The 55910-nt window shown below is 68.3% G+C and carries 58 protein-coding genes (1 of these 58 cut by a window edge); 28 read left to right on the forward strand and 30 right to left on the reverse strand.

Translation table 11 applies throughout. The features are described 5' to 3' along the window. The 5 genes from ON41_RS25750 to ON41_RS25770 form a co-directional block, all read right to left on the reverse strand. Positions 1 to 499, reverse strand: the 5' portion of a protein-coding gene (locus ON41_RS25750) for a PIG-L deacetylase family protein (protein WP_083905640.1). 380 nt of this gene lie to the left of the window's left edge; 499 of the gene's 879 nt are visible here — the first part of the coding sequence; its start codon is at positions 497 to 499; the stop codon falls past the left edge of the window. Positions 500 to 720: 221 nt separating this feature from the next. Beyond that, positions 721 to 1602: a sigma-70 family RNA polymerase sigma factor gene (locus ON41_RS25755; RefSeq protein WP_040750366.1), complete on the reverse strand. Its 882-nt coding sequence runs from the start codon at positions 1600 to 1602 to the stop codon at positions 721 to 723. Then, positions 1595 to 1993 carry a VOC family protein gene (locus tag ON41_RS25760; RefSeq protein ID WP_040750502.1) on the reverse strand — a complete coding sequence of 133 codons (399 nt, stop codon included), beginning with the start codon at positions 1991 to 1993 and terminating at the stop codon, positions 1595 to 1597. The genes ON41_RS25755 and ON41_RS25760 overlap by 8 nt, the downstream gene beginning before the upstream one ends. An 85-nt stretch (positions 1994 to 2078) precedes the next feature. After that, positions 2079 to 2450, reverse strand: a complete 372-nt coding sequence (locus ON41_RS25765) for a PPOX class F420-dependent oxidoreductase (RefSeq protein ID WP_040750367.1) — start codon at positions 2448 to 2450, stop codon at positions 2079 to 2081. A 174-nt stretch (positions 2451 to 2624) separates the two neighbouring features. Beyond that, positions 2625 to 4049, reverse strand: coding sequence for an acyl-CoA synthetase (locus tag ON41_RS25770; RefSeq protein WP_051162470.1), 1425 nt, complete (start codon positions 4047 to 4049; stop codon positions 2625 to 2627). A 110-nt stretch (positions 4050 to 4159) separates the two neighbouring features. On the opposite strand from ON41_RS25770, the gene ON41_RS25775 reads away from it, so the two are divergent. Next, a complete protein-coding gene (locus ON41_RS25775; protein ID WP_040750369.1) occupies positions 4160 to 5017 on the forward strand; it encodes an oxygenase MpaB family protein in 858 nt (285 codons plus the stop codon). A 1-nt stretch (position 5018) separates the two neighbouring features. On the opposite strand, the gene ON41_RS25780 is transcribed toward ON41_RS25775, so the two are convergent. Beyond that, positions 5019 to 5651: a TetR/AcrR family transcriptional regulator gene (locus tag ON41_RS25780; RefSeq protein ID WP_040750370.1), complete on the reverse strand. Its 633-nt coding sequence runs from the start codon at positions 5649 to 5651 to the stop codon at positions 5019 to 5021. 178 nt (positions 5652 to 5829) lie between these two features. On the opposite strand from ON41_RS25780, the gene ON41_RS25785 reads away from it, so the two are divergent. Then, on the forward strand, positions 5830 to 6696 hold the full coding sequence (locus ON41_RS25785; protein WP_040750371.1) for an oxygenase MpaB family protein: 867 nt from the start codon (positions 5830 to 5832) through the stop codon (positions 6694 to 6696). A 178-nt stretch (positions 6697 to 6874) separates the two neighbouring features. Here ON41_RS25785 and ON41_RS25790 read toward each other — a convergent pair whose 3' ends face one another. Together ON41_RS25790 and pruA are read right to left on the reverse strand one after the other, a co-directional pair. Then, positions 6875 to 7834 (reverse strand): proline dehydrogenase family protein, encoded by a 960-nt coding sequence (locus ON41_RS25790; protein ID WP_040750373.1) that lies wholly within the window; start codon positions 7832 to 7834, stop codon positions 6875 to 6877. Positions 7835 to 7859: 25 nt separating this feature from the next. Then, positions 7860 to 9494, reverse strand: a complete 1635-nt coding sequence (pruA, locus tag ON41_RS25795; protein WP_040750374.1) for an L-glutamate gamma-semialdehyde dehydrogenase — start codon at positions 9492 to 9494, stop codon at positions 7860 to 7862. Between the two features lie 67 nt (positions 9495 to 9561). Between pruA and ON41_RS25800 the strand changes: the two genes are divergently transcribed. Next, a complete protein-coding gene (locus ON41_RS25800; protein ID WP_040750375.1) occupies positions 9562 to 10023 on the forward strand; it encodes an acetyltransferase in 462 nt (153 codons plus the stop codon). Between the two features lie 167 nt (positions 10024 to 10190). Here the strand turns inward: ON41_RS25800 and dapC are convergent, their stop codons facing one another. From dapC to ON41_RS25815, 3 genes are all read right to left on the reverse strand, one after another. Further along, on the reverse strand, positions 10191 to 11294 hold the full coding sequence (dapC, locus tag ON41_RS25805) for a succinyldiaminopimelate transaminase (RefSeq protein ID WP_040750376.1): 1104 nt from the start codon (positions 11292 to 11294) through the stop codon (positions 10191 to 10193). Between the two features lie 4 nt (positions 11295 to 11298). Further along, positions 11299 to 11622 (reverse strand): ferredoxin, encoded by a 324-nt coding sequence (gene fdxA, locus ON41_RS25810; RefSeq protein ID WP_040750377.1) that lies wholly within the window; start codon positions 11620 to 11622, stop codon positions 11299 to 11301. 160 nt (positions 11623 to 11782) lie between these two features. Beyond that, the gene (locus ON41_RS25815; RefSeq protein ID WP_051162472.1) at positions 11783 to 12256 is read right to left on the reverse strand and encodes a MarR family winged helix-turn-helix transcriptional regulator; all 474 of its coding nucleotides are present in this window, start codon (positions 12254 to 12256) and stop codon (positions 11783 to 11785) included. Positions 12257 to 12335: 79 nt separating this feature from the next. Between ON41_RS25815 and ON41_RS25820 the strand changes: the two genes are divergently transcribed. Continuing rightward, on the forward strand, positions 12336 to 13490 hold the full coding sequence (locus tag ON41_RS25820; RefSeq protein ID WP_040750504.1) for an MFS transporter: 1155 nt from the start codon (positions 12336 to 12338) through the stop codon (positions 13488 to 13490). A gap of 56 nt (positions 13491 to 13546) precedes the next feature. Here the strand turns inward: ON41_RS25820 and ON41_RS25825 are convergent, their stop codons facing one another. Further along, positions 13547 to 16147 carry a bifunctional FO biosynthesis protein CofGH gene (locus ON41_RS25825; RefSeq protein ID WP_040750378.1) on the reverse strand — a complete coding sequence of 867 codons (2601 nt, stop codon included), beginning with the start codon at positions 16145 to 16147 and terminating at the stop codon, positions 13547 to 13549. 117 nt (positions 16148 to 16264) lie between these two features. Here ON41_RS25825 and ON41_RS25830 point away from each other — a divergent pair, with 117 nt between their 5' ends. After that, a complete protein-coding gene (locus ON41_RS25830; protein ID WP_051162474.1) occupies positions 16265 to 16789 on the forward strand; it encodes a PH domain-containing protein in 525 nt (174 codons plus the stop codon). Positions 16790 to 16842: 53 nt separating this feature from the next. Further along, positions 16843 to 18468, forward strand: coding sequence for a PH domain-containing protein (locus ON41_RS25835; RefSeq protein ID WP_083905656.1), 1626 nt, complete (start codon positions 16843 to 16845; stop codon positions 18466 to 18468). Here the strand turns inward: ON41_RS25835 and ON41_RS25840 are convergent. The 5 genes from ON41_RS25840 to typA all read right to left on the reverse strand — a co-directional run bounded on the left by ON41_RS25840 (position 18413) and on the right by typA (position 23915). Next, entirely contained in the window at positions 18413 to 18832 is a 420-nt protein-coding gene (locus tag ON41_RS25840; protein ID WP_051162478.1) for a hypothetical protein, read from the reverse strand. The genes ON41_RS25835 and ON41_RS25840 overlap by 56 nt on opposite strands. Further along, entirely contained in the window at positions 18829 to 18987 is a 159-nt protein-coding gene (locus ON41_RS42380; RefSeq protein WP_169336513.1) for a hypothetical protein, read from the reverse strand. The genes ON41_RS25840 and ON41_RS42380 overlap by 4 nt, the downstream gene beginning before the upstream one ends. A gap of 44 nt (positions 18988 to 19031) precedes the next feature. Next, positions 19032 to 19949 (reverse strand): N-acetyl-1-D-myo-inositol-2-amino-2-deoxy-alpha-D-glucopyranoside deacetylase, encoded by a 918-nt coding sequence (gene mshB, locus ON41_RS25845; protein WP_040750380.1) that lies wholly within the window; start codon positions 19947 to 19949, stop codon positions 19032 to 19034. Next, positions 19946 to 21742, reverse strand: coding sequence for an ABC transporter family substrate-binding protein (locus ON41_RS25850; RefSeq protein WP_040750507.1), 1797 nt, complete (start codon positions 21740 to 21742; stop codon positions 19946 to 19948). The genes mshB and ON41_RS25850 overlap by 4 nt, the downstream gene beginning before the upstream one ends. Positions 21743 to 21998: 256 nt before the next feature. Then, positions 21999 to 23915: a translational GTPase TypA gene (gene typA, locus ON41_RS25855; RefSeq protein ID WP_040750381.1), complete on the reverse strand. Its 1917-nt coding sequence runs from the start codon at positions 23913 to 23915 to the stop codon at positions 21999 to 22001. A gap of 180 nt (positions 23916 to 24095) precedes the next feature. Here typA and ON41_RS42385 point away from each other — a divergent pair, with 180 nt between their 5' ends. Beyond that, positions 24096 to 24272, forward strand: a complete 177-nt coding sequence (locus ON41_RS42385; protein ID WP_085995807.1) for a hypothetical protein — start codon at positions 24096 to 24098, stop codon at positions 24270 to 24272. Positions 24273 to 24293: 21 nt separating this feature from the next. After that, on the forward strand, positions 24294 to 24587 hold the full coding sequence (locus tag ON41_RS25860) for a 4a-hydroxytetrahydrobiopterin dehydratase (RefSeq protein WP_040750382.1): 294 nt from the start codon (positions 24294 to 24296) through the stop codon (positions 24585 to 24587). Here ON41_RS25860 and ON41_RS25865 read toward each other — a convergent pair. Further along, positions 24529 to 25806, reverse strand: coding sequence for a mannosyltransferase (locus ON41_RS25865; protein WP_040750383.1), 1278 nt, complete (start codon positions 25804 to 25806; stop codon positions 24529 to 24531). The two genes, ON41_RS25860 and ON41_RS25865, sit on opposite strands and share 59 nt — an antisense overlap. 303 nt (positions 25807 to 26109) lie before the next feature. Between ON41_RS25865 and ON41_RS25870 the strand changes: the two genes are divergently transcribed. Beyond that, positions 26110 to 26958 (forward strand): Rv1157c family protein, encoded by an 849-nt coding sequence (locus tag ON41_RS25870; protein WP_246460883.1) that lies wholly within the window; start codon positions 26110 to 26112, stop codon positions 26956 to 26958. A gap of 84 nt (positions 26959 to 27042) precedes the next feature. Beyond that, positions 27043 to 27387, forward strand: coding sequence for a hypothetical protein (locus ON41_RS25875; protein ID WP_174411359.1), 345 nt, complete (start codon positions 27043 to 27045; stop codon positions 27385 to 27387). Between the two features lie 7 nt (positions 27388 to 27394). On the opposite strand, the gene ON41_RS25880 is transcribed toward ON41_RS25875, so the two are convergent. Together ON41_RS25880 and ON41_RS25885 are read right to left on the reverse strand one after the other, a co-directional pair. Next, entirely contained in the window at positions 27395 to 28114 is a 720-nt protein-coding gene (locus tag ON41_RS25880) for a DUF1906 domain-containing protein (RefSeq protein ID WP_040750384.1), read from the reverse strand. A gap of 184 nt (positions 28115 to 28298) precedes the next feature. Then, positions 28299 to 29423, reverse strand: coding sequence for a hypothetical protein (locus ON41_RS25885; RefSeq protein ID WP_040750385.1), 1125 nt, complete (start codon positions 29421 to 29423; stop codon positions 28299 to 28301). Between the two features lie 402 nt (positions 29424 to 29825). Between ON41_RS25885 and ON41_RS25895 the strand changes: the two genes are divergently transcribed. From ON41_RS25895 to ON41_RS25910, 4 genes are all read left to right on the forward strand, one after another. Beyond that, positions 29826 to 30476 (forward strand): ABC transporter permease, encoded by a 651-nt coding sequence (locus ON41_RS25895; RefSeq protein ID WP_040750387.1) that lies wholly within the window; start codon positions 29826 to 29828, stop codon positions 30474 to 30476. Next, positions 30469 to 31671 carry an ABC transporter ATP-binding protein gene (locus ON41_RS25900; RefSeq protein WP_051162480.1) on the forward strand — a complete coding sequence of 401 codons (1203 nt, stop codon included), beginning with the start codon at positions 30469 to 30471 and terminating at the stop codon, positions 31669 to 31671. Before ON41_RS25895 ends, ON41_RS25900 begins: the two co-directional genes overlap by 8 nt. Further along, complete coding sequence (locus ON41_RS25905; RefSeq protein ID WP_040750389.1) at positions 31668 to 32426, forward strand: ABC transporter permease; 759 nt, start codon at positions 31668 to 31670, stop codon at positions 32424 to 32426. The genes ON41_RS25900 and ON41_RS25905 overlap by 4 nt, the downstream gene beginning before the upstream one ends. 191 nt (positions 32427 to 32617) lie before the next feature. Continuing rightward, complete coding sequence (locus ON41_RS25910; RefSeq protein WP_246460884.1) at positions 32618 to 33574, forward strand: glycine betaine ABC transporter substrate-binding protein; 957 nt, start codon at positions 32618 to 32620, stop codon at positions 33572 to 33574. 1 nt (position 33575) lies between these two features. Here ON41_RS25910 and ON41_RS25915 read toward each other — a convergent pair whose 3' ends face one another. Beyond that, positions 33576 to 34088: a hypothetical protein gene (locus tag ON41_RS25915; RefSeq protein WP_040750391.1), complete on the reverse strand. Its 513-nt coding sequence runs from the start codon at positions 34086 to 34088 to the stop codon at positions 33576 to 33578. Between the two features lie 162 nt (positions 34089 to 34250). Between ON41_RS25915 and ON41_RS25920 the strand changes: the two genes are divergently transcribed. Then, positions 34251 to 34817 carry an HAD domain-containing protein gene (locus ON41_RS25920; protein WP_040750392.1) on the forward strand — a complete coding sequence of 189 codons (567 nt, stop codon included), beginning with the start codon at positions 34251 to 34253 and terminating at the stop codon, positions 34815 to 34817. A gap of 86 nt (positions 34818 to 34903) precedes the next feature. Beyond that, entirely contained in the window at positions 34904 to 35590 is a 687-nt protein-coding gene (locus ON41_RS25925) for a respiratory nitrate reductase subunit gamma (protein ID WP_157185622.1), read from the forward strand. On the opposite strand, the gene ON41_RS25930 is transcribed toward ON41_RS25925, so the two are convergent. After that, on the reverse strand, positions 35544 to 36914 hold the full coding sequence (locus ON41_RS25930; RefSeq protein ID WP_040750394.1) for an ABC1 kinase family protein: 1371 nt from the start codon (positions 36912 to 36914) through the stop codon (positions 35544 to 35546). The genes ON41_RS25925 and ON41_RS25930 overlap by 47 nt on opposite strands. Before the next feature lie 191 nt (positions 36915 to 37105). Between ON41_RS25930 and ON41_RS25935 the strand changes: the two genes are divergently transcribed. From ON41_RS25935 to ON41_RS25955, 5 genes are all read left to right on the forward strand, one after another. Continuing rightward, a complete protein-coding gene (locus tag ON41_RS25935) occupies positions 37106 to 37735 on the forward strand; it encodes a TetR/AcrR family transcriptional regulator (RefSeq protein WP_040750395.1) in 630 nt (209 codons plus the stop codon). A gap of 234 nt (positions 37736 to 37969) precedes the next feature. Then, positions 37970 to 39265, forward strand: coding sequence for a PucR family transcriptional regulator (locus tag ON41_RS25940; protein ID WP_040750396.1), 1296 nt, complete (start codon positions 37970 to 37972; stop codon positions 39263 to 39265). A gap of 80 nt (positions 39266 to 39345) precedes the next feature. Beyond that, on the forward strand, positions 39346 to 40251 hold the full coding sequence (locus tag ON41_RS25945) for an NADP-dependent oxidoreductase (RefSeq protein WP_040750397.1): 906 nt from the start codon (positions 39346 to 39348) through the stop codon (positions 40249 to 40251). Between the two features lie 86 nt (positions 40252 to 40337). After that, positions 40338 to 41009, forward strand: coding sequence for a maleylpyruvate isomerase family mycothiol-dependent enzyme (locus ON41_RS25950; RefSeq protein ID WP_306307789.1), 672 nt, complete (start codon positions 40338 to 40340; stop codon positions 41007 to 41009). Between the two features lie 272 nt (positions 41010 to 41281). After that, positions 41282 to 41977, forward strand: coding sequence for a hypothetical protein (locus tag ON41_RS25955; RefSeq protein ID WP_040750398.1), 696 nt, complete (start codon positions 41282 to 41284; stop codon positions 41975 to 41977). Here the strand turns inward: ON41_RS25955 and ON41_RS25960 are convergent. Beyond that, entirely contained in the window at positions 41974 to 42561 is a 588-nt protein-coding gene (locus ON41_RS25960) for a TetR/AcrR family transcriptional regulator (RefSeq protein ID WP_040750400.1), read from the reverse strand. The two genes, ON41_RS25955 and ON41_RS25960, sit on opposite strands and share 4 nt — an antisense overlap. A 70-nt stretch (positions 42562 to 42631) precedes the next feature. On the opposite strand from ON41_RS25960, the gene ON41_RS25965 reads away from it, so the two are divergent. After that, on the forward strand, positions 42632 to 43525 hold the full coding sequence (locus ON41_RS25965; protein WP_040750401.1) for an NADP-dependent oxidoreductase: 894 nt from the start codon (positions 42632 to 42634) through the stop codon (positions 43523 to 43525). Positions 43526 to 43722: 197 nt separating this feature from the next. Here the strand turns inward: ON41_RS25965 and ON41_RS25970 are convergent, their stop codons facing one another. Further along, positions 43723 to 45039 carry a ferredoxin reductase family protein gene (locus tag ON41_RS25970; protein ID WP_218003556.1) on the reverse strand — a complete coding sequence of 439 codons (1317 nt, stop codon included), beginning with the start codon at positions 45037 to 45039 and terminating at the stop codon, positions 43723 to 43725. A 124-nt stretch (positions 45040 to 45163) separates the two neighbouring features. Next, positions 45164 to 46486, reverse strand: coding sequence for a pentapeptide repeat-containing protein (locus ON41_RS25975; protein WP_051162484.1), 1323 nt, complete (start codon positions 46484 to 46486; stop codon positions 45164 to 45166). A 122-nt stretch (positions 46487 to 46608) separates the two neighbouring features. Here ON41_RS25975 and ON41_RS25980 point away from each other — a divergent pair, with 122 nt between their 5' ends. Further along, positions 46609 to 46953, forward strand: coding sequence for a YrdB family protein (locus tag ON41_RS25980; protein WP_051162486.1), 345 nt, complete (start codon positions 46609 to 46611; stop codon positions 46951 to 46953). Here ON41_RS25980 and ON41_RS25985 read toward each other — a convergent pair whose 3' ends face one another. Next, complete coding sequence (locus ON41_RS25985) at positions 46954 to 48318, reverse strand: DUF1254 domain-containing protein (RefSeq protein WP_085995808.1); 1365 nt, start codon at positions 48316 to 48318, stop codon at positions 46954 to 46956. A gap of 275 nt (positions 48319 to 48593) precedes the next feature. Here ON41_RS25985 and ON41_RS25990 point away from each other — a divergent pair, with 275 nt between their 5' ends. From ON41_RS25990 to ON41_RS26005, 4 genes are all read left to right on the forward strand, one after another. Then, entirely contained in the window at positions 48594 to 48944 is a 351-nt protein-coding gene (locus ON41_RS25990) for a hypothetical protein (protein ID WP_040750404.1), read from the forward strand. 25 nt (positions 48945 to 48969) lie between these two features. After that, positions 48970 to 49296, forward strand: a complete 327-nt coding sequence (locus ON41_RS25995; protein WP_040750405.1) for a DUF4258 domain-containing protein — start codon at positions 48970 to 48972, stop codon at positions 49294 to 49296. A 45-nt stretch (positions 49297 to 49341) separates the two neighbouring features. Beyond that, positions 49342 to 49584 (forward strand): DUF2283 domain-containing protein, encoded by a 243-nt coding sequence (locus tag ON41_RS26000; RefSeq protein ID WP_040750406.1) that lies wholly within the window; start codon positions 49342 to 49344, stop codon positions 49582 to 49584. A 416-nt stretch (positions 49585 to 50000) separates the two neighbouring features. Beyond that, positions 50001 to 51452 (forward strand): amidase, encoded by a 1452-nt coding sequence (locus tag ON41_RS26005; protein ID WP_040750407.1) that lies wholly within the window; start codon positions 50001 to 50003, stop codon positions 51450 to 51452. Positions 51453 to 52210: 758 nt separating this feature from the next. Here the strand turns inward: ON41_RS26005 and ychF are convergent. Then, on the reverse strand, positions 52211 to 53290 hold the full coding sequence (gene ychF / locus ON41_RS26010) for a redox-regulated ATPase YchF (RefSeq protein WP_040750408.1): 1080 nt from the start codon (positions 53288 to 53290) through the stop codon (positions 52211 to 52213). On the opposite strand from ychF, the gene ON41_RS26015 reads away from it, so the two are divergent. Further along, positions 53280 to 53567 carry a hotdog domain-containing protein gene (locus ON41_RS26015; RefSeq protein WP_157185623.1) on the forward strand — a complete coding sequence of 96 codons (288 nt, stop codon included), beginning with the start codon at positions 53280 to 53282 and terminating at the stop codon, positions 53565 to 53567. The genes ychF and ON41_RS26015 overlap by 11 nt on opposite strands. On the opposite strand, the gene ON41_RS26020 is transcribed toward ON41_RS26015, so the two are convergent. The 3 genes from ON41_RS26020 to ON41_RS26030 form a co-directional block, all read right to left on the reverse strand. Further along, on the reverse strand, positions 53557 to 53886 hold the full coding sequence (locus ON41_RS26020; RefSeq protein WP_040750409.1) for a hypothetical protein: 330 nt from the start codon (positions 53884 to 53886) through the stop codon (positions 53557 to 53559). The two genes, ON41_RS26015 and ON41_RS26020, sit on opposite strands and share 11 nt — an antisense overlap. A gap of 81 nt (positions 53887 to 53967) precedes the next feature. Further along, positions 53968 to 54405, reverse strand: a complete 438-nt coding sequence (locus tag ON41_RS26025) for a hypothetical protein (RefSeq protein ID WP_040750410.1) — start codon at positions 54403 to 54405, stop codon at positions 53968 to 53970. After that, positions 54389 to 55393, reverse strand: coding sequence for a hypothetical protein (locus ON41_RS26030; protein WP_157185624.1), 1005 nt, complete (start codon positions 55391 to 55393; stop codon positions 54389 to 54391). The genes ON41_RS26025 and ON41_RS26030 overlap by 17 nt, the downstream gene beginning before the upstream one ends. Between the last annotated feature and the right edge of the window lie 517 nt (positions 55394 to 55910).

A 55910-nucleotide genomic window follows, 5' to 3' on the forward strand; every position in this document is an offset into this window, starting at 1 on the left:
TGAAGTCCTCGTAGAACGAGAGGCGGCCGCGAACGGACGGGTCGGCGGCCGCACGCATGGCCGCCACGGCAACCTCGACGTGATCGTGATGTCCGCCGATTCCCAGCGGTGCCAGCACCCTGGTATCGGGGTCGCCCAGCACCTCGGTAACGACGCGCAGCACCGCGGGCAATTCGGTCAGATCGTCCGCGCGTGGCGGCACCCGGAAGACAGCGAGCCCGCTCCGCGGCAGCGGATCCCGAAACAACCTCTCCCGCAATCCAATCCGGTCTGCGGAGGCACCTAGTATCGCCAGCGCCCGATCGTCCTCGGCACACCGCGTCGCATAATCGCCGAAAACACGACGCCGACCCGACAGTCGCTCCACCGGCGGCCCAGAGGTGTAGACCGTCAGCACCCGCACGCGTTCACCGGCAGCCACCCGCCCAGCGATATACGCCCCCACCGACAACACCGCGTCATCGAAATGCGGCGAGATCACCACAAGCTCCGCACCCACATCTACACCTCACCTCCGCCCCGAAGTCGTCCCTCCAGTGGCACGGGCCGCACCGCACCACGGTTCACCCCGGCAACGCCCGCCCGCCCCACGTACTACCCACATTCACGCACCCTTTGCGCACTCCCGCACCCGTTTCAGAGTGCTGGAGAGGGTGCGGGAGTGTGGAGGGGGTGCGTGAATGTGGGTAGCGGGGACAACCGGCCGGAGTGCATACAGGTTCAGGCGAGGTCGGTGAGATGGAGGGGTGCGAGCCGGGCCGGGTCGACCAGGATTGCGATGGCGGTTATTCGGTGGTTGGTGACCGTGAACGAGATGATCGACAGGGGGGTGCCGTTCTCACGCCAGGAGATGTAGCCGGGACGGCCGTCGACCAGGACTGCCTGATGGTGGGCGACTGCGCCGGAGAACATTCTTGCGCCGGAGGCTACTTCGGTGGCGCCGAGGGTGACTACCGGGCCGCTCGGTGTGTCGACCGTCAGCTTCACCGCCGGGTCCAGGACACGTAGCAGGGCCTCGAAGTCGCCGTCGATCGCTGCGGCGCGGAAGGCGGCGACCGCTTCTCGTTGCTCCCGTCCGATCACCGCCGGTCGCTCCGTCGCCTGCACCTTTCTGCGGGCGCGGCTGGCGAGCATCTTCGTGGCGTCGGTGGATTTGCCGAGGATCTGGGCGATCTCGGCGAATGACACCGCGAACAGGTCGTGCAGGACGAATGCCAGCCGCTCGCTGGGGCCGAGCGCGTCGAGGACGACGAGGAGGGCGACGGCGACCGAGTCGGCAAGTGCTACAACCTCTTCCGGCTCGGCGTCGGCGAGTACCACGAGTTCCGGTAAACCGTCACCGTAGGGCGCCTCGGGATGGGACCCGCGGGACCGTAAGGTGTCCAGGCTGATTCGGCCGACCACCGTGGTGAGCCACCCGGACAGGTTCTCGATGGTGGACGGGTCCTGGCGGGCCAGCCGCATCCAGGCTTCCTGAACCACGTCCTCGGCATCGTCATACGACCCGAGCATGCGGTAGGCGACCGCGCGCAACCGATCGCGCTGGGCCTCGAACGCCTCGGCGACGCCGGACCCGCCCAGCCCCGCGGATAGGTCAGCCATCGGCCCGGCGCCGCTGGCGCAGTGAGATCCGGTTGCCGTCCGGATCCACCGCCTCGACACGAATACCGAACGGATAGTCCATCGGTTCGGCCTGCGTGAATTCCACCCCGCGCCGCCGGAACACGTCGAAATCCTTTCGCAGGTCATCCGATTCGAGGATGAGCGGGCCGGGCGTTGCGTCCGGGCGCGAATCGATCGGCTGACCGGCGGCCGGCTCGTGTCGCCACAGGATGATCTCGACCGGACTCCCGGCGACACCCACGGTCAGAAAGCGCCCGTCGAGCCCCGGATAGTCGATCCGCTTCTCCAGGCCGAGCCCCTCCGTATAGAACGTCAGCGCACGATCCTGATCGGTGACGTACACCGTCACGAACATAATGCTCGTCAGCATCCGGTCCTCCAGTCCCTTCATCGGCCCCGTTCGGGCCGTCGTTGGTATGACGGACGAGGAGGCGAGAAGGTAACAACCGGAAGCGCTACTCGATGCCGAAGGCGAGGATGCGGGTGGGGGTGATGCGGATGAGTTCGCGGGAACCGCCGTCGAGGTAGGTGTCGACGTCGCGCAATGCCTCGGCGGTGCCGCGGATTTCGAGGCAGCGGACCACGCGCGGGCTTATCGACTCGATATCGTCGACGACGAAGGAGACCCGGTCCTCCTTGGCGAGGTTGCGGAACTTCTGCGAGGCGCCCATATTGTGCCCGGCGATATCGATGGTGCCCAGGGCCTCGTTGTAGCGGAAGCCGACGGGGTTGTTCTGTGGCGAGCCGTCGGGGCGGATCGTAGCGAGCCGCCCGAGACGCTGGCTGCGCAGGTAATCCAACTGAGCGGGCGACAGCGTTGCGATCATGCGCCGACCGTACAACCTCGAGCACGCTCGAGGTCAAACGGATTCAGCCGCGAAGTCAAACGGATTCAGCCGCGAGGTCAAACGGATTCAGCCGCGAGGTCAAACGGATTCAGCCGCGAGGTCGGACGAGTTCAGCCGCGAGGTCGGACGCATTCGGCCCAGCGTCGATCGCGCTCAGCCCAAGAGCTTCTTCTGCACTTTTCCCATCGCATTGCGGGGCAGCGTGTCCACCCGACGGACCTCCCGGGGCCGCTTGTGTACCGAAAGACGCTGGGCGACATGATCGATGAGGTCCTGCTCGGACGCATCCGAACCCTCTCGCGAGACGACGTAGGCGACGATGCGCTGGCCGAGATCGTCGTCGGGCGCTCCGATCACCGCGACCTCGGCGACGCCGGGATGGCCGAGCAGGCAAGTCTCGATCTCGCCCGCACCGACACGGTAGCCGCCGGACTTGATCAGATCGACCGACTCGCGGCCGACGATGCGGTGGAACCCCTCGGCATCGATGGCGGCCACGTCGCCGGTGGCGAACCAGCCGTCTTCGGTCCAGGTGGCGGCGGTCGCGTCGGGGCGGTCGAGGTAGCCGTCGAACAGCATCGGGCCGCGGACCTGGAGGCCGCCGATGCTCTCGCCGTCGTGTGGCACCGCCGCGCCCGCCTCGTCGCGCAGGCGGGTCTCGACGCCGGCGACGGGCGTGCCCACCCATCCGGGCCGCCGCTCACCGTCGGCGCGGGTGGACAGCGTGATCATGGTCTCGCTCATGCCGTAACGCTCGACCGGGGCATGTCCGGTGAGTTCGCGCAGCCGCTCGAAGACCGGCACCGGCAGCGGCGCGCTGCCCGACACCAGCAGCCTGGCGCTCGCCAATTCCTTTGCGGCATCCGGGTCTTCGGCGATTCTCGACCATACGGTGGGGACGCCGAAATACATCGTGCCGTGGGCCGACGCGTAGGCGGCGGGAGTCGGTTTGCCGGTGTGCACCAGCGGGCTGCCCACGCGCAGCGGGCCCAGCACGCCGAGGATGAGCCCGTGCACGTGGAACAGCGGAAGTCCGTGCACCAGAACGTCGTTCGATGTCCACGCCCATGCCTCGGCCAGGGCGTCGAGACCGGCGGCGATCGCGCCCCGGCTGAGCATCACACCCTTGGGCGCGCCGGTGGTGCCGGAGGTATAGAGCACGAAAGCCGTTGCCTTCGCGCCGGGTTCGGGATAGACGTGCCAGGAGCGAGCGTGCAGCCGCACCGGAACGACAGGGAGATTCGAGCCTTCGGGCGCCTCCCCGAGCCACGCCTGCGCCCCCGAATCGGTGAGGATGTGCTCGAGTTCCGCCGCGCCCGCGTCCGGCGGCACCGGTACCGCGGTCACCCCGGCGATCAGGCAGCCCACCACCGCCAGCACGGTCGTGGCCGTCGGCCGGGCCAGGATCGCCACCCGATCCGCCTGGGCGATCCGCTCCGCGACCGAGGTGGCCGCGCCGATCAGATCGCTCCGCGACAGCGTGGCGCCGTCGATGGTGACGGCGTCCGGAATATCCGCCCCGGCGGCGACGGCGGCCGGATTCAGCGACCTCAACAGCGGCAATGACCCGTATGACACGGCTCGAGGCTACCAACGTGCGATCGGAATCCCCTCATGTGACAGTTGACACAATATTGAGTGGGTGAGAGTGTTGAGCTATAGCCTTCTCACCTAGAACGAGGTCGATGATGACCAGCACGGTTCGTGCGACGAAGCGCGAAAACGACGGTGCGGAACCCGAATTCGACGTCGCCCGTCATCTGGACGGGTCGGCGGTATTCTTCGGCGCCGCGGTCAATGTCATCATGCAGCTCAGCACGCCGCCGGTCGGGTATGGGGTGGTCGAGAGCACCGTCGACAGCGGCAAGATCTTCGTGCATCCGATCAAGCGCACCCGCACCACGCTCACCTATCTGGCCGTGGCGATGCTGGGCAGCGACGACGAGCGCGCGGCCTATCGCGAGGCGGTCAACCGCTCCCACCGCCCGGTCCGCTCGACCGAGTCGAGCCCGGTGAAATACAACGCCTTCGATCCGAAGCTCCAGCTGTGGGTCGCGGCCTGCCTGTACTGGGGCGCGCGCGACCTGCACGAACGCATGCACGGACCGACGCCGGAGGCCGACGCCGACGCCTTCTACCGGCACGCCGCCCGCCTCGGCACCACCTTGCAGATGCCGCCGGAGATGTGGCCGCCCGACCGCGCCGCCTTCGACCGGTACTGGGAGGAGACGCTGGCGCGGACGACCATCGACCCGCCGGTGCGCGGCTATTTCCAGGACCTCATCGACCTGAAGATGTTCCCGCCACCGATCCAGATGATGTTCGGCAGATTCCACCGTTTCGTCGTCACGGGCCTGCTGCCGCCGCACCTGCGCGAGCAGATGGACATGTGCTGGAACGAGCGCGACGACCGCAGGCTCGCCCGGCTGCTGCGCGCGGTCGGTGCCGTGGAGGCCCGAATGCCCGTGCGGGTCAAGGTGTTTCCGGTGAGCGTATTCCTGCTCGATATGCGCATCCGCCGCCGGTTCGGCCGACCGCTGGTGTAGGTCAGGGGATTCGGAAGCCCGGCACCACGTGCTCGCGCGCGAAGCGGCGCAGCGCGGCGTCGTCGTCGAGCGGGATGACCGTCTGCGGCGTGAGCGCCATCGACAGCGAGGTGCGCGCGAGCATCTCCGCCAGCGGCTGCGGATCGTAGTGCGGCAGTTTGCCTTCCGTCTGGAGCCGGGTGATGAACTCCGCCAGGTAGTCGCGCCCCAGCTCGATCACCGGCGCGCCCTGCACGGTCATGTACGGCAGCACGATCTCCGGCTCGGTCTTCAGCAGCCGGTCCAGCAACCGGTTGCCGCGCAGCCCGTCGAGGAACGCCACGAACAGCTCCACGATCTGGTCCTCGGCGCTGGCGTCGCGTTCGATCTGCCGCTGCACGGCCGCGTCCACCTGATCGACGAACTGGCGCGCCTGGTTCAGCGCCACCGCCTGGATGAGATCGGACTTGCCGGCGAACCGCCGATACAGCGTGGCCAGCGACAGCCCGCCGCGGCGAGCCACCTCGACCATGCTGGTCCGCTTGATGCCGAAATCCAGGAATGCCAGCAGTGCGGCGTCGAGCACCGGGGCCTGGGTCCGATCCTTCGTGTCCGCCCCACGCACCAGCGGCAGCAGTTTGGCCAGCTTGGCCATGCCCGATCCCCTTCCGCTCGATACGATGACAGCAAAATCATCGCACATAATCATTCCCACCAGTGACGCCCAGGCGGTCATTGACAGACCCACCGGTACGATGAGAAGGTGAGAATAGAAGTTTCTCACATTCCGCCCGACCTTCGGAGCGGAACGAGACCGAGGAGACGTGTCGCCGATGACCGCCGCCCTACGCGGGACCGACAACGAGCCGACCCCGCCGGAATCGACCATGACCCCGGAGATCGCCCGCGAGCACATCGATGGGGTCGCCGCGTTCCTCGGTGGCGCCGCGAACGTCATCATGCAGCTCAGCCACCCTCCGGTCGGCTACGGCGTGCTGGAGAGCACCGTCGACAGCGGCAAGGTCACGCTGCACCCGCTCAAGCGGCTCCGCACCACGCTGACCTATCTGGCGGTGGCCTGGATGGGGTCCGAGGAGGATCGCCGGGCCTACCGGGAGGCCGTGAACGGATCGCACCGGCCGGTGCACTCCAAGCCGGGCGCGCCGGTCAAGTACAACGCCTTCGACCCGAAGCTGCAGCTGTGGGTGGCGGCCTGCCTGTACTGGGGCGTCGACGATCTCTACACCCGCATGCGCGGGCCGATGGAACCGGAGCTGGCCGAGGAGTTCTACCGCTACAGCGTCCGGCTGGGCACCACGCTGCAGATGCGTCCGGAGATGTGGCCCGCCGATCGCGCGGCCTTCTACCGGTACTGGGACGAGAACCTCACCCAGCGCACCATCGACGAGCCCGCGCGGCGCTACTTCAACGATCTGATCGACCTGAAGATGATCCCGCGCCCGCTCCAGCTGGTGTTCGGCCGGTTCCACCGTTTCACCGTCACCGCCCTGCTCCCCCAGCACCTCCGCGACGAGATGGGCATGACCTGGACCGCCCGCGACGAGCGCCGCTTCCGCCGGGTGATCCGCGCGATCTCCGCCGTCTGGACCCGGCTGCCCCCGGTGATCCGGGCGGCCCCGCTGAATACCTATTTGGCGGACATGCGGATCCGTAGGCGCTTGGGCCTCAAACTGGTGTAACCCTCACTCCCGCAACTCGTCTCCCGACTCCCGCACACTACTTGCGCACGCCATCTCCCACTTCCGGCAAACCACTTCTTGTTTCCGGCGTGTTTTTGGCCGGAAACTCACGTGTGGATTCCGGCCGAAAGCGTGCCGGAAACAAGGGAGGGAGGCGGAAGGCGTGGAGGGGGTGGGTTCACTCGCGCTCGGTCAGGGCTCGTAGGAAGAACGTGAGGTTGGCTGGGCGTTCGGCCAGGCGGCGCATGAGGTACGGGTACCACTGGCGGCCGTAGGGGACGTAGACGCGTAGGGAGTTGCCGCCCCGGGCCAGGTTGCGCTGTTCGGCGTCGCGGATGCCGTAAAGCATCTGATACTCGAATTGCCCTGGGCCGATGGTGTTCTCGACCGTCAGCCGGGTGGCCGCGCAGATCATGGCCGGGTCGTGGGTGGCGACCATCGGGTAGCCGGAGCCTCGCATCAGCACGCCGAGGCAGCGCAGATAGGACGAGTCCACCTCCCCGGCGTGTTGATAGGCGACCGGCTCGGGTTCGCGATACGCCCCTTTGCACAGGCGAATTCGGGTCCCGCCCGCGGCCAGCTCGCGGCATTCGTCCTCCGCGCGGCGCAGGTAGGTCTGCACCGCGACGCCGAGCCAGGGGAATTCGCCGCGTAGCCGGCGGACGGCCGCGAGCGTGGCGTCGGTGGTGGTGTGGTCCTCGGCGTCGACGGTGACCCACACCCCGGCCTCCGCGGCGCGCAGGCACAGCGTGCGCAGATTTGCGGTGGCGACGGACGGTCCGTCCGGCTCCAGCGACTGCCCCAGCGCCGACAACTTGACCGAAACCTCCACGGGCCGAACGGGTTCGCCGGGCTCGGCGACCGCCTTCCCGGCCGCGGACAGCTCGTCGATGAGCGCGAGGTACTCCGTGACGGCGTCGTCGGCCATGGCCCGCTCGGTCGTGTTCTCGCCCAGGAAATCGACGCTCACCATCCGCCCGCTCTCCAGCAGTTCCCGCACCACCGGCAGCAGATCCGCGCGCGTCTCTCCGGCCACGAACCGCCGCACCACCGCGGCCGTCGCCGGAACCCGCAGCACGGCGTTCTTCACGCGCGAGGAACCCGCCGCGGCGAGGATGGCCGGACGCAGCGGGTTCATTCGTCGCCCCCGCCGGTGGCCGGCATCAGGACTCCATGTGCGGATAGCGGTAATCCGTTGGCGGGGTGAAGGTTTCCTTGAGGGCACGTGGCGCGACCCAGCGCAGCAGATTGAGGTACGAGCCCGCCTTGTCGTCGGTGCCCGAGGCGCGTGCGCCGCCGAACGGCTGCTGGCCGACGACGGCGCCGGTCGGCTTGTCGTTGATGTAGAAATTTCCGGCGGTGTACCGCAGGGCGGATGCGGCCTGCTCCACGGCCGCGCGGTCGCGGGCGAACACCGCGCCGGTGAGGGCGTAGGGCGCGGCGGTGTCGACCTCGCCGAGCAGTGCGGTGAAGGCCTCCGGGTCACCGTCGTCGTACACGTGCACCGACAGGATCGGGCCGAAGTACTCGGTCGTGAACGCCTCGTCGCGCGGATCGTCGGCCAGCAGCACGGTCGGCCGGACGAAGTAGCCCTCGCTGTCGTCGTAGGCGCCGCCGACCGGGATCTCGATGCCCTCGGACCGGGCACGCTCGATGGCGGCCACATTCTTGTCGTAGGCGCGCCGATCGATCAGCGCCCCACCGAAATTCGACAGATCGGCCACGTCGCCGTAGCTGATCTCGGCGGTCTCGGCGAGGAAGTCGTCGCCCATGCGCCGCCACACCGAGCGCGGGATGTACGCGCGCGACGCGGCCGAACATTTCTGTCCCTGATATTCGTAGGCGCCGCGAATCAGCGCCGTGCGCAACGCATCCGGATCCGCCGAGGCGTGCGCCACGATGAAGTCCTTACCGCCCGTCTCCCCGACCAAGCGCGGATATCCCTGGTAGTTCCGCAGATTCGCGCCGACCTGCTGCCAGAGATACTGGAACGTGCCGGTGGATCCGGTGAAGTGAATACCCGCCAGCCGCGGATCCGGCAGGACGGCTTCCGACAGCTCGCGCCCGTCGCCGGTGACCAGATTGATCACCCCCGGCGGCAGTCCGGCCTCCTCCAGTACCCGCATCGTGTGATACGCGGCCAGCGTCTGCGTGGGCGACGGCTTCCACAGCACCGTATTGCCCATCAACGCCGGTGCGGTGGGCAGATTCCCGGCGATCGCGCTGAAGTTGAAGGGCGTGATCGCGTAGACGAAGCCCTCCAGCGGCCGATAGTCCATCCGATTCCACACGCCCGCACCGGAATTCGGCTGCCACTCCTGGATCTGCCGGGCGAAGGCGACATTGAAGCGCCAGAAGTCGACCAGTTCGCAGGGCGCGTCGATCTCGGCCTGATACGCGGATTTGGACTGGCCCAGCATGGTCGCGGCGGCGACGGTCTCGCGCCACGGTCCGGCGAGCAGGTCGGCCGCCCGCAGCAGGACCGCGGCCCGCTCGTCGAACGGGGTGTCCCGCCAGCCCGGCGCGGCGGCGACGGCGGCCTCGACCGCCGCGGCGCCCTCCTGCCGCGTGGTGTCCGAGCAGGTGCCGAGCACGTGGCGGTGGCGGTGCGGCATGACGATATCGGAGCGGGGACCGGTGCCCGGGCGATGTTTGCCGCCGATCACCAGTGGTACGTGGACGGATTCGGCGGACAGTTCGGCCAGTTTGCCGACCAGGCGCTCGCGCTCCGCACTGCCCGGCGCGTAGGAGTGGACCGGCTCGTTGGCCGGAGCGGGGACAACCGTCACAGCGTCCATACCCCCAGGCTAACGCTGGGTGGGCGGGCGCGGGGCGTGCCTCGCGCGACCCTTTACCATCCGTACAGTGAGCGACGCGACGATCGACCTGCGACCCTGTGCGGGGCCTGCCGAATATCCGAAACTGGTGGACGTGTGGCGCAGCGCCGTCCTGGCGACCCATCATTTCCTGGCGCCGGCGGACTTCGCGGATATCGAGAGCCACCTGGCCGTCGACTACTTTCCCGCGGTCGAGCTGACCGTCGCGACCGTCGACGGCGGCATCGTCGGCTTCTCCGGACTCGCCTCGGGCCAGCTGGAGATGCTGTTCATCGATGACGCCTACCGCGGCCGCGGCGTCGGGTCGGCCCTGCTGCACGCCGCCCTCGACCGCTACCCGTCGCTCACCGTCGACGTCAACGAACAGAACCCCCAGGCCCTCGGCTTCTACCAGCACCACGGCTTCGTCGTCACCGGCCGCTCCGACACCGACTCGGAAGGCCGCCCGTACCCCCTGGTGCACCTGGTGTTCGCGGTCCCCGGGGACTGAGCGCCCACCATCCGGCCACCACGAGGAGACGTCAGGCCACCTCATGCCCGCCATCCCCGCCACCACGGGAGTCGTCAGATCACCTCATGCCCGCCATCCCCGCCACCACGGGAGTCGTCAGATCACTTCATGCCCGCCGTGTCGAGCGCACTGCGGGAACTAGGGGTTCAGGAAAGGCGGGCGACGGCGGCGGCTATGCGCTCGTCGGTGGCGGTGAGGGCGATGCGGACGTGCTCGGCGGCGGTGGGGCCGTAGAAGTCGCCCGGGGCGGCGAGGATGCCGCGGTCGGCCAGCCAGTCCAGGGTGGTGCGGCAGTTCTCGCCGCGGGTGGACCAGAGGTAGAGGCCGGCCTGCGAGTGGTCGATGCGGAAACCGGCCGCCTGCAACGCCTTTCGCAGGATCTCGCGGCGAGCCCGATACCGCTCGCGCTGCCGGGCCTCGTGCGCGTCGTCGCCGAGCGCCGCGGTCATGGCGGACTGGATCGGGAAGGGCACGATCATCCCGGCGTGCTTGCGCACCTCCAGCAGCTCGCGCACCAGCTCCGGATCGCCGGTCACGAATCCGGCGCGGTAACTGGCGAGATTCGACGTCTTCGACAGCGAGTGGATGGCCAGCAGCCCGGTGTGGTCACCGTCGCAGACCTCGGGATCGAGGATCGACACCGCGCGCTCGTCCCAGGCCAGGCCGAGGTAGCACTCGTCGGACGCCACGATCGCGCCGCGCTCCCGGGCGAAGGCCACCACCTTGCGCAGATGGTCCACCCCCAACACGCGGCCGGTCGGATTGGACGGCGAATTCAGGAAGATCAGCGCCGGGGACTGCGGGCCGAGCTGGGTCAGGCCGTCGGCACGGGCGACGCGCGCGCCCGCCAGCAGCACGCCCACCTCGTAGGTCGGGTACGCCACCTCCGGAATCACGACCAGATCGACGGCGCCGAGACCGAGCAGCCGCGGCAGGCCCGCGATCAATTCCTTGGTGCCGATCACCGGAAGCACCGCGTCGGATTCGACGCCGGTGATGCCGTACCGCCGCTTCAGCGCGTCGACCGTGGCCGCGCGCAACTGCGGCGTGCCGTGCGTGGCCGGATAGCCGGGCACCTCCGCGACCGCGGCGAGCGCCTCGCGGATCAGCGGATCGACGGGGTCGACCGGCGTGCCCACCGACAGATCGACGATCCCGTCGGGGTGAGCCGCCGCCCGCGCCTTCACGGAAGCGATGGTGTCCCAAGGAAAATCGGGCAGCAGACTGCTGACCCGGCCACGCTGCGACAAACCGTTACTCGCTCGCCATGGGCGGGAGTTCTTTGATGAACGCCGGGTCGTAGTCGGTCTTGCCGACCTTGGTGGCGCCGCCGGGCGAGCCCAGCTCGTCGAAGAAGTCGACGTTGGCGTTGATGTATCCGGTCCACTGGTCCGGCGTGTCGTCCTCGTAGAAGATTGCCTCCACCGGGCACACGGGCTCACATGCACCACAGTCCACGCACTCGTCCGGATGGATGTACAGCATGCGGTTGCCCTCGTAGATGCAGTCCACGGGGCATTCCTCGATGCACGCCTTGTCCTTCACGTCAACGCACGGTTCAGCGATGATGTACGGCACTGCCGCTCTCCTAGTCTGTCCTTGCCTGCGGGATACTTCCGCGCCCGCGCAACAGTATCCCGGCGCCCTTACATTACTACTGGTCAGCCTTGCCTAACTCGGTGCGGCCCGCAGCGCGGCGTGGAACGGCGCACCCCCTGGTCGAAGCCTTGCCGTCCGGTTACGAATCCTGTTCGGTCGAATCGGTTTCCACCGTAGTGACCAACATCCGCAACAGGTCTCGCAATTCCCGCTGTTGAGTATCGCTGAGTGAGGTGAGCGGTGATCCGGTCCCCAGCTTGGCGAGAACCGCGGCACGACTGTCCTGACCGGCCGGGGTGAGTTCGATCCGCTTGGCGCGCCGGTCGGTCGGGTGCGGTGTGCGCTCGATCAGGCCCTGGGCCTCCAGTTTGTCCAGCACGAAGGTGGCGTTCGAGGGCTCGCAGGTCATCCGGACGGCCAACTCCCGCGCGGTGATCGGCTCCGACAGCTCGCGCAGCGCGATGACCTGCGTGGGCGTCAGGCCCAGCTGTTCGGAGACCCGCCTGACGTGCACGTCGAGGCGGTGGGTGAACGAGTGCACCAGATGGCAGACATCGCGATCGATCTCACTGTCCACGGGGGTTTGCGACTCCCCCTCGGGCCACCGGCTCATGCCACGAGTCTAGCCGTGATGGTTCGAGCTGTGATAGTTATAGTTCGAATTATTCGAACTATAACTATATGGAGTGGCGATGCGCCTACCCGTCCTGTCCCTGATGCTGGTCGTATTCGGCCTCACCACCGGTGAATTCGCGATCGCCGGGATCCTGCCGGAGGTGGCGGGCGATCTCGCCGTGCCGGTGCCGTCGGCGGGCCTGCTGGTCACCGCGTACGCGCTGGGCATGATCGTCGGCGGGCCGGTGGTCACGGTGCTGACCGCGCGGGTGCCGCGGCGGCGGCTGATCGTCGGACTGGTCGGATTCGCGGTGCTGGCCAATCTCGGGTCGGCCCTCGCGCCCGGCTATCCGATGCTCGTCGTCACCCGGTTCGCGGCCGGGCTGATCGTGGCGACGTTCTTCGCGCTGGCCATCGCGACGGCGGTGGGGACCGCGCGCGAGGGCCGGGCGGCCTCGGCGATCGCGCAGGTGGCGCTCGGTATGAATCTGGGCATCGTCCTCGGCACGCCGGTCGGCACGGTCGTCGGCCAGCACCTGGGCTGGCGGGCCACCTTCGTCGCCGTCGCCGCGATCGCCGGGCTGGGATTGCTGATGGTGCTGCGGTTCGTCACCGAACTTCCACCCGCCGCAACGGGTTCCGTCTTCGGCGAGCTGCGGGTGCTGACGGACCGGAACCTCCTGCTCGCTATCGCCCTGACCGCGCTGGGCAGCCTGGGCGTGGTCGGCGTCTTCACCTACATCGCCCCGCTGCTCACCGATATCGCCGACTTCTCCGCCGCGGCCGTGCCCGCCCTGCTCCTGATCTACGGCGTCGGCGCGGTGGTCGGCAACCAGCTCGGCGGCCGCCTCGCCGACCGAGCCCTCCTCCCCGCCCTGATCGGCCTGCTCACCGCACTGACGATCGCCCTGGCCCTGTTCTGGGTCGGCGGCGAGATCCCTTCGGTTGCAGCGGTTCTCGTCTTCCTCCTCGGCACCCTAGCCTTCGCCGTCATCCCCGGCATGCAATCCCGGGTAATCAGCGCCGCCTCCGCCGCCCCCACCCTCGCCATCGCCCTCAACGCCGCCGGCTATCAGCTGGCCGCGGCCCTCGCAGGCCGCCTGGGCGGCTGGACCATCGCCGAGGGACCGGGACTCCGAGCACTCCCTCTGATCGCCGCTGCCCTCACCGCCACCAGCGTTGCCCTCGCCGTTTACATGCTCCGTCGCGACCGACATACGGCAACCGTGTAGCCGGCTGTGGATTCCGGCCAAAAGCGTGCCGGAAACGTGATCGGCCGGAGCGGGTGTCACCCCACCTGCAAGGACAATGCCGGGGCTCGGTGGGGTGGGCGGCCGTAGAGGGTGGTGCGTTCTCGGGTGGGGCGGCCTATGGCTGTGGCTATGTCGGTGAGTTCGGCGACGGTTTTGGCGGAGCCGTGTTCGGAGCCGGCCATGCGGGAGATGGTTTCCTCCATCAGGGTGCCGCCGAGGTCGTTGGCGCCGCCGTCGAGCATGACCTGGGTTCCCTTGGCGCCGAGTTTGACCCAGCTGGTCTGGATGTTGTCGATGCGACCGTGGAGCATGATGCGGGCCAGGGCGTGGGCGGCGCGGTTGTCGCGGATGGTCGGGCCGGGGCGGGAGGCGCCGGCCAGGTACAGCGGGGCGCTCTGGTGCACGAACGGCAGCAGGACGAATTCGGTGAAACCCTGTGTCTCGTCCTGGATTCCGCGCAGCACCCGCAGGTGGCCGACCCAGTGGCTCGGGTTGTCGACGTGGCCGTACATCATGGTCGAGCTGGACCGGATGCCGAGCTTGTGCGCGGTGGTGACCACATCGATCCACGCCGAGGCGGGCAGCTTGCCCTTGGTGAGCACCCAGCGCACGTCGTCGTCCAGGATTTCCGCAGCCGTGCCCGGAATCGTGTCCAGCCCAGCGTCTTTCAGCGCCGACAACCAGTCGTGGATACTCTGGCCGCCGCGCGAGGCCCCGTTCACGATCTCCATCGGGCTGAACGCGTGGACGTGCATCGACGGCACCCGCTTCTTCACCGCCCGCACCAGATCGGCGTAGCCGGTGACCGGCAGATCGGGATCGATACCGCCCTGCATACAGACCTCGGTGGCGCCCTCGACGTGCGCCTCCCAGGCGCGGTCGGCGACCTCCTCCGCGGACAGCGAGAACGCGTCGGCGTCGCCCTTGCGCTGCGCGAACGCGCAGAACCGGCAGCCGGTGTAGCAGATGTTGGTGAAGTTGATATTGCGGTTGACGATGTAGGTGACGTCGTTGCCGACGGTGTCGCGGCGCAGCTGATCCGCCAGTGCCGCAACGGCATCCAGCTCGGCGCCGTCGGCAGTGGCCAGCGCCAGGTACTGGTCGTCGGTGAGCCCGGCGGGGTCGCGCTCGGCCGCCCGCAGCGCGGACAGCACATCGGCGTCGAACCGCTCCGGCGCGCTGACGGCCAGCTCACGGACCCGCTCACGCACGGTCTCCCAGTCGCCGAACGCTCCGAGCCCCTCGCCACCGAGCCCGGAATCGCTGCGCGCCTCGGTATTCCGGCCGTCGGTATCGATCGCGGTGTTCAGATCGACGCGGCCGGTGGACTCCCACGACTCGTCCGGCTCCTGCCAGGGCAGTCCCCGCACTTCCGCATCCGGATTCGCCAGCCCCGTCTCGAGATCGGAGACGGCGGCGATATGCGCGCCGATCCGCGGATCGACCCACGGGCTCCCGGCCTGCACGTAACGCGGATGCGCGGAGGTGCGCTCGGCCAGGCGGTATCCGCCCGCCGCGGTGATCTCGGCCAGGGTGTCCAGATTCGGCCACGGCCGTTCGGGATTGACGTGGTCGGGGGTCACCGGCGAGACGCCGCCCCAGTCGTCGATGCCCGCGTCGATCAGCGCCAGGCACTCGGCCTGCGAGACCAGATTCGGCGGCGCCTGTATCGCCACGTCCGGCGGCATCACCAGGCGCGAGACCGCGACCGCGGCCAGGAACTCCTCGATATCGGCATCCGAATGGTCGCGCATGGCGGTATCGGTCTTGGCCCGGAAGTTCTGCACGATCACTTCCTGGATGTGACCGAATTCCTTGTGCTGCTTGCGAATCGCCATAATGGACTCGGCCCGCTCGGACAGCGTCTCGCCGATGCCCACCAGGATGCCGGTGGTGAAAGGCACCGACAGCCGCCCGGCATCGGTGATCGCGCGCAGCCGCACCGCGGGGTCCTTGTCGGGGCTGCCGTAGTGGCAGTTGCCCTTCTCGGAGAACAGCCGGGTCGCGGTGGTCTCGAGCATCAGGCCCATGGACTGGCTGACGGGCTTGAGGCGCGCGACCTCCTCCCACGACATGATGCCGGGATTGACGTGCGGCAGCATGCCGGTCTCCTCGAGCACCATGATCGAGACGGCCCGCAGGTAGTCCAGGGTGGAGTCGTAACCGTGCTCGTCGAGCCACTGCTGCGCCTCCGGCCACCGGTCCTCCGGCCGGTCGCCGAGCGTGAACAGTGCCTCCTTGCAGCCCAGCGCCGCGCCCTTGCGGGCGATGTCGAGCACCTCGTCGGGCGTCAGATACATGCCCTTGCCGGCCGCGCGCAGCTTGCCCGGCACCGTGACGAAGGTGCAGTAGTGGCAGCGGTCGCGGCAGAGCTTGGTCAGCGGGATGAAGACGTTCTTGGAGTAGGTGATGGTCTTGGACCGGCCCGCGGACTCCATCGCCGCGTCGCGCACGCGGGCGGCGCTGGCTTTCAACTCCGCCAGGTCGTCGCCGCGGGCGTGGAGCAGGACGGCGGCCTCGTCGACGTTGAGCGTGACTCCGTCGCGGGCTCGCCGTAGCGCGCGGCGCATCGCCGACGCGGCCGGGGCTGTGGGCGGGATGCCAGGGTTCGGTAGATCCGTCACACCCTCGATCATGCGTCAACCATCCGCGTTCTCTCCCTCCGGTACCTGTGCCGTGACACAACCTGGCATTCCGGTGGACTATTCCGTGCGGACCGGCGAAATGGGCGAATTCCGTGAAACGATGACTGCATGGCTGCTCCCCTCGATCGGGCCGCGACATCGCCCGAGCGGACGATCATGGCCGGGCCCGCGTGGCGGCCGAGTCCTCGCGCCCGGTTGCTGTGGGCGCTCGGGCCCGCGATCGGATGGGCGATCGTGCTGATCGGCGAGGTGATCTGGGTGGTCGTGGATGCCGATCACCGGGCGGTGCAGGCCGCGGGCGTACTCGCCACGCTGGTGGTGGCGGCGGTCGTGGTCTTCGCCGTTCCGATGTGGCGGTACGCGGTGCACCGCTGGGAGGTGACCGACGAGGCGGTGTACACGCGCACCGGATGGCTCACCCAGGAGAGCCGGGTCGCGCCCATCACCCGGGTCCAGACCGTCGATACTCAGCGCGGGCCGCTGGAACGGATGCTCGGGCTGGCCACGGTCACGGTGACCACCGCGTCCTCGGCGGGGGCGGTGCGGATCAGCGCCCTGGATCTGCCGGTCGCCGAGCAGACCGTCGCACGGCTGACCGAAATTGCCGCCCGGCATCGAGGGGATGCGACGTGAGCGCGGAAACCTCCGCGGTGGCCCACGCCTCCTGGCAGCGGCTGGACAAACGGATGTTGCTGGTACATCCCGTCCGGGAAGTGGTGCGGTACATCCCGGTGCTGATCCTGTCCGTGATCGTCGGGACCCGGAACGACAATCCCGGGTGGGGGCTGGTCGCGCTCGCGGTGATCGTGGGCCTGGCCGTCGCTCGCTGGTTCACCACCACCTATCGCATCGGTCCCGGCAATGTCGAACTCCGCACGGGGCTGGTGCAGCGCAAACTGCTGGCGGTGCCGCGGTCGCGCATCCGGTCGGTCGATATCGAGGCGGATCCGCTGCATCGGGCGCTGGGGCTCGCGGTGCTGACCATCGGGACCGGGCAGCAGGCGGGCTCGGACGAGCAGTTCAAACTCGATGCCCTGGACGCTCGGCTGGTTCCGGGTCTGCGGGTGGATCTGCTGCGGCATCTGCGGGAGGCCGAGGCGGAGGAGACATCCGGCGCGGAGTCGACCGCCGACGAATCCGTCTCGCAGGGGCGCGAGAGCGTGGAAATCGGCCACTGGCAACGGGATTGGGTGCGGTACGCGCCGTTGTCGCTGACCGGATTCGCCATCGTCGCGCCGGCCGTGGGCTTGGCGTTCCAGTACGGCCTCGCCGAAGCCGTCTTCCGATCCGATGCCGTGCACAGTGTGGAGGACCGCAGCGCGTGGTTCCTCACCGCCGTGGTCGTGGCGCTGGTCGCCGCGGTGGTGGCGATCGTCAGCCTGGCCGGATGCGCGCGCTACCTCGCCACGTGGTTCGGCCTCCGCGTCCTCGACGACGGCCGGACCCTCCACATCCGCCACGGGCTGTTCACCACCCGCCAGACCACCCTCGACCTCGCCCGCCTGCGCGGCGCCACGGTGAACGAACCACTCCTCCTACGCCTGGCCGGCGGCGCCGAACTCGAGTCGATCATGACCGGCACCAGCCCCCGCCAGAAAATCCTCCCCCAGGCCCCCCGCGCAGCCGTGGAACGCACCCTGGGCCACCTCCTGACAAGCCAGTTCGACCGAAACCTCGCCCCGCCGTCGAACGAAACCCACACGCCTCTCTCGGACGAAACGCACGCGCTTTCCGCAAGCGAAGCGCCCTCATTTTCCCGGCATGCTTTTGGCCGGGATCTCGCTGCGACGGCCGCAGCTCCGGCGACTATTCCGTTGGTAGCGCACGGAACTCGGGCTCGGCAGCGTCGGTATACGCGGGCGGTGGGACCCGTTGCGGCGGTGGCGGTTGCGCTCGGGGTGGTTGCCGGTGCGGGAGTGAATGTTCCGGTGTGGGCCTGGGTGGTGCTGGTGGTGTTCGCGGTGGGGGCAACGGGTTTGGCGTACGACAGGTATCGGGGGCTCGGGCATGCGGTCCTGCCCGCTGCAGATCGGCGGCCTACCTGGTTGATCACTCGCAGTGGCTCGCTGGACCGCGACCGGGACTGTATCGAGGCGCCGGGAATCATCGGCTGGACCGTACGGCAGACCTTCTTCCAGCGGCGGGCCGGTCTCGCCACCCTCGTCGCCGCGACGGCCGCCGGGAAGAAGCGGTATCACGTGGTCGACGTTCCCATCGAGCGAGCGTGGGAGTTGATCGAGGAGGTCACGCCGGGGGTTACGGGCGGGGGCGGAGGAAGGTCCTGCGGAAGAGGTAGAAGCCGGCGGGGATGAGGCCGCAGGCGAGGAGGGCGGGGGAGGTCCAACTGTCGGTGAGCATGACGTCGCCGCCGGGGCCGCCGGTGGCGCAGATGAGGTAGCCGAGGAGCCAGGCCAGGAGCGGGAGGGCCAGGGCGGCGGGGCGGGAGGCCACCACGCCCATACCCATCACCAGCAGCACGTTCACCACCGCCGCGACGAGCAGGGTGATCGGGAACGGTGTCGCGCCGAGGTAGGTGGGCAGGTACAGGACCTCGAGGGCCAGCGACAGCAGACCGTCGAAGACCAGGACTCCGGCCAGGACGCCCCCGAGCCCCTCCCAACCGGGCGGACGCACACCGGCCGCGCCGCCCGCGCGGGCGATCGAGGTGGCCGTCACGGCACCGGCGGGAAGCCGAGCAGGGTCAGCAGGTGACTCTGCATATCGACGAACCCGTAGAGCACCGACAGGTACAGATCGTGCTGCGCCTGCCAGTTGGGCTTCTGGCTCTCGACGAACGCCGCGATCGCGTCCTGCAGGCTCCAGTTGTACATGCGGGTCAGTGTAGGCGGCGCAGCCTCGTGCCCGTAAGACAAGATCACCGCCCGGCGTCCCCGAGCCCTGCGAACAGGTCGTGTTCCTTCCCGTCGGTCTCGACGGGCCCCAGCCGTCCCCGGGCGAGGATGAAATGCTCCTCCGGGAGGATCGGCTGCGCGATATCGTTCGAGAGGGCGAATTCGCGGCCGGAGGGGGCCACGGTCACCTGCGTCGCGTGGGCGCGCAGGGCGGCGCGCTTGGCCGCGAGCGCATCCGAGACATCGATGGAGGTCGTGACGGATTCGCTGGCGACACAGGGCAATTCGCCGACCGCGGGTAGCCGCCAGCCCGCCGGCAGCGCACCGGGCAGCCGATCGACCGTGCGGCGGGCCAGAGCCTCGGTGTGCAGGCGCAGGACCTCACCGTCGGTCACCGTCCAGTACACCTTCGGCACGGCCCAGCCCCCGGCGTCCGCGGCGTCGACCGCGGCCATCGTGACCCGGTGCGCGCGAATGTGATCCGGATGCCCGTAGCCGCCGCGCGGGTCGTAACACACCACCACCTGCGGCCGGACCTCGAGCAGAACCTCGGCCAGCGCGTCGACGGCCGCCTGGCCCGAATTCACGAACGCGCGCGGATGCAGGGTCTCGAGCAAGCGCGGATCGGAGGTCTCTCCCGCCATCCCGGAATCCCGCCAGCGGCCCGCGCCACCCAGGAACCGCGGCGAACCGGCGTCCAATGCGGCCAGCGCCCTGGACAATTCGCCGATCCGGTAGCCGCCCAGCTGATCGGCCCGAGCGCTGACCAACTGCGCCCACTGCTCGCCGATGACCTCGCCCTCCTCGCCGAGCGTGCAGGTCACCACGGTCACCGGAACGCCGCGGCGGCGGTAGTGCGCGATGGTGCCGCCGGTGGCGATGGATTCGTCGTCGGGGTGCGCGTGCACCAGCAGTAGGCCGCCGGTGGCGTCGGCGCTCACGACAGCCGCCGCCAGGTGGCCGCCCCGCCGAAGATCCCGACCTCGCTGGCGCCGCTCAGCGAGACCCCGTCCATGCGCGAGCTGGCCGCCGCCACCCCGTTGTCCTGCATGATCGGCAGGACGGTGCCCAGTTCCCACAGCCTCGGCTCGACATCGCCGAGCACCTTGGGCGCGTCCGTCCCGCGCACGGCGGCATCGATCGCGGGCTGCAGCGCCGGATCGCAGACGCCCGCGATATTGCTGGGCGCCTTGCGAATCGCCTCGATCTGAGAGGAGGTGGTGGTGTCGTCCTGGGTACCGGTCGACGCGGGCGGGCACCCGTAGCGCGACGACAGCACGGTGGCCGGATCGTCACCGGCCCGCTCCCAGCCGACGACCGCGTCCACCGTCCCCTCCAGCAACTCCTTGCCGTACAGATCCTCCGCCGAGTAGCTGCGCACACCGGCGTCGATACCGGCGCTGCGCAGCATGTCGGCGGCGGTATTGGCGACTGCCAGCGAGGTGGTGTCCTTGTCGACCGCGCCGATGCGGACGACCAGCGTCTTACCGTTCTTCGCGAGCGGACGCGGCTGCGGCGCAGGCGAAGTCGGCGAGGAGGCGCCCTGCTGCGGCTGTTCGGGCGCGCGGGCGAAGCCGGCCTCGGCGAGCATCCCGAACGCCTCGTCCGTAGACGGCCGCGGCGGCGCGGTCGGGGCGTACCCCGGATCCGCGGGCGAAAGTACTTGGGCGCGAGCCGGATCCATCCACGATCCGGTCTGGGCGCCGACGGTCGCCAGCAGTGTCGGATCCAGCAGTCCGAGGACGGCGTGCCGCACCCGCGGATCGGCGAGATCGCCCGTGCGCCCGTTCAGCGCCAGTTGCAGCACGCGCGCCTGCGGCATGATCGAGGTGCGCACCGCCGGAATCGCCTGCAGCTGAGCCTGTGTCGCCGTGCCGCCGCGCACCAGCGCCATCTGGGCATCACCGGAACGCAGCGATTCGGCCAGCTGGGCGGTGGTGCCGCCGCGCCGCAGCAGGATTTGGTCCGGGACCGCCGGCGTGCTCCAGTACCGGTCGTTGCGCTCGAGCAGGATCTCCTCGCGGCCGGAATCGGCCTGCTTGACCCGGAACTGCCCGCCCGAGATCGGGTTCTGGTCGATGAGGCCGCGCTCGACGGCCAGCGCCCGCTGGAAACCGCCGGGCGAATCCTTCAGCAGATGCGCGGGCAGCAGATCGGTGAACAGCTGCCGCCACGCCGGATAGGGCTCGCGGAAGGTGACCGTGACCGTCTTACCGCCCTCGGAGGAGCTGACATCGGAGATCAGCCGGTATCCCGCGGGGTCGACCACGCCCGGCTGGCTGATCATCTGCTGCCACAGGTAGCGGAAGTCCTCGGCGGCGATCGGCGCGCCGTCGGACCAGGACGCCTGGTTCTGGATCTTGTAGGTCAGGGTGAACGGTTCCTGCGAGGACACGTCCGCCGACACCATCAGCGCGCTGTCGGGCGTCCAGTCGGTCCCGCCGGGCGTCGTCGGCGACGAGGACGGCCGGAACGGGCTCGGGAACACCATCGAACTGACCGCGTTCGTGGCCGGCGACTGATTGGACCGTAGATGCGGGTTGAACCCGATCCCGATGTCGTCGACGGCCACCACCACCGTGCTCTTGGTGGGCTTGGCCGGAGTCGTCTTGGGGCTGTCCGTGCTCTCGATCGGCGGCGGCGGATTCGCCGTGCACCCGGCGAGCACCGTCACCGACGTCGCCAACACCAGCACCGCCGCGCGCCACTTGGCCCGAAAACTTGCCCCCGGCATCACGACCGGCACTCTACAGTGCTCGATTGCGCCGCCTCCGGCGTCGCGGGGGCACGGCCCCTGAGGCTCGTTTCTTCCGTCCTCCGCTCCTCCGCTTCGCTCCCCCGCTCCGTCAGTCCAGAAACGAGCCGGGCCGCGCCCCACATGGCTGCACCTTTCATTCGAAACGCTCGCGCCGGTGCCGCACCGGCCGGTGCGCGAGAGATTACGCGTTCCGGACGGCGCACCTGTTCCCGCATCCACGCGGGCCCGAGGGTCAGGCGTTCGAGGCGGCGCGGTCGCGGGCCTTGCGGCGGGAGAGTTCGCGGGCGCGCTCGGTGGCGTTGAGGATGACCTTGCGGACGCGGACCACGTCGGGGCCGACCTCGACGCATTCGTCGCCGGCGCAGAATTCCAGGGCGCCCTCGAGGTCCAGCACCATCGGGCGGGCCAGGGTCTCCAGCACGTCACCGGTGGAACTGCGCATATTGGTCAGCTTCTTCTCGCGGGTGACGTTGATGTCGAGGTCCTCCGCGCGGGGGTTGATACCGACGACCATGCCCTCGTAGGTGTCGGCGCCCGGATCCACGAAGAAGGTGCCGCGATCGGCCAGCTGCAGCATCGCGTAGGGGGTGACGCTGCCCGCGCGGTCGGACACCAGCGAGCCGGTGTGCCGCGCGCGGATCTCCCCGGCCCACGGCGCGTAGCCGTGCGAGACGGCGTTGGCGATGCCGGTGCCGCGGGTCTCGGTGAGGAAGTCGGTGCGGAAGCCGATGAGCCCGCGCGACGGCACGATGAATTCCATCCGGACCCAGCCGGATCCGTGGTTGGTCATCTGCACCATCTTGCCCTTGCGCGAGGCCAGCAGCTGTGTGACCGCGCCCAGGTGCTCCTCGGGCACGTCGACCGTCAGCTCCTCGTACGGCTCGTGCACCTTGCCGTCGACCATCCGCGTGACGACCTGCGGCTTGCCGATGGTCAACTCGAAGCCTTCGCGGCGCATGGTCTCCACCAGGATGGCCAGCGCCAGCTCGCCGCGGCCCTGGACCTCCCAGGTGTCGGGGCGCTCGGTGTTCAGCACGCGCAGCGACACATTGCCGACCAGTTCCTGGTCCAGCCGGGCCTTCACCAGCCGCGCGGTGAGCTTGGTGCCGCCGTTGCGGCCGGCCAGCGGCGAGGTGTTGATACCGACGGTGACCGAGATGGCGGGCTCGTCGACGGTGATGCGCGGCAGCGCCAGATCCTCGCCGGCGGCCACCTTCTCCGCGTCGGCGAGGGTGTCGCCGATCATGATGTCCGGGATCCCGGCGACGGCGACGATGTCACCGGCCTCCGCCTCCTCGGCGGGATTGCGCTCCACGCCGACGGTCTTCAGCAGCTCGGTGATCTTGACGCTCTTGACGCCGTCGGCACTCATCCACGCCACGTTCTGACCCTTGCGCAGGGTGCCGTTGTGGATGCGCAGCAGCGCCAGGCGGCCGAGGAACGGCGAGGCGTCGAGGTTGGTGACGTGCGCCTGCAGCGGCGCGGTGGCGTCGCCCTTGGGCGCGGGCACGCACTTCAGCAGCACCTCGAACAGCTCGTCGAGGTTCGGGGCGTCGGGGGCGTTGCCGTTCTCGGGGCGCGCCGTGGACGCCTTGCCCTCGCGGCCGGAGGCGTAGAGCACCGGCAGGTCCAGCGCCAGCTCGGCAGCCTCGGACGCCTCGTCGTCGAGGTCGGAGGCGAGGTCGAGCAGCAGGTCGTGCGATTCCTCGACGACCTCCTCGATGCGCGCGTCGGGCCGGTCGGTCTTGTTGACGACCAGGATGACCGGCAGCGAGGCGGCGAGCGCCTTGCGCAGGACGAACCGCGTCTGCGGCAGCGGGCCCTCGGAAGCATCGACCAGCAGCACGACGCCGTCGACCATCGACAGGCCGCGCTCGACCTCACCACCGAAGTCGGCGTGGCCGGGGGTGTCGATGACATTGATGACGGTGACGCTGCCATCGGCATTGTGCCGGTGCACGGCGGTGTTCTTGGCGAGAATGGTGATGCCCTTCTCGCGTTCGAGATCGCCGGAATCCATCACACGATCGACCGGTTCGGCCCGCTCGGCGAAGGCGCCGGACTGCCTGAGCATCGCGTCGACCAGCGTCGTCTTGCCGTGGTCGACGTGAGCCACAATCGCGACGTTGCGGAACTCGACAGACGACACGTGAAATCCTCCTGCTGAATGAGATGGTTGCCGGCCGACCCTCGACGTCGAGGGACCAGTGCAAGACAGGTGGACGAGTGACTCACCGGGCATGCGGCCAGCTATACAGTACCGAAATCCGCCAGAGCGGCCCCGATCGGTGCGGCTACACGCCCCAAACTTAGGCTATGCTTACCTCCCATGGGCAAGGTCAAGGCCAAACAGGTGTCGCGCCTGAAGCCGAAGAAGAAGTGCTGTCGCAAGAAGACGCGCTGCGTGAAATGCCCTGTCGTGGTCATGCGCATGCGGAAGGCCGAATCCGCCGGGATGTGCGGAAAAGACCTGAAGAAGTACCTGAAGCAGGCGCGTGCGGCCTAGCTCGCGGGGTACACCCGGGGTATGAGCACCCCACTACTGAGCGACGACGAGATCGCGACCGCACTGAAGGAACTGCCGGAGTGGACGCACACCGGCACCAGCATCACGCGCACCGTCGAGGCCCCCTCCTTCATGGCGGGTATCGAACTCGTGCGCCGGGTTGCCGCCGAGGCCGAGGCCGCCAACCATCACCCCGATATCGATATCCGCTGGCGTCGCGTCACGTTCACGCTCTCGACCCACTCCGAGGGCGGGCTCACGCGCCTGGATACGGCGCTGGCGGGCGAGATAGATCGGCTGGCTCAGCAGAGCTGAGCGCCCGCGCGTCCGCGCGCCGGGCCCGGCCGATCCGGATCAGCCAGATATAGAACGCGATCACCCCGATCGCGTCGACCGCACCCAGCCAGGACAGGATCCACGGCCGGGAGATGGTCCAGATCGTGGGCTGGAAGAACGACAGCACCCACGGCACGCCGATGAGCGCGGTCACCAGCCAGTAACCGGCGAGCACCCGGGCGCCGGCCGCGGCGCGCAGCGGCCCGTACAGCAACCACAGCACGACCGGAAGCAACCACATCCAGTGGTGCGACCACGAGATCGGCGAGGCCATCAGCCCGAACAACTGCACCACCAGCAGCGCGCCCAGCCGGTCCCCGGAATCCAGCGCTCGCCACGCGAAGTAGGCCAGCACCGCGAGCACGACCACGCCGCCGAACCACCAGAGCCCGAACGGGATCCGATGCCCGCCGAGATGCCACGGCCCGCCCGCGTCGTAACCCAGGATCCGGGTCAGCGCGCCGCGCAGGGACTGATTCCACACCGAGCCGACCGGCCCGATCCGGCTCGCGTCGCCGATCAGAGGCCCGAAGTAGGTGCGGGTCTCGGCCGGTGAGATGGCGAAACTCAGCCCGATCGTGGCCGCGAACACCACCGCGGCCCAGACCGCGCTCATCCAGCGGCGCTGGGTGAGGAAATAGAAGCCGGTGACCGCGGGCGTCAGTTTCACCCCGGCCGCGACGCCGACCAGCGATCCCGACAGCCACCACCCCGTGTAATAGGCCGCCGCGATACCCGCGAGCACCAGGAACGCGTTGACCTGCCCGTAGTCCATGGTCGTGCGGGTCGGTTCCAGCCACAGCCCCACCGCGGTCCAGCCGATCGCGGCCGTGCGCCAGCGGGTCTCGCGCGCGGCGTCACCGAGCAGCATCGCGAAGCTGATCCGCACCACGGCGTACAGCGCCGCCGCGATCAGCAGCAGCCACGCCACCGCGACCAGGGTGAACGGCAGATAGTGCAGCGGATAGAACACGACGGCGGCGAATGCCGGATAGGTGAAGGGGAGCGGGAAGTCCGGCGTCTTCTCCGAATAGGTGTAGTCGTAGAGGTGGCCGCTGCCCAGGCTGGCCGCTCCGTCGACGTAGACGTGCAGGTCCACGAGGTTCATCCCGTTGGGCGACAACAGCATCCACAGCAACCGGGCCAGCACGGACAGGCCCAGCGCGAGGAGGGCGATCCGGCGGGAGTGTCGCTTCACGGCACGCTGACTTTCGGCTGGGGTGGCGGGCCCGGACAAGATTACCGGCGGCGGTAACGACCCCTAGAGGGGCCTATCTTGTAACATTTGCATCACTGATCACTCCAGTAACATCGGAGTGGGGTTATCGTCCCAGAGCGGCAACAACCGATCCGACGCCGCCTGTGAGATCGCACCACGGCTGTACAACTTGGCTTCTCTATCCCTAAAGTGACGCAGGCGATGCGGCCGCATCGCCGGATGAGGTACCCGAGGTTAAGGACGGCTACACCAGTGCTTCGCACCAGAGGATCGCGGTTCGCAATGTCCGCGCTGGCCCTCGCGGCCGGTGCCACTGTCGCCGCGTCGACCGCGCTCGCCGCTCCGGCGCCGAAGCAGCAGGCCCCTGCCTCCGTCCCGTTGATTCCCGAGGGCGTCCCGGTCGACGCGATCGCCAGCCTCGCGCCCGCGATCATCGGCGCCGCCGCCAACGCCTCGACCATCGCCTCACCCGGCCAGCAGGGCATTCTCGACCAGGCCGAGCAGATCCTGAACTCCACGAATCTGCCGCCGCAGGTGAAGGCGGCCCTGCAGGCCATCGTCAAATTCCTCGACGGCAGCGGTGGCGGCGGTCCGGATCTCCCGGAGAACGGCCCCACGATCGCCCAGTTCCTCTACCCGACCATCGGCAAGGACTGCATCGGCCCCGGCTCCGATTCCGTCGGCACGGCACTGGCCGTCCCCGGCCCGGCCGAGCTACCGCCGCCCGGCCCGAACGGCGGCCAGTCCGGCTTCGTCTTCACCGCGCTGGGCACCAAAGGCCTGTCGCCGCAGCAGAATCCGCCGATGACGGTGCAGTGGTTCAACCTCGACAACCGCCAGGGCGGCACCCTCCCCCTGACCGACGAGGCCCACATCAACCCCGACGGCCCGGCCACCCTCTCGGCGATCGCCGACACCGGCCCGGGACGCGTCATCTCGGTGATCTCCGGATCGCTCACCACCCAGCCCTCGGCCGAGCAGGCGCCCATCACCTGCTCGTTCCTGCCGACCCTCGGCATCTTCACTGTCGCGCCCGCCGCCCCGTCGCCGGCGCGGACCCAGCCGCAGGCCCAGGCTCAGGAGGCACCGGTGCAACCGCAGGCCCAGGCTCAGCCGCAGGCCCAGCGCTGACGACAAGGCCCGGAGACGTCGCGTGTGCGACACTCCGGGCTTTTCGTCTTCCAACGGCCTTTCGGCTGTGGTAGACCGCTAATCATGACGACTGTCGATCAGCGCAAGTCGGTCATGTCCCGCCGCTCCTACCGATCGGTGCTGTCCACCCGATCGCATCGGTCGATCCTGTCGATCCGCTCGGAGGGATCCATCCTCTCCATCGGGTCGGCGTACTCGATCCTGTCCGTCGGCAGCGTGGGTTCGGTGCTGTCGATCGGCTCCATCGGCGCGTTCTTCAGCCTGGGCTCGGCGTTCTCCGGACTGTCCCGGTGGTCGCTGTTCGCCTGGATGGGGGTGCGCGAGGCGCCCGAGGCCCGCCCGATGCTCTCGGTGGTCCCCGACGAGCCGGATCTCTGCGACGACCCGACCTGCCACTGCCAGACCTGACGGGCGCTCACCACTGCCCGTACTGCGGCGTGAGGATGTCGTTGACGTCGACACCCACGCCGTCGACCGCGCGCTTGTCGATCTCGAACTGGTGCAGGTTCGCGGCCGGGTGCACGAAACCCTTCGGCGTGCCCCAATTGTGCTGCCAGAACCAGGAACCCAGGCCCGCGGCGTTCGCCAGCTCGATGGTGGGGGCATTGGCGTAGACGCCCACGTTCTCGTTGCCGAGCACCTGCTGCCAGCCCGCGAGGTAGGGGGCGATCATGGTGGCGAAGTCGGCGGCGCTGGGATTGTCGTCGATGGAGGCGTAGATGGGCGCGGTGTCGGATCCGCCCGCCTCGCGATGCAGTTGCAGCCCGCGGTCGGCGTGCCTCTTGCCCGCCTCCAGCCCGCCGCGCCAGTCCGCGGTCTCGCCCTTGCCGTACTGGTAGCAGGACACAATGGTCAGCCCAGCCGCCCGCAGCGACTCGACCTCGCTCGCCAGCAACGGTTTTCCGGCCATCCACTCCGCGCCCGGACGGCGGTCGGAGACGTAGCGGATCACCCCGGCGTGCCCGGCGGAGCGAATGGCGTCGGCCGAGGGCACCGCGCCGGCGTAGTCGAGCAGGGTGCCCAGCGGCGCGCCCGTGGCCGCGGCGTGCGGCGCCAGGGCCGAGAGGCCGGCGGCGGTGGCGGTACCGGCGGCGAGACCGAACAGGGTCCGCCGGGACATCGGGGTGAAACGCATCGGAGAACTCCTTCGCGCCGTACCTGACCTGGGAGTACCAAACCGGCGTACCCGGCGCACCTTCCCCAAGATATCCGCGCCGGAAGCCTCGAACGTCAACATATTTCACCACATGCACACAGGAACCGCCAGGCTCACCGGACACATCAATCACACGTGCCACACGCGTATGGTCGTGACGAGGTCAGATACGGTCCAGCCGGGCTTCCACGTCGATGGTGCGGCCGGAGGCGTCGGCGAGTTCGCGGCGGACGACGGCGGCGACCTGAGCGGCGATCTGCTGACGAATATTGCCGACCCGGCCCAGCGCCCGCGCTCGCCAGCCCTCGGCGTGCAGGTCGACGGCGATGGTGTGCGGATCGGGCGGCGCGACATCGATCACGATCAGCAGCGGATCGGCCGCGCGGGCGACCAGCACCAGCGGGATCTCGACCTCGGCGCGGTAGTGATTGGCCTTGAGAACGTCGACGGTGATCTCCAGCGCCACCGGGATACTCAGATCGAACGCCACCGGATCGTCGCTCACCCGCTCCGACAGCCGCGGCATCCGGACGGTGCCCCGCACCCCTACCGTCGCCGCCTCGCGCGGGCCGGTGCGCAGCGGGCCGACCTCGATCGCCCGGCCGGCGAGCCCCTCGACCACGTCGAGCACCCGCTCGCGCGTGACGATGAGCGGGAAGAACCGCCGCCCGAACTCGTCGTAGCCGATCCAGTCGAAACCCTCTTGGGCCGCATGCTCCGACCGGGTCCCGTTCATGATGGCCACGACATCGAACACCCGGCCGCTCCGCGCCGCCGGATCGGCCAGCATGCCGTTGAGCCGGTTGGCGACCTCGCGCTGCACCAGCACCGCGATGGGATCCAGCAGCAGCTCGAACGCCGCGCCGATGGCCTGCGCCCGCACCACGAAACTGACGTCCCGGGCCGCGACCCGGGGTATATCGATCACGATCAGCAGGGGGTCGGCCGTGCGCGCGTGCAGCGTGAGGTCGATTTCGACGATCGCCTCCAGCCGCAGCCGCTGGCCGCCCAGGGTGATGGTGACGTGCAGCGATACCGGAATCCGGACCTCGAAGGTGACATCCGGTCCGCTGCGCGCGATCACCGGCTTGCCCACGCTGCCCTCGGCGACGAAGCCGGCCAGACCCGCGGGCCCGACCGAGAACGGCCCGATGGTCATCCCGCGCCCGGCCATACCGGATACCGCGGCCTCGATCCGCGCCCGCGTCACCGCGTGCTTGACGAAGCGCTCACCGAATTCGGCGTAGTCGATCCAGGTGACGGGGTCGTGCCGGGTGGACTGTGGCATGAGTTTCGTAACCTCGCTGTGCCGGATGGTGTGCGCGCCCAACCACTGTGACACCCCCGGGCGCAAGCACTCTGATCAGTGCCGCGCGATGCAGATCCCCGTCCTGCCGATGAGGGGGCAGCAGGACAGGGATCGCGACGGCGGCGCTGCCGGGCACCGCCGAGTCCATCGTAGGTCGAGGTGCACCCGGTGCACCTCCCACCAGTAAGAGATATCCCCCGCGGGTGGATACGTTGACAAACGACCGAACCCGACCTTACCCGGAACCTCGGCCCGAGCGTAATGGTGAATTCTGATATCCCCCTGCCGTCATCGCGACAAACCGGCCGAAATGGCCTAGTTTCCCTCCCTGTGTCGTTACACTCGGCCCGGACGACAACTACACGGTGGGAGGGCTAAACCCTGGACACGCTGTGGAACTTCGTCGTCGATCATCGCATTCAACTGCTGACCGACTCGTATCTGCATGTCTCGGCGGTCGTGCAGGCGGTACTGCTCGCGACGATCGTGGCTGTGCTCATCGGCATCGCGGTACATCGCAGCCCCTGGGGTTCGGCGCTGTCCACCGCGGCGGCCAGCATCATCCTGACGGTTCCCTCGTTCGCCCTGCTCGGCCTGCTCATCCCGCAGATGGGCCTGGGCGTGAAGCCGACGATCACCGCACTCGTGCTCTACGCGCTGCTGCCGATCATCCGCAACACCATCATCGGGCTCTCCAGCGTCGACCCGGCGGTCTCCGATGCCGCCCGCGGCGTGGGCATGAACCGGCTGCGCATCCTGGCCCGCATCGAGATGCCCCTGGCCTGGCCCTCGATCCTGGCGGGCATCCGCGTCAGCACCCAGATGACGATGGGCATCCTCGCCATGGCCGCCTACGCCAAGGGCCCCGGCCTGGGCAACCTGATCTTCTCCGGCCTGGCCCGCCTCGGCAGCCCGACCGCGGTGCCGATGGCGCTCACCGGCACGGTGCTGATCATCGTGCTGGCGCTCGCGCTCGACGCCGTCCTGGTCCTCGTCGGCCGTCTCACCACTCCGAGGGGAATCCGTGACTGAAACCGCGACCGACACCCCGGAGCGCACCGGGGATCACGCCCCGGCCGAGATCGTGCTCGACTCGGTCACCAAACGCTATCCGGGACAGCGCGATCCGGCCGTCGACAACGTCTCCCTCACCATTCCCGCGGGCGAGATCGTGGTGTTCGTGGGCCCGTCGGGCTGCGGCAAGACCACGACCATGCGGATGATCAACCGGCTCATCGAGCCGACCTCGGGCACCATCACCATCTCCGGGCGCGACGTGACCACGGTGAACGCCGACAAGCTGCGCCGCCAGATCGGCTATTCGATCCAGCAGGCGGGGCTGTTCCCGCATCTGACGGTCGCGCGGAATATCGCGACCGTCCCCGGCCTGCTCGGCTGGGACCGCGGCAGGGTCTCCGCCCGCGTCGACGAGATGCTCGAACTGGTCGGCCTGGATCCCGGCGAGTTCCGCGACCGGTATCCGCGGCAGCTGTCGGGCGGTCAGCAGCAGCGCGTCGGCGTGGCCCGCGCGCTGGCCGCCGACCCGCCGGTGCTGCTGATGGACGAGCCGTTCGGCGCGGTCGACCCGATCACCCGCGGCCTGCTGCAGGACGAACTGCTGCGGTTGCAGGCCGAACTGCACAAGACGATCGTCTTCGTCACCCACGACTTCAACGAGGCGGTCAAACTCGGCGACCGAATCGCGGTGCTGGGCAACCAGTCCCGGATCCTGCAGTACGACACCCCGGCAGCGATCCTGGCCGAACCGGCGGACGACACCGTGGCCGGATTCGTCGGCGCCGACGCCGCGCTCAAACAGCTCACCCTGGTGCGCGTCCAGGACGTCGACCTCGGGCAGTGCCCCACCGCCCTCGACACCGACGACGTGGCGACGCTGCGGAGCGCACTCGCCGAGCGGAAGTGGAAGTGGGGCTTGGTACTCGACGCCCAGCGCCGCCCGCTACGCTGGGTGTCGGAGGCGCATCTCGGCCTGGCCACCTCGCTGCGCGAGATCGGCCTGCCCGTCACCGGCACGGTCGCGCTGCGCTCCTCACTGCAGGAGGCGCTGGAGGTCCTGCTGGCCGAGAGCACGGCCAACGCGGTCGTCACCGGCCGCCGCGGCGAGTACGCCGGCCTGATCAACATCGACACGCTGGTGGCGCACCTGTCCGAGATCCGTGCCGAACACCACACGGTCACAACGTATTCGGACGAGCAGACGTCATGAGTGGCGCCACTCGCCACACCGAGCGGCTGGCCGAACGCATCAGGTTGTTCGCCCAGCCGGTACTGGCGCTCGGACTGGCCGTCGGCGTGCTCTGGTGGGGATTCAGCCGGACGCTGACCGCCACCCAGCAGGCCAGCATGAACGCCGAGAACATCACCACCGCCACCCGCCAGCACGTGGTGATCACGCTGACCGTCATCGCCATCGTCGTGGTGGTCGCGGTGCCGCTGGGCACGCTGCTGACCAGGTCCCGGTACCGGCGGCTGGCGCCGCTGTTCGTCGGCATCGCCAATATCGGCTCGGCGGCCCCGACGATCGGCCTGATCGTGCTCACCTACCTGTGGACCCAGCAGACCGGATTCTGGGTCGGTGTCGGCCCGATCGCGCTGTATTCACTGCTTCCGGTGCTGCGCAACACGATCCTCGGCTTCGATCAGGTCGATCCGATGCTCGTCGACGCCGGTCGCGGCCAGGGTATGTCGGCGCTGACGGTGTTGCGCCGCATCGAATTTCCACTCGCGGTCCCCTACATCCTCGCCGGGCTGCGCACCTCCCTGGTGCTGGCGGTCGGCACCGCGACGCTGTCGTTCCTGGTCAGCGCGGGCGGCCTGGGCATTCTCATCGACACCGGATACAAGCTGCGCGACAACGTGACGCTGTGGGTGGGCGCGATCCTCGCGGTCGCCCTGGCGCTGCTGGTGGACTGGCTGGGCGCGCTCGCCGAACGATTCCTCGGGCCGAGGGGGTTGCGATGAGAACCCCGAGATGGTCCCGGCCAAAAGCGTGCCGGGACAACGGAACAGCGCCCGCGAGGAAGCGCACCGACATAGCACCCGCGAGGAAGCGCGCCAACATAGCACCCGCGAGGAAGCGCGCCAACATAGTGCCCGCGAGGAAGCGCGCCAACATAGTGCCCGCGAGGAAGCGCGCCGGTGTGTGCTCCAGGTTGATCGCTGCCGTGGCGGCGGCCGGGCTGCTCGCCGCCGGCTGCGGGCTGGAGGCCGGTGGCGCGGTGCCGCTGCGGGTGGGGCCCGGCAGCATTCGGCCCGTGCCCGAACTCGACGGTGTGCGAATCATCGTGGGCTCCAAGGACTTCACCGAGCAGATCATCCTCGGCTACATCCTCGAATTCGCGCTGACGGCCGCCGGGGCGGAGGTCCGGGACCTGACCGCCATCACCGGGTCCAACAGCCTGCGCGACGCCCAGCTGCACGGCCAGGTCGACCTCGCCTTCGACTACACCGGCACCGGCTGGATCAACTATCTCGGCAACGAGACGCCGATTCCCGATTCGGTCGGCCAGTTCGAGGCGGTCCGCGACCAGGACCGCGACAAGCACGGCATGGTGTGGGCCGATATGGCCCCGATGAACAACACCTACGCCCTGGTGACCAGCGCCGGGAGCCAGCAGAAGACGGGCGCCGCCACGCTGTCGGACTTCGCCCGCCTGGTGAATACCGACCCGTCCACCGGCCCCACCTGCGTCGGCACCGAATTCAGCGTCCGGCAGGACGGTTTCCCGGGCGTGGTGCGCAAGTACGGCGTCGATATGGGCAAGGTGAAGAAGCAGGTCATGCAGGACGCGCTGGTCTATCCGGCGACGGCCGACGGCACCTGCCAGTTCGGTTCGGTCGCCGCGACCGACGGCCGCATCCCGGCGCTGAATCTGAAGCTGCTCGAGGACGATCTCAAGTTCTTCCCGAAGTACAACGCCGCACTGGTGATGCAGGAATCGTTCGCCACCGCCCACCCGCAGGTCGCGGAGGTCATCGCGCCGATCACGCGGCTGCTCACCAACGAGAGCATCACCGAACTCAACCGCAAGGTCGACGTCGAGGGTCAGGAGCCCGCGAACGTCGCCCGCGACTGGCTGGTCGCCCAGGGGTTCGTGACCGAGGGGTGAGTCAGGCGATGGCCGTGCGCAGGGCCAGCCAGCCGCCGCGCGGATCGGCGAATCCGTGGTACATGAGCGGGATGCGCTGGTCCACGCCGAAATAGCGGTATACCGCCAGCATCGCCCACCGGACGGAATAGTCCTCGAAGTCGTCGATGCGGCGCGGGCCGATCGCGCGCTCGGGCAGCAGCGCCAGCCGGGCCACCTCGTCCGGATCGCCGGTGTCCAGGCCCACGGGACCGTCGCCGATGTAGTGGTCGTGATAGAGCGTTCGCAGGCCGGGGCGGGGAACGCCGGACCCGTACGCCAGCAGGCACGGCCGCGCGCCGGGCAGATGCCGCGCCTCGACGGAGGCGATCAGGTCCGGATCGCGCCGCGGTTCGCCGTCGACCGGCGCCTGCTCCAGGAGGTGCAGCATGCACGCGCCCCGCACACGCGGTTCGGGCACGAGGAACAGGCTGATCATCGGGTCGCGCCAGGCGGCCCCGGTCAGGCAGATTCTGGTATGCAACGAATCGGACATGCGGTCTCCTGGGGAAGAGGGCCGATCGCTCGCTACCCGTTCCAATATGCCACAGCGTTTCCCGCCGTGACCAGGCTTTCGAGCGCGACGGCCGATCCTCGCCGATGCCGTCCGCGGCGCGATCCTGGCACGTAGACTGACATCCTGGCGGAGGGGGTGCCCATGGTCGAATCACCGCGTGCGGCAGTACTTCTGGATGTCGACGGCCCGCTGAATCCGGCCCCGCCGCGCGGCGGCCCGCTACCGGAGGGCTACCGGCAATTCGTGGTCCGGCATCAGATCATCCCGGTGGTTCCGCCGGTCGAGCACCGGATCCTGCTGAATCCCGCGCACGGCGACCGGCTGCTGGAACTGGCCAGGGCGGGCGACGCGGATCTGGTGTGGGCAACGGCCTGGGAACACGAGGCCAACCGGCTGCTCGGGCCGATGCTGGGCCTGCCCGAACTCGAGGTAATCGTGTTCGAGGACACCGGAATTCGGCACCGCGACGGCCATCACGGAAAGCTGCCGGTGATCGACCGCTGGGCCGGCCGCCGGCCCATCTGCTGGTTCGACGACGAGTTCCAACCGGCCGACCAGGGCTGGGCCGAGCGGCGCAGCGACTCCGGAGCGCCCACCCGGCTCATCCCCGTCGACCCGCGCGGCGGGCTGCAACCGGCGCATCTCGAGGCGGCCCACGCATTCCTGCGGCAATCGGGGAACCCGGGGCACAACGGTACGGGGCGGTAGGTGTCTTTGGTCCCTAGCTCAGCGTTTGCGCCTCTGCGACCGTTGTGCATCCCGGTACTTCTTGACGGAAGGCGATGATCGGACCCGTGACGGTTCTCCTGTGGATCGTTCTGCCCTACTGCGCGTTCGTGTCGTTCGTTGTCGGCAACCTATGGCGCTACCGCCACGATCGCTTCCGCCCGGAGAGCTGCGGCCCGGACGCGGATCGGGTGGAGCGCTACGGAGCGTTCGCCTTCCGGCTCGGCGCGGGCCTGTTGCTGTCGGTCCGCGTGACCGACGTGATCGCGTCGGGACCCAGCCACCACCCGCCCGGACCCCTCGCCGCGCTGATGGCCGTGGTCGAGGTGATCGCGCTCCCGACCGCCGCGGCCGGCGCCGTGCTGCTGTTCCTCCCCACGATGCTCGCCGGAACGCGCCGCGCGCCGGTCACGCCGGTGGACCGGGTGACGCTGCCGCTGCTGATCGCGATCGTGCTGTCCGGGGTCGCCGTCCGGTTCGATCCGAATCCGGCGGACGACCACTACATGGCCGCCGCGACGCTGTTCGCCTGGGCCCGTTCGCTGTTCTCCGCCCACCCGAGCGCCGAGTTCATGACCGGCGCCGCGGCCCCGTATCAGATCCGGGGCCTCAGCCTGGTGATCCTGCTCGGCATCTGGCCCTACACCCGCCTGGCCGGGATCTTCGCGGGACCGGTCGTCCGCTGGACGTCCCGCCGCCGCGTCGTCCTCACACCCCGGCTCGCCAGCGAGCCGTTTCCTTGCCGATCTCGGTGACCGGGGGCTCGTGGTAGAGCCATTCGCGGGCGAGGCGGTGCCAGTTGTTCGTGGTCTCCAGCTGGCCGAGCGCGGCGAAGGTGAACAGGTCCACCCGGCGGGAGAAGACGTGCTCGGCGGGCAGCCGCTGCTGCCGCATGCCCCGGAACTGCGCGGCGCGGGGATCGACCGCGAGAACGACCGCGCCCGTGGCCAATTCGGGGGTGATCGTGATCTCCTCGTCGAGCAGATGCCAGCCCGCCGCGGCCCACACGTATTCCATGCATTCCTGCGGCGTCACGCCCGCGTCGGCATCGATGATGCCGCGCTGCACCCATTTGTCGTAGAGCTCGCGATCGCGGCGCTCGCACGCGATCCGCATGGCATTGCGCTCCAGTTCGACGATCGCCGGATCCATCGTGTTGTACAGCCCGAAATCCACGAAACCCAGCCGCCCGTCCGCGGCGAGCAGGATATTGCCGGGGTGCGGATCGCCGCAGAATTCGTAATCGGTGAACATCGGGGTGATGTAGAAGCGGTAGATCAGCTCGCCGATCCGATCGCGGTCTTCTACCGGCAGTGCCCGGATCTCCTCGAACGGTATGCCGTCGAGGTATTCGGTCACGAGGACGTGGTGCCCGCAGAGTTCCTCGATGCTGTCCGGAACCGTGATGTAGGGGTGATCGCGGTAGCGGGAGGCCACCCGGTGCTGGTTGCGGGCCTCGGCGACATAGTCGAGTTCGCCCTCGATATTGCGCGCGATCTCCTCCAGCACGTCGTCGTCGGCGGCGCTCGGCAGAATGGATTTCCACAGCCGGCTGATCATCGCCAGGTTGCGCATATCCGCCTCGACGGCCCGGTCCACGCCGGGATATTTGACCTTCACCGCGACCGTGCGCCCGTCGTGCAGCGTCGCCCGGTACACCTGACCGATCGAGGCCGCGGCGATCGCCTCCTCGTCGAAATCCGCGAAGTACCGCGACAGCGGCCCGAGATCGTCCTCGATCACCTTCCGCATATCCGGGAACGGCACCACCGGCGCGCGATCGCGCAATTCGGCGAGTTTGACCCGGAACATCTCGCGATGCGATTCCGGCAGCAGATCGACGTCGAGGACCGACAGCATCTGCCCCAGTTTCATCGCCGCGCCCTTCATCCCGCCGAGCACGGTGACGAATTGCTGCGCCGCCTGCAGCGTGGACCGTTCGGCGAGCATCTCCCGGGCCTGTTCCGGCCGCCCGATCATGAACAATTTGGTGCCGACCCCGCGGATCGCCTGCCCTGCGGCCAATCGGCCCATCCTGCTGCCCCGCGCGATACGCCCCTTCGGGACCCGACCGACCACTCTCGAACCTCCATTGGCCACGTTGCCACGTCGTCCCCCCTATTCCACCCCATCGAGGCCGGGAGGATCGGAGAATCGGCGATCGGACCGACCGACAGGTTCAGCGCTGAATTTTCATCACCCCGAGGCACACCGTACCCCTAAACTGAGCATGACTCATCTTCGGCAGACAGCGAAGCAGGGAGGGTGCGATGCCGACGAAAGCCCTGGGGCACCGCCGTCGCCCGACGCAGGATCGCGCCAAGGCGACCAGGGAACACATCCTGGACACCGCCGCGCAGCTCTTCGGCGAGCGCGGTATCGCCAACACCTCGACCAACCGCATCGCGGCGGAGGCCGGGGTCAGCATCGGCACGGTCTACCGGTACTTCTCCGACCGCTCCGTCATCGTCGAGGAACTGCTCGGCCGGCTGCTCGAGAATGTCGAAAGGCGCTTCACCCAGCGGGTATTCGGCCAGGCGGACCAGCCCACCGTGGAGCTGGTGACCGGCATCCTGGAGGTCATCGCCGACGAGCTGGTGGACAACGCCCGGCTCGTGCGCGCGCTGGTGGCGGGCGTGCAGTTCTACAGCAGCGGCATCCCCGAATTCGAGCCGCGGCTGCGCCTGCTGGTGAAGGTGCTGCTGATCCAGCTGCTCGGCCCCGGCGACGATCACGAGTACGACGTCATGACGTTCGTGCTGATCAACACCGGTTTCGCCGCGGTGCTGCGGGTCTCCGCGCTGGACGTCGACAGCCGCGAGCGCCAGGAGGCCCTCGAGATGACCGCGCGCATGATCGCGGCCATGGCCGAGGCCGAGATCAAGAGCCGCGCGGCCTGACCGACCCCGGGCGCCCACCCAAAAAGTGAGCACCCACCTAACTAATGCCGCGCAAAGCACTCCTCCGGGCGTCGCTTCTGATGACATTTCCGCTGGCTGACGGCCGTGTTGCCGGGCGCTGAAGATCATTCAAAGAGGAGTAGAAGGTGAGTTCGCGCTCGGCTTACCGTTTTGTCAGAGCAATCCGCGGGTGAAGCCCACCGCGTCTCTATCGAGGTGGAAGGAAGGTCGCCGATGACCGCCGACACATCCAACAGCTCCGGCCTGACCTATGCCGGGACTCCGTTCTCCACGCCGCTGCGGGACGTCCGAGCCCTATCGCGGCAGATGGTCGGACATTTCGTGGACACGGTCGCCCCGTGCCGGACGCTCCCCGGCGACGCGATCCACGGCGACGTCACCGCCATCACGCGGGTGTGCCTGGAACTGGCGATCAGCATGCTCGACGGCGCCGACGTCCCGGAGAAGACCCGGAAGCTCGAGGACACCGCGGCGCAGTGGGCGCGGGAAGGCGTGCCGATCGACACCATCCACCACGCCATCCACGAGGGATTCCGCCTCGGACTCGACCTCGTCACCACCAGCGCCACCAACAGCTACCGCCGCATCACCGAGGGCGACGAGCAGATGCTGGTGCTGCGCAGCGGCGACTACGACAACCTCGTGGGCGCGGCCAAGATGGTGGTCGACATGCTCGACACCATGACCACCGCGGTGTCGAAAGCCTATGTGCGCGAACTGCGTTCGGTGGTCAACGAGCACCACACGGCGGTGCACACGCTGACCTCCGCGCTGCTCGGCGGGCATTCCACCTCGACCATGGCCCGCGAGTGCGGTATCGAGATCGCCGAGCGGTACAACGTGCTGGCCCTGGCGGTTCCGCCGCATCCCGAGGAGTCCAGCCCGATGGTGGACGGCTCGGTGGTGGCCCGCCGCAAGCTGCGGCGCATCCAGGCGGCGATCGCCACCGATCACGCCGGGGAGACCATCCTGTCGCTGCTCAGCGTCGACGGCGGCACGCTGCTCATCCCCGCCTCCGACGACGTCGACCTCGATGAGCTCCTGGCCGCGCTGACCCAGGCGGCGCAGGTGCCCATCACCGCGACCGTCGTCACCGCGACCACGGAGGAGATCCCCGCCGCCGCCGACCGGGCCCACCAACTGCTCGACATGGTGCACCGGCTGCGGCTCGTGCGCGGCCTGTACCGCTTCGACGATCTCGCCCTCGAATACCAGCTCACCCGGCCCGGCCCCGGACGCGAGCACCTGGGCACCCTGCTCGACCCGCTCGATCCCCACCCCGAACTGCTGGAGACCCTGCAGCGGCACATCAGCAACAACCTGAACCGCCAGCGCACGGCCCACGCCCTGCACATCCACACCAATACGGTCGACTACCGCCTCAAGCGCATCGCGACCCTGACCGGCTGCGACCCGACCCACGCCAGCGGCCTGTGGTACCTGCGCTCCGCCCTCGTCGCCCGCAGCTACCGCCACACCGCCCACCTCCCCACCCCCATCACCACCTGATCCGCACGCGGATCGGGTACGCCCGCGAGACTGGCAGACTGTCGTACGGGTGATCGGATACCTGGAGATGGGAGCGACTGGTGAAGGCTGTGCGTTTCGACCACTTCGGGGGTCCGGAGGTCTTGGCGATCGTGGATCTTCCCGAGCCGCATCCGGGGCCCGGTGAGGTGCGGATCGCGGTCCGCGCGGCCGGTGTCAACGCGAGTGACTGGAAGAAGCGTCAGGGCCTGATGGACGAGGAGCTTCCGCAGACACTGGGGCACGAGGCGGCAGGTGTGGTCGACGAACTCGGCGAGGGCGTCGCGGATGTCGCCGTCGGCGATCGCGTCTTCGGTTTCTCCGCCGAGCCGGCCGCGCAGGCCGAGTCGGTGGTGCTGTCGCATTACGCGCCGATCCCGCCCTCGCTCGACTTCGCCGCCGCGGCCGCGATCCCGGCCGCGCTCGAGACGGCCACGCGCGCAATCGATCAGCTCGGTGTCCGCAGCGGCCATACGCTGCTCGTCAGCGGCGCCTCCGGAAGTGTCGGCAGCGCGGCGGTCCAGCTCGCGGTGGCGCGAGGGGCGCGCGTGATCGGCACCGCCAGTCCTGCGAATCACGAGTACCTTCGCTCGCTCGGCGCCGAACCTGTCGCCTACGGTGACGGCCTGGCCGAGCGGGTGCGCGCACTCGCACTCGAGGGCGTCGACCTGGCCCTCGACGTCGCCGGCAGCGGCGTCCTGCCCGAACTCATCGATCTGGCGGGCGGACCGGAGCATGTCATGACGCTCGCCGATTTCGCGGGCGCGCAGGAGCACGGGGTGCGATTCAGTCGCGGCGACGCCGGCCGCGCGATCCACGCGATAGGCGAAATCGGCGAGTTGATCGAGTCCGGCCGCTTCTCGCTCCCGGTCGCACAGACCTTCCCGCTGGCCGAGGTCGCGGAGGCGCACCGCGTCGGCGAGAAAGGCCACGCGCGCGGGAAGCTCGTGCTGGTGATCGGCGAGTAGGCCGAGGTCGTTGCCGCACCGATGAATTCGGGTGACCGGCCGCGTCTGTAGTTCGGAACGACGAACCGCGCTCGTATCGTCGCGCGGTGGACATCGCTGAACTGGAGGTTTCCCGGGTGTCGAACGCCACACGCGACGAACTGTGGGCCATGATTCACGCCGAGCGCGCGGCACTGGCCGACGATCTCGCCGAACTCGACGACAGCCAGTGGTCCCAGCGGTCCCTGTGCGGCCGATGGACGGTCGAGGAGGTCGTCGCACACCTCACCGCCGCGGCGAGCATCGGCCGATTCCGCTGGCTCCGCAGCATGGCCGGCGCCCGCTTCGACCCCGACGTACACAACGCCCGCCGCCTCGCCGAACACCGCGGCGCCACCTCCGCCGAGACCCTGAACCTGTTCCGCGCCATCGTCCCCCGCACCACGGCCGCCTCCGGCCACACCCCCGCCTGGCTCGGCGAGGTCGTCGTCCACGCCCAAGACATCCGCCGCCCCCTCGGTCTCCCTCGCCACCCTTCGGTCGAAGCGGCCACCGAGGTAGCCCACTTCTACGCCTCCCGAAACTTCACCGTCCCCAGCCGCACCGCGATCAAGGACCTCCGCCTCGAAGCCACCGACGGCCCCTTCACCACCGGCACCGGCCCTCGAATCACCGGCCCCACAACCGCTTTGGTCATGGCCATGGCCGGCCGCGCCCCCTACTGCGATGACCTCTCCGGCCCCGGCCTCCCCATCCTCCGCAACCGCCTCGCCTCCTGAACCGCCGCGTCGCTCGGGTTTACTGTCCGGATCGACCACGTCGAAATACGGACGTGGCCGCATTTCTGAAACATTAGACATTCTAACCAACACGAAATCCGGGTCGCCCGAACTCGAGAATAAGCACGACTTTTCCGACCTCAGCACACGAAGGCATTCAGCGCATTTCAGACACTACGCGCCAGTAGGCGGCGGAATTCTTGTGAACCTTCCACCCGAACGCTTCTCAGCGGATAACGTCTCGCAGCGCCGCCCGCGATGGAAGGAACCTCTTGACCCAGCCCGAGAAACCCGACGAGAGACCAGAACTGTCGTTCCCGCCGGTCGAGCCTCCCCCTTTTCCCGGCGAACAGTCGTCGAAATCGGGCATTTCGCGGCGGAAACTCGCTGCCATCGCCGGTGCCGTGCCGCTGGGCGCCGTCGCCGTCGGTGCCGTGTACATCGCCCGGAACGACGAGACCGCAGGGTCTGCCGCAGCCAAGGGCAGCGTCGCGACCAGCGCTCCCCGCAACGCGGCCAACTTCGGAGCCGTCCCCACGCAGACCGAGCCCCGCCCCGATCTCGCCCCGGAAATATCGAAGATCGGCAGCCGTCACATTGCCGCATTGCACGCTATTCATCTCTACATGAGCCACATTTCCACCTACGACCCACAATCACTGGACCAGTATTTCGCCGGTGCCATCGACGCAACCACCGGCGCATATCGCCAGCACCTGATCGATACCCACGGCGCCACCCGCGACTATTTCCTCGCCACGAATCAACGCAGCGAGGTCCTCGATTTCAACTGCGGCCTCCGCGCGATAACCGGAGCCACCGCCCTCGGTGTCGGCTACGTCAAACGCTCCACCACCAGCGACGCCACCCCAGGCCCAGCCATCTCCCTCGCCGCCACGGTGATCACCGCCGAAGAACAACCCGACGGCCGCTGGCTCGTCAGCGACATGAAACTCATTTCGACCTAGCTCTCGCGAGCAGGCTCCCCGATCTCCCACGCCGCCTCGATCATCCGGAAGATCTCGTCCACCGCCGCCTCCGGATCATCCGCCTCGCGGGCCAGGGAATGGGCGTCGATCACGAACCGGGCGATCGTCCGGCAGGTGGTTGTGGTCGAGGGCAGGTCGAGGTCGGCGGCGATGGCGTGGGCCAGCGACTCCGCGTGGCGCAGGCGCATCGACTCCTCGTACTGGCGGAGGGCGGGCGACTCGTCGATCATGTCCCAGATCGGGGCGGCGCTGTCCGATGCGCAATGTCGCACCAGGACATGCATTTCGCGGCGTAGCGCGGGGATGAGCGGCTCGCCCGGGGCACGGTCGGTGACCGCCTGCGCGAGTCGTTGTTCGAAGTCTTCGTCCCGCTCGAATACGAGGGCCTCCTTCGAGGCGAAGTGAGAGAAGAGCGTGGTGACGGCCACGTCGGCCGCGGCGGCCACGTCGCGGATACCCACCGAGCCGTACCCGCGGTCGAGGAACAACCGCAAGGCGGTGTCGGCGATCTTCTGGCGGGTCGCGGCCTTCTTACGCTCCCGGCGTCCGGGCGGCACGGTCATCCCATGACGCTATCAAATACAAAACACTAACTGTTTCAAAACACTAACGGTTAGTGTTACGGTCGACAGCATGAAGAGAGTGAGTTTCGCCGAGTTCGGCGGTCCGGAGGTTCTGCGGCTCGAAGACGCCGAGGAGCCCCACGCGAGCCCCGGTCAGGTGCGCATCGCCGTGCGGGCGGCGGGCGTGAATCCCGTCGACTGGAGAATCCGCGAGGGCCAGATCCTGGCGGCCCATCCCATCGAGCTACCCGCCGGAGTCGGCCAGGACGCCTCCGGGGTGGTGGACGAGATCGGCGACGGAGTCGAAGGAATCACTGTGGGCGACAAGGTCTTCGGCGAAGGCTCGAACACCTACGCCGAGTTCGCCGTCCTGTCGGCCTGGACCCGCATGCCCGAGGGCCTGACATTCGAGGAGGCCGCCGGGTACCCCTCCGTGGTCGAGACCGCACTCCGCATCATCCGCGAAGTCGGCGTGCGGCCCGGACAGACGTTGCTGGTCAGCGGCGCGTCGGGCGGAGTCGGATCGGCGGTGCTACAGATCGCCCGCGAGCGCGGCATCACGGTGATCGGCACGGCCGGAGCCGCGAATCAGGACTATCTGCGAAGTCTCGGTGCGATCGCCACGACGTACGGTGAGGGTTGGGTCGAACGGGTGCGGCAGCTCGGCCCCGTCGACGCGGCGCTGGATCTGGCCGGCTCGGGCGTGATCCGCGAACTCGTCGAGCTGACCGGGAACCCCGAAAAGGTGGTCACCATAGCCGATCTCGGCGCATCGGAGTTCGGCGTCCGGTTCTCCGGAGTGGCCGGGAGCGTGCCGGACGCACTCGCCGAGGCCGCCGACCTCATCGCACGGGGAAAGCTCCACATCCCGGTCGAGAAGTCGTACTCGCTCGCCGAGGCCGCGGCGGCGCACATCGACAGCCGCGCCGGTCACACGCGCGGGCGGCGGGTCATCATCGTCTGATCCGGTACGCCGTCCCTGTCCGGACTCGAACGCGCCGTGGCTACCATCGACCCACTCCCTCACTGACACAACACCTTCGGCGGTCGAGCGTCAGCCGAGGGCGAGGGCGAACCAGACGCACGCGGCGAGCAGCAGGATCATGATGGCCCATACCGCATAGGTGGTGTAGGTGTGCCGCATGGTCTCGCGCCTTCCGGTCAGACGAAGGTGAAGCGTTCGGTGTGAATGCGTTCGGCGGGTACGTCGAGGGCGGCGAGAGCGTCCTCCACCGCGGTGACCATCGGTGGCGGCCCGCAGATGAAGTACTGCTGCCACCGGTACCGGTCGGGGAGGTGGCGGTGCAGCAGCGCTCGATCGACGAACCCGTATTCACCGTCCCAGCTCTCCGGCGGATACTGCGGCACCGGCACCACCTCGATATCCACACGGCGTGTCAGCGAGGAGATTTCGGCGTCGAAGGTTTGCTCCTCCATTGTCCGGACCGCGTATATCAGCAGAAACGGCCGGCGGTCGCCACGATCGGCCATCGTGCGCAGGATCGAGACCATGGGCGTGATGCCGACCCCACCGGCGATCAGTACGAACCCCGGCCCTTCGTTGCGGTCCGGAGTGAACACCCCGTGGGGACCGTCGAGAAACGCGCGGGTGCCCGGAGCGACATCGCCTATGCCGGAAGTGAAGTCGCCGAGCGCCTTGATGGTCATCTCGATGCGGTCCGGGTCCTCGGCACTGGAAGAGAAGGAGAACGGATGCGCGGTGACGGCGAAGGGTGACCGGCCGACGGTCAGCCACCCGAACTGCCCCGGCTCGAAGCGGAAACCGGCGTGCCCGGCCGGCGTGAGGGTCAGGGTCGTGGCGTCGCCGCGTTCGGCGGTGACCCGTTCGACCTGCCACGGCCGCCGCAACCGCCGGATCGGCGCGACCACCCGCACCCACACCAGCAGCCCTACCAGTGCGAGGGTCATGAGCCCCCACAACCACACCTTCCACGCCGCGTCGAGGTAGTAGCCGACCAGCAGCATATGCGCCAACGCCAGGCCCACCACGACGACCGACAGCCCGCCGTGCAGCAGCTGCCACACCTCGTACCGGATCCGCAGACGCCGCCGCCACACCGAGGTCGCCACCACGACCAGCAGCAACACCGTGGACGCGACCGCACAGCGCGCCCGCCACGGGGCCTGCGCGAGATTCAACAGCGCGACGATGTCGACGCCACCGACCTGCAACAGGATCGGGTGAGCCAGGATGAACGCCAGCGCCACATAGGACACCTGACGATGGAACTGCACCAGCGCATCCTCACCGAACGGCGCCGCCACCGCCCGAAACCGCGCCACCAGCGCGAACTGCGCGCCGAGCATCGACATCCCGACGAACCCCAACGCCACCGCGAACTCCGTCCAGAACCCCCGCCCACCTTCGACGGGCCCGATCACGGCGAACACCAGCGGCACCACACCCACCGCCACATACAACGCGATCCATCCGACCCCCCGAACCACCACAGACACCACAACCTCCTACCGAAGGAGTGCAACGCTGTACCCGGCCGGCACATCTCCCCACGTTAGACGGGGTACGGGGCTCTACCTCGGTCCTCGGCAGGGCGTGTCCGGTGGGCGGCATCGTGGCCGACTACCGGACCCCGACCGTGGTCGGTGGCCATTCGGGCGGTTCGACGTTGAGTGGCTTTTCGGTGGCGTCGGCGGCCCAATCGAAGATCGGGGCGGGTGGGCCCCAGCGGGTCGGGGTGGTGAAGGAAACGGGGGCGGTGCCGAAATCTACGCCTTCGAAAGAGGTTTCGGCGGCGAAAGCGGCGCTGTCGAAAGCGGTGCGGGCACAGAATGTTCCGTCGCGGAACGACGCGCCGCCGGGGAAGGCGGCGCCCTGGAACCAGGCGTTGTCGGAGAATACCGCGCTGCGGAACGAGACCTTCTCCGAGAACGTCGCACCCTCGAACGAGGCGTTGCCGGAGAAGGCCGCGTCCTGGAATCGGGCACCGCGAGCGAACGTCGCGCCCTGAAACCATGCGGCGCTGGAGAATTCGGCTCGCCGGAACGACGCTTCGGCGCGAGCCGTCACGCCCTCGAAGGAGGCGTAACCGGAGAACACCGCGTTCTCGAAGGAAGTCGGTGACAGTAATGTCGCGCCGCGGAACGAGACCTCGGCGGCGAACCTCGCACCCTCGAACGACGCGGTCGCGAATGTCGTTCCCTCGAAGGACGTGTCGCCCGAGAACGTCGCGCGGCGGAAGGACGCGTCACCGGAGAACTCGGCGCCTCGGAAGTCGGCGTCCTCCAGATGCGCTGCGCGGAGGTCGAAGTCGCTGTCGGACCAGCGATACTCCGCACCCGGACGCAGATGCGCCGCAAGGACCCGGACGATGGTTCGGCGCACCTCGCTGTCGTTCTGCCGATATTCGAGATGCTGTTCCCGCTCCGGAAGATGCTCGGCGGCAGGGTGTTTCAGGATCTCCTTCGCCACGTGGTTGGTCCCGAGTTCGGGTGCATAGGGCAGTCTCAGGTATCCGCACAGAACGTCGATGCACTGCTGGCGGCGCAATCCTCCGGCCTCGTCGGCGGCGCCGGCCATCGCATACACTCCCGCGATCCGCACGGCGACGTCGGTGTCGCCGAGTTGCGCTGCCGCAGCGCCGAATCGCTCGACGAACCGGCCCTGCTCGAGATCCCGCTGCCGCCGGTAGGCGATGACCAGGGCAACCACGCCACCGACCCCGCCGACCACGGTGAGCGCGAGCTTGGTGACATCGATCGGACTACCCCCGACCCGCCCCGGATGGAAGACCAGGATCAGAACCACCTCCGCGACCGCGGCGATCGCGGCGCCCGCCAGCACCGCGAGACCGACGGCCAACGACAACTTCATGCCGCTCGACCACCGCGTGATCGACACCGCTCCCCGGCGCACGCGCGCCCCGATGCCCCGAACCAACCGCATCGCACGATTCTGCCGCACAAGGCCGTTCGAGCGTGCCGACCGGTTGAGGTTGACGGAGGCGAGCTTTCCGTGCGCACTGCTCTTTTTAGAGAGCAACGCTCACAGATCGGTGGAGAACGGATATGCAGGAAGTCTGGAAGTGGGCCAACCTCACGCTGGCATTCGTGATGGAGTTGGCCGCGTTCGCCGCGCTGGCTCTGTGGGGGTGGAAGGCCGCCGACACGACACCGGTCAAGCTCCTGCTGGCTGTGGGTGCGCCCGTCCTCGCCGTGTCGGCGTGGGGACTCTTCGCGGCGCCGAACGGGACCTTCGACCAGCCCCTGCTCGCGGTCGTCACCAAGGTCGTGGTTTTCGGCGGCGCGGCGGCCGGGCTATGGGCCGTGAACTACCGGGCGGCCGCGGTTGTCTTCGTCGCCGTCCTGGTCACGAACCTGCTGGCGATCCGGCTCGGGCACTTGACCCCGTGATCACGGTCGTGGCGTGACCGCCGGTGGCTCCCAGATTCCCTCGAGGATGGCTTGGTCCGGCCAGTAAGCACGCAGGTAGAGGGTGAACTCCTCCCCCGGCGCCGGGAGCCAGTTGCCGAGTTCCTTCGGATCGGTGGGCGCGGGACCGCCGGCGGTGAGGGTCAGTGAGCCGTCGTCGCCGTAGACGAGGTTCTTGTTCTTGGTGCCGAGCGAGAACCGGTCGAGGTCGTTGGGGTGGAAGAAGTGGTGTTTGTTGTAGACCGTCAGCGACCAGAACCCCTGCACCGGTGGAATCTGATCTGCGGTGAAATGCACTGTGTAGGTGGTAGATCCGTGTAGCCGGTCGCCGGCGGCGTCGAGGTCGAGATAGTAGTACACGGTCTCGTTCGGGGTGTTGACGAAGATGTTCGACTTGCCGATCGCGGTCCGCGACAGATAGTCGGTTCCGAAGTCGGCGCCGTTGCGTTGCGTGGTCCAGTTGTGCGCGACCGGGAACCCGATATTGCGGAATTCGAACAGCTCGGCCACCACCCGATCGGTGTCGACCGCGGTCTGATTCAACGCGTCGGCGATAGCGGGATCGCGTTCTGCCGCAGCCAGAATCGAGCGGAACCACGTGTACAGAGCGTCCTCACCCGGCAGCGGGGGCACCTCGTCGAGCACCTCGCCCAGAGTCGCGAAGAAGGTTTCCGGTTTCACCCACTGGGTTTCGCCCGCACCGCTGGTGGCGTCCCCGCCGCCGAACGACGGAGCCGCCGACCAATCGACCACCTTGGCGACGCCGTCGAACTCCGACAGCGGATACACGCTGATCCGGTCGACCAGCGGCGCGATCGCGGCCCGGTCCTCGGGGGTGTCGTCGAGGAACACCCGCGGGATCACCACCGCGATCCGGGTGTCATAACGGAAGACGTCGGTGATGCCCGCGGGCACGGTCCCGTCCCACGATTCGGGTGCCAGCAGGTAGAAACCCGGTGCGGTGCCGTACATCTTGCCCAGGCGCACGAACGAATCGGTGCGCTGATCCACGACCTGGTACACCCAGAACCGGTCGCCGAAATCGGGCACCTGCACCACCGACGGCCCCAATGTCGCGTCCATGACCCCGAAGCCGTAGGCGACGTCCTGATTCGGGCACGCCACCACGCGCTCCTCCGGCCGGATGTAGTCCCGCAACATGCCGATCGTTCCCGGCGGACCCGCGGGCACGATCCCCGCCAACAGCCCGGGACCGGGCAGCTGAGCCATGACGGTGCGCCGGTTGTGCATATTCACCAGCGGCCAGCCCCACAGATACGCGACCCTCCCCACCGTGTCGGCGTAGGCGGTCGTCATCTTCGGGTCGTCGAAAACCGAACCGGACATCAGCAGCCCTTCCTCGGAACACCACAGGCGATCGACGCTGCAACCGTAGACAGCCGATCCAGACCGCGACTCACCTCCAGAGGGTGAAATCGCCAGCACCCGGGGCCCTGTCTTGGCCGCGAATATCTGCCCATCGAATTACTGCCCACCCAACTGGGGTGCCGAAACTGATCCGCGACCGCAATTACCACAATATAGGGGGCAAGATGTTTCAACCGCGGCCATCGGAAACGACATATTCTCGCAGCATGAGATCGATAAAGAATATGCGAGTAATGGTTTCCGCGGCAGCGCTTTTCCTCGGTGTCGGTTTCGCCGCCATCGGGGCGACGTCCGCACAGGCCGATCCGGGGCAGCCCGAAGGGACCTGCGGCGGTGTCTACAACCCGTCGATCGGTGCGGGGAAAGCGCATTGGGAACTGCACTGCAAGAACGGGGCGATCACGGTGAGCGGGCATGTCACCGATACGCGGTCCGACGGCCAGTGCGTCAAGGTCAAGGCCGTATTCGAAGGTCAGACAACCGAATACAGCGCCGCCGCGTGCCCCAAGGACACCACCAGAAACTTCTCCTGGACTCATCCGGGATCGATCGCCGACGTCTACCTCTTCGCCTACCATGCCTGAAACTCGAACGGCGGCGGGTCGCGCGGTGCTGACGGTCGCCGCCGCGGTGGCGCTGTTCACCGGGGGTATCGGCGTCGTCGCCCACGCGGCGCCGGCCGCGCCCGGTGTGATCGATCAGGTCGACGACGCGGCCGGCGCTCCGTGCGTCGTCACCGGTTACAGCTGGCACGCCAGACAGGAAATGGCGGCCGAGAACATCACGTCCGATTACGTCGAACAGGTGGTCCTGAACACGTGCCACAGCGCAAAATGGCAAAAAGGCAACAAGACGTGGAAATACACGACCGGTCGCGGCGGACTCAGCGTCGTCGCCAACGGCAACGGTTATGTCGTCACCGTCTGGCGTAACTAGTGGTATGACGTCGACGACGCGAATGTCGAGCCCGAGAGGACAGCGATGACCTACCCCAGAATCGAACTCGATCGGCAAGTCAACGCGGCATCACTGAAATTTGCCCCGGTCGACCCTGGAGGCATCGCGGTGAGCCGCCCGGTCGAAGACGAGAACGGCGAGGTCATCGCCGTCCTCCGTTTCGCACCGAGCGGCGAACTGGTGGAGGTCGAACTCCTCGACGCCGACCACCAGATCCCGCGCGGCCTTCCCATCGTCTACAACGCGAGCCCGGGCGTGCAAGAGTAACCGCCCGAGCAGTCGAAAGCCCTACAGAACACGACCGAGTGCCAACAGGCCCCCGTGCAGCTTGCCATCGGGAAGGCCCGATCTCCGTTCTGCCCCATGAGCACACGTCGCTGCGCATTGGATCACGGCACATGCTGGTGGATTTCGCGGTGGCAGAACTGGAAGCCCAGCCGGTAACTCATTGGAGCCGATGAAATCGGCTTGAAGAAGTATGGACAGTACTGAGATATCCATCCCATTGTGCGACGCGGCTTTTCATGCCCTGCGCTGATGGAGTTAACTCACTGCGACGCTCTGACCAGGGCGGACCGTCTACGAAGACCGAGCGAGGGCGTGATTTCGGCGGTCTGTTCGACTTTCCCGTTGTGTGAATTGGTATTTTATGGCTCCTCCGGCACGCCGATACCGTCGCATTCATGGAATCGAATCTTCGGTCGGCGGAAGAACTATTGGTGGCGTTGCGGGCCGGTGAGGTGAGCTCGGTGGAACTCACCGAGGAGGCGATCGCTCGTATCGAGCGGGACGACAAGGCGATCAACGCGATCTGTGTACCGGACTTCGACCGGGCGCGGGCCGCCGCGCGCGAGGCCGACAAGGCGCGCGCTCGCGGCGAAGAGCGGCCGCTGCTCGGAATTCCGGTGACGGTCAAGGAGTGCTATGACATGACCGGGCTGCCCACGACCTGGGGCATGCCGCAACACGCGAATTATGTACCGGACGAGGATGCGGTACAAGTGGCGCGGCTGAAGGCGGCCGGCGCGGTGGTGCTCGGGAAGACGAATGTGCCGCTGGGGCTGCAGGATATCCAGAGCTTCAACGATATCTACGGCACCACCAACAACCCGTGGGATCACGAGCGCACGTCGGGCGGTTCCTCCGGCGGCTCGGCGGCGGCGCTGGCGTGCGGATTCGGTGCGCTGTCCCTCGGCTCCGACCTGGCCGGTTCGCTGCGCACGCCCGCGCATTTCTGCGGAATCTACGCACACAAGCCGACAGTCGGACTGGCGGCGACTCGCGGGATGGTCGCACCGGACGCGCAGGCACTGCCGACCGATCTCGACCTCGCAGTCGTCGGGCCGATGGCACGCACCGCCCGCGATCTCACGCTCCTGCTCGACGTGATGGCCGGACCGGACCCTCTGACGCACGGCGTGGCATACACCGTGACGCTGCCGCCCGCGCGCCATGAGCGACTCGCCGACTTCCGTGTCCTGATCCTCGACGAGCACCCGCTCATCCCGACCGGCTCCGCGGTGCGGGCGGGCGTGAACAGGGTGGCCGACGCGCTGATCGCCGGTGGGGCTCACGTCGAACGACACAGTGCGCTACTGCCCGATCTGGCCGAATCCGGGCTGCTCTACATGCAATTGCTGTTCTCGGGCTCCGTCGCGCGTTTTCCCGTCGACGAGTACGAGCAGCTGCGAACCCACGCCGCCGCATTGAACGCGGACGACCGGAGTCTCGACGCGGCGCGACTGCGCGGCATGGTGTTCAGCCACCGCGACTGGATCGAGACGACCAACCGTCGCGAACTCCACCGCCACGGCTGGCGTCAGTTCTTCACCGAGTTCGATGCCGTGGTGTGCCCGATCACGCCGACTCCCGCCTTCCCGCACGACCACGACCCCAACCTGCTGGAACGCCGGATCGACATCGACGGCACCGCATACCCGTACTTCGACCAGCTCGTCTGGGCCGGTCTGGCGACCATGCCCGGCCTGCCCGCCACCGCCATCCCCGCCGGCCGCTCCCCCGAGGGACTGCCGGTGGGGGTCCAGCTCATCGGTCCGATGTTCGAGGACCGCACCCCGCTGCGGCTGGCGGAACTACTCGAGCAGCAGCTCGGCGGATTCCGGGCACCGGAGTAACCCGCAACACGGGGTATCCACCCCACACAAAGCGGGCGTCGCGGCGGCAGGCATGGGCGCTGACCACCAGCATCCTCGCTCGGCGGGACCCGAGATCAGAAGGCGCTGCCGGTCCCGGGCAGCCGGAAACCGTTCCAGCCAGGCCCACCGTTCCAGCCGGGGCCGCGATCCCAGCCGGGACCCCGGTCCCACCCCGGACCACGATCCCGCCCTGGGCCGCGGTCCCAGCCGTGGCCACGGTTGCCCTTCCCGTGCCCATGCCCCCTGCCGTGCACCTGCTCCACCGTCACGGAAGCAGGCTCCGCGGCAGGCGCAGCCTCCGCGGACGCCGGCCCCGCAAAGACAACCGCCGTACCAGCCGCCACCGCGACCGCCGTAGCCGTACGCACCGCCATCCGCCGCGACCAAATTTCGGATTTCGCCATGCTGCATATCCTTTCCACCCTCATCGAGACGACGAGGGAAGCCGACCGGAACCACACCGGGCGGCCCCAACCTTCAACTACTATCTACGTACGTAGACAGTAGATAAGTCGAGCACGCGAGGCAAGCACACGCAAAGACCGACTCCCACCGCCAACCGACATTTCTTGTGAGAGAACATGTCTCGCGCCCTCAATAGCTCTTCACCAGGAGGTGCCGCTCGCCCTACCTGTCGAGGCGCAGACAGGACGACTGAGCCCCATCCGGAATCCGAACGGGGCTCGCAGAGTCGCTACCAGCAGCTATACGCGCTGCTCCACTTGTCGCAAAGGCCGCTACACGTTGAACCTGAACTCCACCACATCCCCATCACTCATCACGTAATCCTTCCCCTCCATCCGCACCTTCCCCGCTGCCTTGGCGGCGGCCATCGAGCCTGCCTCGATGAGGTCGTTGTAGGCGACCACCTCGGCCTTGATGAAGCCGCGTTCGAAGTCGGTGTGGATTACGCCGGCGGCCTTGGGGGCCGTGTCGCCCTGGTGGATGGTCCAGGCTCGGGATTCCTTGGGGCCGGCGGTGAGGTAGGTCTGGAGGCCGAGGGTGTGGAAGCCGGCTCGGGCGAGGGCGTGGAGGCCGGGTTCGGTCTGGCCGATGGATTCCAGGAGTTCGAGGGCGGACTCGTCGTCCAACTCGAGGAGTTCGGCCTCCACCTTGGCGTCCAGGAAGACCGAATCCGCCGGGGCCACACCGGCTTTCAGTTCGGCTATGCGGGCCTCGTCGGTGAGGATCGACTCGTCGGCGTTGAAGACGTAGAGGAACGGCTTGATGGTGAGGAGGGACAGCTCCTTCAGGAGGTCCGTGTCGAGCTTGTCGCGGACGGAGAACAGGGTGTTGCCCTCGTTCAGGACGTCCTGGGCCGCCTTGGCCGCCTCGAAGAAGGGCTTGCGGTCCTTCTTGATCTTGGCTTCCTTCTCCAGGCGCGGAACGGCCTTCTCCAGCGTCTGGAGGTCGGCGAGGATCAGCTCGGTCTCGATGATCTCGATATCGGCGAGGGGGTCGACGCGGCCGTCGACGTGGACCACGTCGTCGTCGGCGAAGACGCGCACGACCTGGCAGATGGCGTCGGCCTCGCGGATGTTGGCGAGGAACTTGTTGCCCAGGCCCGCGCCCTCGGAGGCGCCCTTCACGATGCCCGCGATATCGACGAACGACACGGTGGCGGGGACGATGCGCTCGGAGGAGAAGATTTCGGCGAGCTTGTCCAGCCTCGGATCGGGCAGCGGCACCACCCCGACGTTCGGCTCGATGGTGGCGAACGGGTAGTTCGCCGCCAGCACGTCGTTCTTGGTCAGGGCGTTGAACAGCGTCGATTTTCCGACGTTGGGCAGGCCGACGATACCGAGGGTGAGACTCACGAGAACAGGAGTCTACGCGGCAGGCCACGGCGTGCGGTTCCCGGTCCGCGACCTGGCGGCGGGCGAGCACGCCGTGACGCACGCGACCGCCACGCAGTTCGTGCGCGCCGCGCCCGGCGAGTCGTGGGTGCGGGTGCGCGGCGAACTGACCAGGCGCGGGCGCACCCTGGCCTTCGTGACCGCGACCGCGACACTCGACGACTCCCCCTCGACCGTGATCGCGACGAGTCGGATCACGAAGTCGATCATCGCCGGAACGGGCGGCCTCAGCGGTTGAGCGCGGCCCGGTGGTCCGAACTCGCGTAGGTGTCGTGGTCGTCGACCGTCACGACGTCGGCCACCCGGATCAGCTCGCCGGGCACCACACCGCCGTCGAAGTGGACGACGCTGGGAGTGAACACCGCGACCGCCGCGGATTCGACCACCACCACGCACAGTCGCGCGACAGGGCGGTCCGTATGCGGGCCGAAGGTCACGGTTTTCGCCAGGTCGTATCCGAATAGTGCTGCGAGACTTCGTATCTGCTCCTCATCCCAGCGCTGCCTGATACGCGATACGTCCCGGCGCAGATATCCGATCGCTCGCGGGCGACCCATGTTCGCGATTCTCCGTACTCGTCGATCCTGCCGAACGCAGGTGCGAGCCGACCCCGGCTGCCCGCACTCACGCCCGCTTCCTCACACTCGTCCGACTTCTCGCACGACTCGCCGGGCCTGGGCCATCAGCATGCCCACATTCACCGATTTGCGGCAGACCACGACCACCACGACATCGTCGCGGCCGTCGAGCCGGACGAAGAGGTGGGCCAGATTCTCGCTGTTGACGAGAATCTCCTGGAAATAGTGCGCGTCGGTGCGGACGCCGCGGCGCTCCTTCCAGATCTCCTCGATCATCACCACGTTGCGGCCCTGGAACAGCTCCAGGGTCGCCGCCGCCAGCAGGTCCAGGACCTCCGCCGGATGGTTGTCCACGGTCTGCACCGCGAGCAGCATTCCGGTCGTCATGTCGATCGCCCCGGACGCTATGCAGTCCGGTACCTCCGACCGCAGCATCTTCACCAAGATGCCGATCCGGTCGGTCAGATTGCCGGGCCCCTTGTTACTCGGTGTGTTCATCGCATCCTTTCTGCCGTCCGCCTATCCGGCGGTTTTCCGGTTGACGTGCACCGCGCGCGGAGGCCGGAAATTCCTGTGCGCGAGGCGGATACAGCTCGTTGATGCCGCTGGCGTTGCGGCGCCGCCGCGGCAGCGTGCCCCGGCGAAGGGGAACCGGGGCAGGTACGACGGCGGGGACACCCGAGGCAGGCACGACGACCGAGGCACCCGAGGCAGGCACGACGGCCGTGGCACCCGAGGCAGGCACGACGGCCGAGGCACCCGGGGCGGGTACGCCGGCCGAGGCGCCCGGTTCGGGGATGGCGAACGCGACGCCGTTCGGACCGGGCACCACCAGGGCCCGCTCGGCCAGCAACCGGGAGACCTCGACGGTGACCGGATACAGCCCGCGTCCCACCGCGAACGCGATGTCACGGCAGCGGTGCTGCCCGTCGACCTGCAGCAGGATCTCCCGCCGCGCACCGGCCGGGCAGTCGTGCAGCAGCGCGTCGCCATGGCCGGTGCGCGCCAGGCGATGTCGATGCGGCGACACCCGGCTGTTGGCGAGTGCGCGCAGCCTGCGCTCGGTTTCGGCGGTCAGCCGGTCCGCCTCGACACCGGCGAAGCCGTCGGACGGGCCGGTGTCGTCGAGATCGGCCGGATCCATCTCGATCCCGGCCGTCCAGAAGCTGCCGTCTATCCAGCCCGCGGCGATCGCGAACGCGCCGTCCAGCGTCGCCATCGCCTCGAGCGCACGCCGTTCCGCCTCGCCGGGCTTCTTGCGCCCCGGACGCGCCAGCAGCACGCCGACGCCGGGCGCCCCCGCAGTGCTGACCGCGAGAACCCGCCCGCGCACGACTCGCAGCCGGCCGCCCGGGTCGCCGGAGACGTGCAGATCTCCCGTTCGCATCGCCGCGGACGCCTTCGACAGTTCCCGCGCCACCTGCTGCGCTGCTTGTCGGCCGAGCGCCGGCAGCCGTGCCGAGCCAGCGGAAGGACCGGTCGTCATGGTTCGAACTCCGCGAATGGAGAAATAGACAGAACATCTGATCTCACTGAGGTGTGCACAAATGATCCCGGGCAGCCGGAATGGAAGGTGCGGCGAATATCGACTCGCCGGATCTGCCCGGGTCGGTCCACGAATGGAGAATTAACCTCTGGTCACCGAATCAGCAATTTGCCGGATAGCAACCAGAGCCGGGTAGTAGCCAGCGGGGAGCACGGGGAGATCGCACGAGAGGGTCCCTCGGATAGTCGATCGGCGATCGGATTCGCCCTGACTGCGACGGCCATCGGACTCGGTCGGCGCATGCCGGATATCCTGTCAGGGCGACAGTTTTAGAGCAACCGAATCCGCCAAATTAACCGGGCCGTCCCGGGCGGATCGCCGACGCCGGCATCGTCGTCCCTGCTAGCGGGCTCGCAATCAGCAAACCGGAACGAAGTTTGGTCTTCACCCAGGTCAAGTCTGGTTTACTCACGCGATTCCCCGGACTGTTCGGTCGATTTCGATCACGGGCAACCCC

The sequence above is a fragment of the Nocardia transvalensis NBRC 15921 genome (assembly GCF_000308875.1).
Lineage (GTDB): Bacteria > Actinomycetota > Actinomycetes > Mycobacteriales > Mycobacteriaceae > Nocardia > Nocardia transvalensis.

Bases quoted from the DNA above. Each gene is read 5' to 3' on its own strand.
- ON41_RS25875 (WP_174411359.1), top strand. From the start codon at position 27,043: ATGACGACTGTCGATCAGCGCAAGTCGGTCATGTCCCGCCGCTCCTAC.
- ON41_RS25990 (WP_040750404.1), top strand. From the start codon at position 48,594: ATGGTTTCCGCGGCAGCGCTTTTCCTCGGTGTCGGTTTCGCCGCCATC.
- ON41_RS25920 (WP_040750392.1), top strand. From the start codon at position 34,251: ATGGTCGAATCACCGCGTGCGGCAGTACTTCTGGATGTCGACGGCCCG.
- ON41_RS25790 (WP_040750373.1), bottom strand. From the start codon at position 7,834: ATGAACCCGCTGCGTCCGGCCATCCTCGCCGCGGCGGGTTCCTCGCGC.
- ON41_RS25885 (WP_040750385.1), bottom strand. From the start codon at position 29,423: ATGCCACAGTCCACCCGGCACGACCCCGTCACCTGGATCGACTACGCC.
- ON41_RS25765 (WP_040750367.1), bottom strand. From the start codon at position 2,450: ATGATCGCAACGCTGTCGCCCGCTCAGTTGGATTACCTGCGCAGCCAG.
- ON41_RS25860 (WP_040750382.1), top strand. From the start codon at position 24,294: ATGAGCACCCCACTACTGAGCGACGACGAGATCGCGACCGCACTGAAG.
- ON41_RS25935 (WP_040750395.1), top strand. From the start codon at position 37,106: ATGCCGACGAAAGCCCTGGGGCACCGCCGTCGCCCGACGCAGGATCGC.
- ON41_RS25905 (WP_040750389.1), top strand. From the start codon at position 31,668: ATGAGTGGCGCCACTCGCCACACCGAGCGGCTGGCCGAACGCATCAGG.
- ON41_RS25755 (WP_040750366.1), bottom strand. From the start codon at position 1,602: ATGGCTGACCTATCCGCGGGGCTGGGCGGGTCCGGCGTCGCCGAGGCG.
- ON41_RS25815 (WP_051162472.1), bottom strand. From the start codon at position 12,256: ATGAGCCGGTGGCCCGAGGGGGAGTCGCAAACCCCCGTGGACAGTGAG.
- ON41_RS25775 (WP_040750369.1), top strand. From the start codon at position 4,160: ATGACCAGCACGGTTCGTGCGACGAAGCGCGAAAACGACGGTGCGGAA.
- ON41_RS26030 (WP_157185624.1), bottom strand. From the start codon at position 55,393: ATGACGACCGGTCCTTCCGCTGGCTCGGCACGGCTGCCGGCGCTCGGC.
- ON41_RS25880 (WP_040750384.1), bottom strand. From the start codon at position 28,114: ATGCGTTTCACCCCGATGTCCCGGCGGACCCTGTTCGGTCTCGCCGCC.
- ON41_RS25760 (WP_040750502.1), bottom strand. From the start codon at position 1,993: ATGCTGACGAGCATTATGTTCGTGACGGTGTACGTCACCGATCAGGAT.
- ON41_RS25960 (WP_040750400.1), bottom strand. From the start codon at position 42,561: ATGACCGTGCCGCCCGGACGCCGGGAGCGTAAGAAGGCCGCGACCCGC.
- ON41_RS26000 (WP_040750406.1), top strand. From the start codon at position 49,342: ATGACCTACCCCAGAATCGAACTCGATCGGCAAGTCAACGCGGCATCA.
- ON41_RS25850 (WP_040750507.1), bottom strand. From the start codon at position 21,742: ATGCCGGGGGCAAGTTTTCGGGCCAAGTGGCGCGCGGCGGTGCTGGTG.
- ON41_RS26025 (WP_040750410.1), bottom strand. From the start codon at position 54,405: ATGAACACACCGAGTAACAAGGGGCCCGGCAATCTGACCGACCGGATC.
- ON41_RS25975 (WP_051162484.1), bottom strand. From the start codon at position 46,486: ATGCGGTTGGTTCGGGGCATCGGGGCGCGCGTGCGCCGGGGAGCGGTG.
- ON41_RS26005 (WP_040750407.1), top strand. From the start codon at position 50,001: ATGGAATCGAATCTTCGGTCGGCGGAAGAACTATTGGTGGCGTTGCGG.
- ON41_RS25870 (WP_246460883.1), top strand. From the start codon at position 26,110: ATGTCCGCGCTGGCCCTCGCGGCCGGTGCCACTGTCGCCGCGTCGACC.
- ON41_RS25825 (WP_040750378.1), bottom strand. From the start codon at position 16,147: ATGATCGAGGGTGTGACGGATCTACCGAACCCTGGCATCCCGCCCACA.
- ON41_RS25965 (WP_040750401.1), top strand. From the start codon at position 42,632: ATGAAGAGAGTGAGTTTCGCCGAGTTCGGCGGTCCGGAGGTTCTGCGG.
- pruA (WP_040750374.1), bottom strand. From the start codon at position 9,494: ATGGACGCTGTGACGGTTGTCCCCGCTCCGGCCAACGAGCCGGTCCAC.
- ON41_RS25830 (WP_051162474.1), top strand. From the start codon at position 16,265: ATGGCTGCTCCCCTCGATCGGGCCGCGACATCGCCCGAGCGGACGATC.
- ON41_RS25940 (WP_040750396.1), top strand. From the start codon at position 37,970: ATGACCGCCGACACATCCAACAGCTCCGGCCTGACCTATGCCGGGACT.
- ON41_RS25835 (WP_083905656.1), top strand. From the start codon at position 16,843: ATGTTGCTGGTACATCCCGTCCGGGAAGTGGTGCGGTACATCCCGGTG.
- ON41_RS25985 (WP_085995808.1), bottom strand. From the start codon at position 48,318: ATGTCCGGTTCGGTTTTCGACGACCCGAAGATGACGACCGCCTACGCC.
- ON41_RS26020 (WP_040750409.1), bottom strand. From the start codon at position 53,886: ATGGGTCGCCCGCGAGCGATCGGATATCTGCGCCGGGACGTATCGCGT.
- ON41_RS42380 (WP_169336513.1), bottom strand. From the start codon at position 18,987: ATGTACAACTGGAGCCTGCAGGACGCGATCGCGGCGTTCGTCGAGAGC.
- ON41_RS25915 (WP_040750391.1), bottom strand. From the start codon at position 34,088: ATGTCCGATTCGTTGCATACCAGAATCTGCCTGACCGGGGCCGCCTGG.
- ON41_RS25820 (WP_040750504.1), top strand. From the start codon at position 12,336: ATGCGCCTACCCGTCCTGTCCCTGATGCTGGTCGTATTCGGCCTCACC.
- ON41_RS42385 (WP_085995807.1), top strand. From the start codon at position 24,096: ATGGGCAAGGTCAAGGCCAAACAGGTGTCGCGCCTGAAGCCGAAGAAG.
- ON41_RS25785 (WP_040750371.1), top strand. From the start codon at position 5,830: ATGACCGCCGCCCTACGCGGGACCGACAACGAGCCGACCCCGCCGGAA.
- ON41_RS25780 (WP_040750370.1), bottom strand. From the start codon at position 5,651: ATGGCCAAGCTGGCCAAACTGCTGCCGCTGGTGCGTGGGGCGGACACG.
- ON41_RS25980 (WP_051162486.1), top strand. From the start codon at position 46,609: ATGCAGGAAGTCTGGAAGTGGGCCAACCTCACGCTGGCATTCGTGATG.